Consider the following 57,671-nt stretch of genomic DNA (forward strand, 5'->3'; position numbering starts at 1 on the left):
AGCAAATTAACATTTAGTCTTCGATAACAGAAATAACTGTATTGACCAAGAACCTGCGTTAAGCGGTTAGACCCACCCTTGATAGCCTGTAAAGTGATTAGTGTGTTAAAACACCGAGTAGGAGAAGAGGCACAAGGGCGCGAATACATCATAGGGCCGAGGTAGCTCCTCATTATGAGCCCGCATATAAGTACGCAGTCTAACAAAATTAACGAAGGGTATTGTGCAATAGGAGGAGTCCATATAAGGCACTTTAGTGCCGAAAGTGTCTGATATGCCCTTCATACAACACCCCTGACATTCACGGCTAAAGCCGTTCCCACGCTTTGTAATCAGATGTTTAATAACGATTCCCATGTTGTTTAATCATGATGACAAAAATGAAGGGGTTTATTGAATCACTCACTTTACGCTAAACTAATACCATTCCGCTTAAATATCTGATCTAATATAGGCTATATAAAATCACCGGTTAATAACATTGAACCAAAACATAGCTGAACAGCTTTTAGCGCTTTCGCGAAAAGAACCAAACGCACGAAAACGCATACGATTACTCGCAGTGTCATTATTTTATGGGAGTCCATAAATCTCCTACGGTGTTTAATCACGATGTATCGATCAAAGGGGAAGAGTGGGCTGAAATCTTTAAAGCTGTCTACTTCGCCTAGCGCTGATTCGTCCTTTATTAATGAGTCTTCTAACAGCGTTGTGCACGATGAATCACCTTATGATCAGCGACCGTTCAGTAAATTAACTTTGCTTTGTTTATGGCTTTGATTTAGGATCAAATGAGTTTAAAAGCAAGAACTAATAGCCAGTGTCTAGATTACTTATTTGTTTATTATTATTTTTTTCGAGTGCGTCAGTATTTGCAGTTGAAGTAACCAACTTATACCAAGATACCCTTAAAGTGGCTGATAAATCACGCGATGCTCGCCTAGCAGCAAGCCGTGAAGCGCTTCTGAATGTATTGGTTAAAGTGAGTGGCGACACGAGTGCGGATCAAAATCCAACCGCGAAAGAGCGCACGAAAGACATTTCAGATTACATGCTTAAATTCGAATACGACGAAAAAGCAGATGGCACTTTAAATCTCGTCGTAAAATTTGAAGCGAATAAAATCAATGCGTTAATTAAAGATTTAAATCTTCCACTATGGGGGACTCGTCGTCCATTGGTGGCAATTTGGCTTGCAATTGAAGATAACTGGCGTCGCGAACTTGTGACACAAGAAAGTTACCCTCAGCTTGAACAGCTTATATATGATAAAGCAGGTCGCCGCGGTTTACCCGTTGTTGTTCCATTGCTTGATTTAGAAGATCGAGCCATTGTCGGTATACCAGAAGTATGGGGGAACTTTTCAGACCCTGTGGAGCGAGCTTCAAGTCGTTACAGTGCTGAAAGAAGTATTACTGCGCGCATGTATAAACAGCAGGATTCTGAAACGTGGGTGCTTGATTGGCGGTTTACCAATGATGAATTGTTTGAATCGAATCGCTTGGTGGGTGATAAGCAACAAATTGTGGCTGATATGGTAGATAGCCTAGCAGGCGGCTTAGCGCTTGAGTACGCCATTGATCCTACCATGATTGGGCAACTCGCAACCGCAACCTTTCATTTAAAAGGAATTACGAACTTTGTTGATATTGAGTTTGCAAAACGTCGCTTAGAAAGTTTAAGTGTTGTTACACAAGCACAAATTGCTGTTCGTACTCCTGACTCCGTACAATTTGTTGTGAATCACACTGGCAGTATGAATGATTTTAGAAAAGCATTAGAACTTGATAGTGCTTTTAAAGCCTACCAAAACCCAAGAGATTTTTATCAAGTCGTCAACAACGATGAACTAGAGTATCAATGGCAGGGGCTTTAACACTCGTGCAAGAACCTATGCAAATGGCATTGCCAGTAACGTTGCCTGATGATGAAACATTTACATCGTATTTTGGTGGTGAAAACTCGCTTGAAGTCAGCCACTTGAAAGATGCTTTTACTAAGTTAAATAGCAAGTTTCAATACACATATTTGTGCGGTTTAGGTGACTCAGGCAAGTCACACTTACTTTATGCAACCTGTATACACGCGCAAGAACTGGGTCTATCAACGATGTTGTTATCGATGCGAGAGGTCATTGATTTTGGTCCAGTTGTGCTCGAAGGATTAGAAACGCTCGATGTTCTATGTATTGATGACTTGCACCTTATTGCAGGGAATGATGCGTGGGAAAAAGGCCTTTTTAACTTTTTTAATCGCTTTAACGAGCCGAGCAAGTTTTTAGTGGTAACGGCTGATTTGCTTCCAGACATGTTGCATATTAATTTGCCCGACTTGGAGTCGCGTTTAAAGTGGGGCACAACGTTGCAAATTCGTTCTATGAGCGATGATGATAAAGCAGAAGCGCTAGTACGTCGTGCTCATATGCGTGGCCTTGAATTAACCGATGAGTGTGCCCGCTTTTTATTAACCCGATTAAGTCGTGATATGCGAGCATTATTGGATGTATTGGACAAACTTGACCATGCATCGATGGCTGCACAAAGAAAATTAACTATTCCTTTCATAAAATCAACGTTAAAGCTTTAGTAGGGCTAGAATCTAGTCCTTGCTTTCAGTTATCATTAGCTATTACAAAATCCTCTGTGAAAAACCAGGTACTCAATGAACTTAGAAAATATTTTAGCGCAAGCACTTGAGGCTGTAGCCAGTGCGAGTGAAATCGCGCAATTAGAAGATATCAGGGTTAATTACCTTGGTAAAAAGGGTGAAATCACCAACTTACTTAAAACGCTTGGCAAGATTGCCCCTGAAGAGCGTAAAGAAGCGGGTCAAGTGATTAACCAAGCAAAACAAGAAGTACAAACAGCAATCAACGAAAAGCGTGAGTTACTAGCAAGTAAGGCTCTTGAAGAAAAGCTAGCCGCAGAAACGATCGACGTAACATTACCTGGACGTGTTATGCCAACAGGTGGCTTACACCCAGTAACTCGTACAATTGAGCGAATTGAGAGCTTTTTCGGCGAATTAGGTTTTGCGGTTAAATCAGGCCCTGAAGTTGAAGACGATTTTCATAACTTCGACGCATTAAATATTCCTGAGCATCATCCAGCGCGTGCGGATCACGATACTTTCTATTTTAATCCTAAGCTTGTGCTACGTACGCAAACAAGTGGTGTGCAAATTCGTACTATGGAAACGGAACAGCCGCCATTGCGTATTATCTCTCCTGGTCGTGTATACCGTAACGATTATGACCAAACGCACACGCCGATGTTCCACCAAGTGGAAGGCTTGATGGTTGATACAGATGTTAGTTTCACAGAGTTAAAAGGTATTCTTCACGATTTTCTACGTAACTTCTTTGAAGAAGATATGGAAATTCGTTTCCGTCCATCTTACTTCCCATTTACTGAGCCATCAGCAGAGGTTGACGTAATGGGTAAAAACGGTAAATGGTTAGAAGTACTTGGTTGTGGCATGGTACACCCTAACGTTCTTAAATCAGTAGGTATCGATCCTGAAAAATACACCGGCTTTGCATTCGGTATGGGTGTAGAGCGCTTAACAATGTTACGTTATGGCGTAAATGACTTACGTGCATTTTTCGAAAACGATTTAAAATTCCTAAACCAGTTCCGTTAAGAGTGAAGAAAAAAAATGAAATTTAGTGAAAAGTGGTTAAGAGAGTGGGTTAACCCAGCAATCGACACGCAGGCTCTTTCGGAACAGTTATCAATGGCTGGTCTTGAAGTGGATGGCGTGGAGCCCGCAGCGGCAGAATTTACCGGTGTTGTTGTTGGGGAAGTTGTCGAATGTGGTCAGCACCCAGATGCAGACAAACTACGTGTGACTAAAGTAAATGTTGGCGGTGATGAGCTTCTTGATATCGTGTGTGGTGCACCAAACTGCCGTCAAGGACTAAAAGTAGCTGTTGCCACGGTTGGTGCAGTTTTACCTGGCGACTTTAAAATTAAAAAAGCCAAGCTTCGTGGTCAACCCTCACATGGTATGCTGTGCGCATTCGTTGAATTAGGGATCAGCGAAGAAGGCGACGGCATCATGGAATTGCCAGCTGATGCACCAATCGGTACAGATTTACGCGAGTATTTAAACCTAGATGACAACATCATTGATGTTGACCTTACACCAAACCGTGGTGACTGTTTAGGCATAAAAGGTCTTGCCCGTGAAGTGGGTGTTCTAAACAGTATTGATGTTAATACACTTGATATTGCGCCAGTTGCTGCAACGATCGACGACAAAGTTTCAATTGAACTTGTTAACGATGATGCCTGTCCTCGTTATTTAGGTCGTGTAATCAAGGGAATTAACTTAGATGCACAGACACCACTTTGGATGGTAGAAAAGCTGCGCCGCAGTGGTATTCGTTCAATCGACCCAGTGGTTGATGTAACAAACTACGTGTTATTAGAGCTTGGCCACCCAATGCACGCATTTGACTTAAATGCGATTGAAGGCGGCATTAAAGTTCGCAGCGCTCATGCGGGCGAAGAGTTGGTCCTTCTTGATGGCAACACAGCTAAACTGAATGAGTCTACGCTTGTTATTGCAGATCACAACAAAGCGCTTGCTATTGCAGGTATTTTTGGTGGCGAAAAGTCAGGTGTGACAGAATCAACCTCTGATATTTTATTAGAAAGTGCGTTTTTCAACCCAGTTGCTATTGCGGGCCAAGCACGTAGTTACGGTCTTCACACAGATGCATCACATCGCTATGAGCGCGGTGTTGACTTTGCCTTGCAAAAAGATGCAATGGAGCGTGCAACAGCACTGTTACTTGATATTGTAGGTGGTGAAGCAGGTCCAGTCGTTGAAGCGGTTGCAAATGATAAATTGCCAAAAGTAACTGAAGTGCGTTTACGCCGTGAGCGTTTAGACCGTGTCATTGGTTATCACATTGATGATGCAAAAGTTACTGATATCCTAACGCGTTTAGGCTTAGACGTGAAAATTGTCGATGGTGTATGGAGCGCTGATGTACCTAGTTACCGCTTTGATATCCGTATCGAAGAAGACTTAATTGAAGAAGTGGCGCGTGTGTTTGGTTATAACAGCATTCCAAACGTAGCGCCGACAGCTAAGCTAAAAATGACTAACCACAATGAATCACATGTTGCGGTTACTAAATTCCGTAACACTTTAGTGACACGTGGTTATCAAGAAGCGATAACATACAGCTTCGTAGACCCTAAAGCACAAGCAATCCTGCATCCGCAAAGTGATGCATTGATATTACCGCACCCAATTTCAGTTGAAATGTCAGCGATGCGTGTAAGCTTAATGCCTGGCTTGTTGGCATCATTGGTGTATAACCAAAATCGTCAGCAACCGCGTGTTCGTTTGTTTGAACATGGCTTAAAATTCTTACGTGACGAACAGGCCGAAAACGGGGTAAACCAAGTTGCGGTAATCGGTGGTGTGATTTCGGGTCTTGCTCATGGTGAACATTGGGTTCAAGAAAAGCGTCCTGTTGATTTTTATGACTTAAAGGGCGATGTTGAAGCACTTTTAGCTATTAGCAACGATATGTCACGTTTTGAGATAAAAGCAGAACAGTCAGATGGCTTACACCCTGGTCAATCTGCCGTTATTTATGCTGATGGTAAAAAGGTTGGTTTCTTTGGTGCGGTTCACCCGCAAGTACAAAAGTCGCTAGATATCAATAACACAGCATTCGTGTTTGAAATTGAAATGTCGGCTCTTGAAAAAAGAAAATTACCTGAAGCAGTTGCAGTGTCGAAATTCCCGTCAAACCGCCGTGATATCGCGATTTTAGTGGAAGATCACGTGAAATCGGGTGATATTTTTAAGGTCATAGAAAAAGTTGGCGGAAATCAATTGGTTGACCTAAACTTATTCGATGTGTATAAGGGCAAAGGTATTGAGCCAAATTATAAGAGTTTGGCGATTGCTCTAACACTGCAAGCGGTTGATAGAACGCTCGAAGAGAAAGATATCAATCAAGTAGTTGATAATGTGGTGGCCGCATTGGCCGAACAATTTAACGCATCGTTGAGGGACTAGATATGGCGCTTACTAAAGCCGACATAGCTGAACACCTATTTGAAAAACTCGGGATCAATAAAAAAGATGCCAAAGATTTAGTTGAAGCGTTTTTTGAAGAAATCCGCTCAGCGCTAGAAAAAGGCGAGCAGGTTAAGCTCTCTGGATTTGGTAACTTTGATCTTCGAGATAAAAAAGAACGTCCAGGCCGTAATCCGAAAACAGGCGAAGACATCCCTATTTCGGCACGCCGAGTTGTGACCTTTAGACCAGGTCAGAAGCTTAAAACTCGTGTGGAAGTTGGTACAAGCAAATCAAAATAAGAAAAGGCAGCATTCGCTGCCTTTTTTATTTTTAAAAGCCTCGGGGCGAGACAAATTCGCCAGCTTGAATGCTGTCGTAAGTTTTTTGTGCGAGCTCATTGAGGCTGTCGAGACTTTTACCAGAAACGGTGAGCTTGTGCTCAATCGGCAAAATATCAACACTTTCAAACCCTGATAATTGTGCAACACGTGCGAATGTGTAAGCGTGCTTATATTTTTCGTGTTTGTAAAATAAGCTTACAAGTGTTGGATAAATTTCTGGGTTAGGTGTTTGACCCGCCTTATTTAGCTCTAATGTTTTGTAGAGCAGATCAATGGTTTTTTCATCGTCAAACTTGACATAGTAACTGGCTAAGAAAAATTGTATTTCTGCATTTTCTGTTACGCGTTTATCTTGTTTGTTCTCTAAAGCAAGTAATTTTGATAACGCTGATTGGTCGTTATTGCGTGACCAATGGTAATAGAGTAGCCCTGGATGATTGGTATCTTTTGTGTCTTGGAAGATACGTGTCATTTCTTTAATACTGGTTAAATGACCTTCCACACGAGATGTGGTTTTTTCTTTTAACTTAATATGCTCAATTTTTGCTGCCAAAGACACACATTGATTATATTTTTCAAAGTCTTTCAATAATTGATATTTGTTTTCGTCAGTGGGTGACTTATATTCAACATAACGTTGAATTATCACATCGGCACGTTGTTCTTTGCAGTGGCTATCTTTGTTTAGATCACTACAAAAACCCGGTGTTTCGTCGCACACTTTAGCCAGTGTAAGCGGATCTTCACACCCTGTTAATGCCAATAAACCAAGCAAAACGCTTGCTCTTAGTAACATTCCTTAACCTCGAGTTAATAAATACGACTTTATTCTAGCGCAATGAATTGTTCTGTAACAGTGGAGAATCAGTTGAGTTTAAATTAGAATACCCCTGCCTGAGATGTGTTGCTCTCAAATCACAGCATATTTTTAAGGCTATCCGTTCAAAATTGTTTAATTAGGTAAAAAAAATGACCTCATCTCACGAGTTAGAATACACAAACAGCTGGCAAGAACGCCAAGATTACGCAGAAAGCATGCAACCAATTATTGGTCGCCTATACCGTAACCGCGGTATCGAAATTGCTGTTTATGGCCGCCCGCTTGTTAATGCTAGCCCTATCGATATCATCAAAGCCCACAAAACTGTTGCTCAGTTTGAAGGCACTAAATTACGTTTGCGCGAGAGCTTCCCGTTTTTAGAAGCCATCAGCAAAATGGATTTAAACTCAGCACGCATCGATATTGGTAAATTAGCATACGGTTATTTATATAACGATGCCGCTAAAGGCCGTTCTGTTGAAGAGTATTTAACTGAAGAGCTTGCTGAAATTGCGAATGCAGAGCGCAAAGAGCCACGTGACGTTGTTTTATATGGTTTTGGCCGAATTGGTCGTTTGTTAGCTCGTTTATTAATTGAAAAATCAGGTCCTTATGCAGACTTACGCTTACGCGCGATAGTTGTACGTGGCGGTAAAGACGGTGACCTTGAAAAGCGTGCAAGTTTATTGCGTCGTGACTCAATCCATGGTCCTTTCAATGGTTCTATTACGATTGATAAAGAGCGCAATGCAATTAAAGCGAACGGTAGCTACATCCAAGTTATCTATGCTAACTCACCTAACGAAATTGATTACACTGCATACGGTATCGACAACGCGCTTATAGTTGATAATACTGGTATCTGGAAAGACGAAGCAGGTCTTGGACTTCACCTAGAATCAAAAGGCGCTTCAAAAGTACTTTTAACTGCGCCTGCGAAAGGTAATATTAAAAATATCGTTTACGGTGTAAATAACAAAGATATCAAGCCTGAAGATAAAATTGTCTGTGCAGCAAGCTGTACAACAAATGCAATCACACCAACGCTTAAAGCATTAAACGATAAGTTTGGTATTAAGAATGGCCACGTTGAAACGGTTCACTCTTATACAAATGACCAAAACTTAATCGACAACTACCACAGTGCTGAGCGTCGTGGTCGTGCTGCGGCACTTAACATGGTTATCACTTCGACAGGTGCTGCTAAAGCTGTATCAAAAGCATTACCTGAACTTGAAGGTAAACTGACGGGTAACGCTATCCGTGTACCTACACCTAACGTATCAATGGCTATCTTAAACCTTAACCTTGAAAAAGGCACAACCGTTGAAGAGTTAAATGCTTTCTTACGTGATACTGCGCTGCATTCAGATTTACGTGACCAAATCGATTACACAGCATCAACAGAAATCGTATCTACAGACTTAGTGGGCAGCCGCTATGCAGGTGTTGTAGATTCACAAGCGACGATTGTTGATGACAACCGTGTTGTACTTTACGTTTGGTACGATAACGAGTTTGGTTATAGCTGCCAAGTAGTACGTTGTATGCGTGATATGGCTGAAGTAACGTTCCCAAGCTTACCTCGCTAATACCTAACGTGATAAATTTAAAAGCCAGCATATTGCTGGCTTTTTTAGTCGTGAAAGTTTTTGCAAATTTTCTGCATGTGGTAGGCTGTATTTAGTCTGCTACATATTACTAACAAAACGTCCTAATCGGTGCGTTGACTTAATTCTTATCTAATGACTACGTCGTTAAGAATTATTTTTAAGCAATAGGTTTATAGAATGAAAATTACCAGCAATTTTGACAGTGGTAACATCAAGGTTATTGAAGCCGTTGACCCGCTGAATATTCAATTAGAAATCAATAAAGATAATCAGTCTGATTTTTTCCAGTGGTTTCACTTTCGTCTAGAAACAACCCCATTTCAAAACCACAAGTTACATATCAACAACTTAGAAAATTCAGCCTACCCAGATGGTTGGGAAGGTTACCATGCTGTTGCGTCTTACGACCGTCAAACGTGGTTCCGTGTCCCTTCAGAGTACGCAAATGGCACACTATCATTTGAAATGGAACCAGAGTGTGGCAGCGTGTATTTCGCGTATTTTGCGCCATACAGCTATGACCGTCATTTAGATTTATTAGCATGGGCACAAAGCCAGCACGCTTGTGAGCTTGAAACACTCGGCGAAACGTTAGATGGTCGTGACATGAGTGTGCTACGTGTTGGTATTCCAAGCAGTGATAAGAAAACAATTTGGATTACTGCACGCCAACACCCAGGCGAAACGATGGCTGAGTGGTACGTTGAAGGTTTACTACATAAATTACTTGATGATGAAGACCCACATGCCGCTGCACTTTTATCAAAAGCGGTGTTCTACATTGTGCCAAACATGAACCCAGATGGCAGCGTTCGTGGTCATCTGCGTACCAATGCTAAAGGCGTGAACTTAAATCGTGAATGGCAAACGCCAAGCATGGAAAATAGCCCTGAAGTATTCTTAGTGCTAAATAAAATGCGTGAAACAGGCCTTGATATGCACCTAGATATTCATGGTGACGAAGCTATTCCATATAACTTTGTTGCGGGCAGCGAAGGTATTCCGGGATACGATGACCGCTTAAAAGAGCTTGAAGACAGCTTCAAAGCAGCGCTATTAACAGTGACACCTGAATTCCAAGATGAGCACGGTTATCCGAAAGATGAACCAGGCCAAGCGAACTTAACGGTTGGTTCTTCTGCAGTTGCTCATGAGTTTAATGCTTTGGCGTACACTGTTGAAATGCCATTTAAAGATAATAACGATTTACCAGATCCTGACTATGGCTGGTCAGATCGTCGCTCGTATCAATTTGGTCAAGATACACTAGCGGCCATTGTTAACGTTGTCGATAAATTACGATAACGAGTCTAATCCAATGACGGGCATCAGCGAATACTGATGCCCGTCCTTGTTTCTGCTACATATCACGTAATTAGATTTGTTATATTGAAAATTAACTGTTAACAAGGTTGGTTGATTTAAGTTAATATTCAATACGTTTAGCTGAGAAGTAAATTAATCTTAGTATTTATTTCTCGCATCTATATGTATGTCGCGCATTCTCACAAGCTAACGCCGAGTATCGTAACTAACAATAAAAAATATAATCATAGAGGATATCCATGGAAGCTTTTGTAAGCGCCGTTAATGACGTAGTCTGGAGTAGTGCACTCATCTATTTATGTCTTGGCGCAGGTCTGTTTTATTCCGTTTTAACCCGTTTTGCTCAAGTTAGACATTTCAAAGAAATGTGTAAGTTGCTACTAAGCTCAAACAGTTCTAATACCGGTATTTCATCATTTCAAGCTTTGGCAGTTTCGTTATCAGGCCGTGTTGGTGTTGGTAACATCGCAGGTGTAGCTGCAGCAATTGGTTTTGGTGGCCCCGGTGCTATTTTTTGGATGTGGGTCGTGGCATTTTTAGGAGCCAGTACCGCGTATGCAGAATCAACACTAGGTCAAATTTATAAATCAGAAGAAGATGGCCAGTATCGCGGTGGCCCTGCTTATTACTTTGATCGTTGCTTACAACAAAAGTGGTTAGCAGTGCTATTTGCTGTGTCGGCAATTATCGCATGCGGTGTATTTTTACCAGGTGTACAAGCGAATGCGGTAGGTAACGCATTTACCCAAGTGTTTGGCGAAGGTACATTAGTGAGCACAAGTTTTGGTGATGTTGGTAGCTTTAAACTGGTTGCACTTGCGATCATTTTGATTGTGTTAGCGTTCATTATTTTTGGTGGCATTAAACGTATTGCCAACTTTACTCAAATCGTTGTGCCATTTATGGCTCTTGGTTACATTGTTCTTGCTTTAATCGTGGTATTTATAAACCTTGATAAAGTACCGGGTATTTTTTCACTTATTATTACTGATGCATTTACGGCTCAAGCGGGCTTTGGTGCAGCGATAGGTTGGGGTGTAAAACGCGGTATATACTCAAATGAAGCGGGTCAGGGTACGGGGCCGCATGCTGCTTCAGCCGCTGAGGTTGATCACCCAGCACAACAAGGATTAGTGCAAGCTTTTTCAGTCTATGTTGATACTATCTTTGTATGTACAGCAACGGCATTAATGATTTTAATTACTCAACAATATAATATCGTAGGTGAATTACCTGAAGGGCAATTCATTGTTCAAAACGTTGATGCAGCAACTGAAATTGGCTCAGCAGCCTTTACGCAAATGGCATTATTTAGTGTGTTTGGTGGTTTTGGCCAGGCGTTTGTTGGTATTGCGTTGTTTTTCTTTGCATTTACGACAATTCTTGCTTATTACTATATCGCAGAGACAAACGTTGCTTACTTAAATCGTTATTTCAAGGGGAGCATTCCACTTGTTCTTGTAAAGCTCGTTATTATGTTTATGGTGGCATACGGTATGGTTAATAGCTCTGGGTATATCTGGGCTATTGGTGATATCGGTGTTGGCTTAATGGCGTGGATTAATATTGTGGGCATTTTAGCTATCTTTTTCGTGGCTAAGCCTGCGCTTAATTGTTTACGCGATTATGAAGAGCAAAAGAAAGCCGGTGGCGAAATTACATTCGACCCTATTAAGTTAGGGATTAAAAATGCCACATTCTGGGAAAAACGCCTTGAACAAAAGGCAAAAGATAAATCATAAGTTGCTAAAGCAATAAACTTAAAGTGTGGGTTAGAGCGTCTTAGTTATTACTATTTTCGAATCTTCACGATTGAATGCAATTCGAAAAAGACATCGACTCATAAAACAAGTACAATAAAGGGCGCCTAAAGGCGCCTTTTTTATGCGTAGTATGGAGAAAGATATGGCGATTATTAGTTGCCCGCAATGTGCAAAATCAATATCTGACAAACATAAACAATGTCCTCATTGTGAGTGCCAAGTCACTGAGCTGAGCAATGAGCAGTTGCAGCAAATGCAAAAAGAAACGCGCATTCGTAAACAGCAAAAGTTTATGAATCATTCTTTCCTCGCACTGATTTTATTTTTAGGGGGCTTTTTCTGTTATTACTTTATTCACCCTGAAGCAGAATCTTTAGAGTGGTATGCCTATTCGGCAGCCATGGCAGTAGGCTTTGTATGGTATATTGTAAGCCGTATCTATTTAGTTGTTTTAAAAAAGAAAAAGTAACATGAATATTGATCACATCGTTAAGAATATCACCCCAGAAGTATTTGAACGTCTTCAGTATGGCGCATCAACAGGCAAATGGCCTGATGGCACAGTATTGACTGAAGAGCAAAAACAACAAACCGTTCAACTCGTGATGCTTTATCAAGCTAAAGTTTCGCAGACCAATGAGCAGTTTACCATTGGTGCCAATGGTGAAATGGTGCAAAAGAGCAAAGCTCAATTGCAAAAAGAATTCGCATCTGAAAATGAAATAGCTAGGTTTAGTGAAAATGATCTTTAAACACCTATTTACACCGAAATGGAAACACCCTAAGAGCCAAGTTCGTTTGGCTGCTGTTGAACGCCTTGACTCAGAACGTGATGTCAACATTTTGAATAGCATCGCGCTTGAAGACAGTTCAGCAGAAATCCGTAAAAAAGCATTGAATAAAGTAAATGATATTGTTTTATGGTGGCAAGTATATAAACAAGATCAGGCATTAAAAGAGATTGCCGAACAGCATATAAATCAAGCGGTGTTAAACACCGACAGTCAGCTTGATGAGAGCATAAAAAACGAATTCATTGAACGTTTTGCACCCGTTAAAACACTTGAAAAACTCGCGTTTGCAGAAAAAGAAATTCAAGTGCGTGTTAAGTTACTAAAACGCTTAGCTAACCCAAACCTAGTTGATAAAGCTTTCAAAGAAGGAAGCGAAGAGTTACAGCTCAAATTAGTTGAACTTGTAATTCAACACCAACTGTCTAAACCACTTTTGAAACATGCTAAAGGTGAAGCGCATACGCAACTTGCTGCCCATTTAGAAAATGAGCGTTTAGCCGCTGAAATGCCGGCTAAAGTTGAAGCTGATACCCGAATTGTACTTGCTAAACTTAATGCACTGCGTGAAAAAAGTGATTTCAACCTAGTATCTCAGCAACATGCTGATTTACTACAGCAATGGCAGGCCATCGAGTTAAAGTGGCTAACGGATGAACAAGTCAACTTATTAGATAAAAAATACTCAGCCATTATCGCAAAGTTAGATACACATCTTGCGATACTTAGCAAAGAGCATGAGGCGCAGCAGCAAAAGCTTGCAGAGCAACAGCGTCAAGTGTTGGCACTGGCTACTTTAGAAGCGCTAGGCGAAGAAATTGAAAATGCATTACAGCTCGGTCTAGAGACCCCAGAACAAATACAGCAAGATTGGCTTGAAGCGAAAGTAAGTCAAGCAAAAGAGGCACTTGCTGAGACTGAGCTTGCTGACAATCAAAATGTACGTGATGTGAAACAGCATTTAGCGAATTTGTTTAAACAAGTGGAGCAGTTACCACAGTTAGTTGCTGCGATTGCTGACTATAAAGCGGCATTCGATGCTTTATCTGCGGTTACGACAAGCGACGATGAAACACAGTTTGATACGCTAAATAAAGAGTTTGAGCAGAAAAGCAAATTCGCGCGAAAAAAACTCTCGCATATCCCGTCTCGCCTACAAGGGCGCTTTAAAGCTAACTTAACGGAATGTGTGAAAGCGTGGCAACATGCTATGTTGCCATTAACGAGTAAGTTTGACAAAAACCAACAAGCCGCGAAGCGCAAAGCACGTGATGTTAAACGTTTGATTGATCAAGGTCGTTTTAATGTTGCCTTTGGTGTTTTTAAAGGATTTGAAGAGTTATATGAGACATTAACCGAGTCTTATAAGCAGCCATTAAATACATTAAAAGCAGATCTTGAGGCACAGCTAGCAGAAGCGAAAGACTGGCAAAAATATGCATCGGCGCCGAAGCGCGACGCTATTTTACAAGAGGTCAGTGAGCTTGTTGCAACGCCATGTACCGATCCTAAACAGCGTGCTGAGCAAGTTAAACAATTACGCCGTCGTTGGAATGAATTAGGTCGCTTAGATACTGATGCTGAAAAACAGCAGGGTGAACTTTTTGATCAACACATTGAAGTTTTGTTCACGCCTTGTCGTGAGTATTTTGCAGAGCAAGAGCAGTTGCGCGAGCACGCAAAAACACAGCGTTTAGATATTATTGCACAAATGCAGCAATTAGCTGAGCTTGATGCACAGACCGATGATTTTGACTGGAAACAGTTTGAAAGTAAGTATAACCGCATCAGTAAATCATGGCGTTCTGCGGGTAATGTAGACCCTAAAACGTATCGTGAATTACACAGCGAGTTCAAAACGGTTCAGTCGCAAGTGAATGCGAAGTTAGCTGCATTTCACAAAGCCAATGCGGAACAGAAAAGTGCCCTCGTTGAGCAGGCAACACTACTTTCTCAATCTGACGACCTTGCAACCGCATGTCAGCAATTAAAGGCATTGCAACAAACATGGCAAACAATTGGTTTTGCTGGCATGAAAGCAGAAAACACGTTATGGCAGCAATTTAGACGTGTCAACGATGAGACATTTGCAAAGCGTAGCGCAGAGTTTGAAATACAAAAGCAAGCTCAACAGCAGAATGATGAAGTCGCTGCAGTGGAATTAACCGAGCTTGAGTCTGCGTTAGGCAGTGTGGTTCACTTAGCACAACTTAAAGACTTAGCGGCTAAATTATCGGCATTAGACTACTCTAAATCACTTAGTGGTCGAGTTGCGCAATTAGAAAGTGCCATCGCGGCGAAAACAGAGGTGCTTGGTAAACAAGCTGAACAATCAAAGCTAGCTGCTTTGTTTAGTGCCCTAGAAGAGGGCAGTACTATACCGGCTCAATTTCAGGCTTCGTTAACAACAGCATTAACTGCGCAGCAGTTGTTGACACGTATTGAAATTTTAGCAGGGGTTGAATCAGCCGATAGCCAATTACGTATGACAGAGCAAGTTGCAATGCTTGATGATAAGCATCGTGGCGAACAGGCTGATGTTTACTACTATCTAAAACAACTTTTAGCGGTCAGTGAAGGTTCAGTTTCACCTGACACACTAGCTAGGCTTAAAGTTATATTCGCAATTTAACGATTAATAGCAATCGATTAAGGTATTTAGTTTTCTCTCAAGATAAGTGGGGTGTCATATCCTACTTATCTTGATTATTGAAAGATTAAATAAGTTAACATGGTTGATTTAAGCCGCTTTTAAAGCGGCTTTTTTGAGGAAAAAAATGAGAATTTTAATATTACTTACGTGTTTATTTTTAGGGGCGTGTAAGAGCACAGATCAAGGTGTCTCTGTTTATTCATTTACAAATTCAGAAATAGAAACTGCACTTGCAAATCAGTTACCAAAACTCAGTGAACAAATTAAGTTGATGGGTTTGCCAGTTGATTTTTCAGTAAATGACTTAAGTGTTAACGTTGGTCCAGATAAACGCGACGTAGTCGTTTTAGGCGCAGACTCAAGTGCAGTGATTAAAGCGTTTGCACTTAAATACCCAGTAAGATTAAAACTAAAAATCGAAGGCAGTCCTTTCTATGACAGTGAGAAAAAAGCGGTGTTTCTTCGTAATGTGAAATTAATAGACACCACGGTCGATACTGCTGGGTTTAAAGGTAATTTAAACTTACTAGATGAGCAAGCGATGCAAGTTATAAATAGCTTTTTAGCCGTTAATCCAGTTTATAAACTAAATATGAATGACCCTAAAGTGGCACTACTAAGTAAGTTACCTTTGGATATGAAAGTATCACAGGGTGAAATTCTCTTAGTACCTACTCTCTAGAAAGGGTATTAGCAAGCAGTGTAAAAAGCGGCAAAATGCCGCTTTTTTAATGTATTGAGTGCGTCAATTTAAAAATAGTTAAGTCGTTTTTCTAAAAACGTCAGTGTAATTTTGTAAACGTCAAACTTAGTCGCCAACTGACTATCACCAATCCGTAAAAATAGATAATCATTTTGAGTGATAAAACCTGTGCCACCTGCGACAAAAATGTCTGATTTACGACTGCATGGATGCAGGAGGTAGAGCAATGCAGGAGCAATTGCCGAAAACAACTAAATAGCGACATTTTTACCTTATTATTGACGCGGTTTTATTGCCTAAACATAGACCACTTAATTAAGCCAATTGGTATAACAGTCCTTTATTACTTTACTTGTTTGCTAATCAAAAGCTTGTCATAATGCTCGTGATATTTCGCGAGTGGAACCTATGTATGATTAAGGAATTTTTAAACGACCCAACATTATTACTCAATGCGGTAGGTGAAGGGATTTATGGCTTTGACTTATCGGGCAATGCGGTGTTTGTTAACCCTGCCGCAGAGCGCATGACGGGGTGGCATGCCGATGAGTTATTAGGTAAAAAAATTCACCAATATCATCATCATACTAGAAAAGATGGCTCGCCTTATCCTGCCGACGAATGTCAGATATATTGCACCATGTTTGATGGCAAGCACCGGCATGTAACCGATGAGGTGTTTTGGCGCAAAGATGGAAGCCATTTTGCAGTAGAATACACCTCAACACCTGTCTATAAGAATGGTGAGCTGATAGGGGCTGTCGCGATTTTTCGCGACGTTTCAAAACAACAGCAAACCGAACTCGCTTTGCGTGATGCATTGGCGCAAGTACAGCACTTATCTGAACAATTACAAGAAGAGAATGCTTATCTTATTTCTGAGTTAAATGAAGATTGGCAAGATTCGGGTCTTGTTGGAAAAAGTCACTCATTTCAAACGATGCTTGAACAAATTACCCTTGTCAGCCAAACAAACAGCACAGTGCTTATTTTGGGGGAGAATGGCACAGGTAAAGAACTTGTCGCACGTAACTTACATCGTTTGAGTACGAGAGCTGAGCAACCTTTTATCAAAGTAAATTGTGCTGCATTCTCAGCAAATTTGATCGAATCTGAATTATTTGGTCATGAAAAAGGGGCGTTTACAGGCGCGAATGAACGCAGGAAAGGTCGCTTTGAGTTAGCTGATAACGGAACGCTTTTTTTAGATGAAATAGCAGAGCTACCGCTTGAATTACAGAGTAAACTTTTGAGAGTATTACAAGAACATGAGTTTGAGCGCGTAGGGGGAACACACACTTTAACTGTGAATATTCGTGTTATTGCAGCCACAAATCGAAACTTATGGCAGATGGTAGAGCAGGGAAGTTTCCGTATGGATCTCTATTACCGATTAAATGTATTTCCTATTCGCGTACCAGCATTGCGTGAGCGAAAAGAAGATATCCCCTTGCTTGCTGCTAATATTATTAACCAGCTTAATAAGCGTCTTGGCAAACACTTTAAAGGTCTTACAAAAACAACCTTGGCACAGCTTGCTAACTACGAGTGGCCTGGCAACATTCGTGAATTACAAAACATACTTGAGCGTGAAGCAATTCTATCAAAACAAAATGTTCTGCAATTATCATCTGCGTTGAGTGATAAAGACCCTGCTTCTGGTGTGGTACTTTCACTTGATGCCGCGCAAAAACAGCATATTTGTACTGTACTCAAGCAGTGTCATGGCAAAATTTCTGGTGAGGATGGTGCAGCGACATTACTTGAGTTGCCAGAAAGTACTCTGCGATCAAAAATGAAAAAGCTAGGTATTAAATACTAAGGCGCGAAATATCACGCAAGCTCGCGGTATTTCACGAAATTAAGGCGTTCTATATATTTTATATCGTTATTTTTCAATGTGTTATGTGTGTTTTGTTGTTGGCCTGATTGTTGCTCTTACTTGTTAGAACCGAGACTAACAGTAAGTAGCAAAATGAAATTAGAAATCAAAGAGCAAGACCTAATCATCAAGCCCTATAATCAAGAGGGTCCCATTTATATTCGTGAGCAAAAAGGCCGTTTTCAACGTATTCGTCGATACCTTGGATGGGTTTTAATGCTTATATTTATAGCGATTCCATGGATACCTTATAAAGGTCACCAAGCAGTGCTATTAGACGTTGCGAGTCAAAAGTTTAGCTTGTTTGGCCTAACGCTATTACCCCAAGACTTTATGATTTTAGCTATGTTATTTATGACTGGTGCATTTGCCTTGTTTTTCGTTACGAATTGGTTAGGGCGAGTATGGTGTGGCTACACCTGTCCGCAAACAATCTGGATGTTAATGTTTACATGGGTTGAGCAAAAAATAGAAGGATCGAGAAACCAACGTATAAAAATGGATAAGGCACCTTGGTCGGCAACAAAAGTACAAAAAAAAGTGATTAAACATGCTGCGTGGTTACTTATTTCATTAATCACATCGATGTCTTTTATGGCGTACTTTATTCCTGCAAAGTCGTTATACATGAGTTTATTTACGCTTGAAATGTCAGGTATTGTAAGCTTCTGGGTGTTTTTATTTGCATTTTGTACGTATGGCAATGCGGGTTTTTTACGTGAAAAAATGTGTACTGTCGCCTGTCCTTACTCTCGTTTTCAATCAGTGATGTTTGATAAAGACACGTTAGTGGTAACTTATGACCAACAAAGGGGAGAAACACGTGGTGCACGTAAACGTAAGGCCGACCCTAAAGCACTTGGGCTAGGTGACTGTGTTGACTGTAATTTATGTGTTGAAGTTTGCCCTGCTGGCATCGATATTCGTAATGGCTTGCAATACGAGTGCATCAACTGTGGGTTATGTATTGATGCTTGTGATAGTACAATGGAAAAATTTAACTATCCAAAAGGGTTAATAAAATATGCTTCTGAAAAGCAAATGGATGGTGAAACAACAAATCCATTTAGGTTGAAGCTACTTGGTTATGGTGGTCTAACAGCTTTGTTTATTTTAGCTATGGTTGTATGGACAGCAATGCGTACGCCAATCGAAGCATCAGTGATAAGGGATAGAAACGCTTTATATCGGGTTAACTTTGAAGGGCTAGTTGAGAATCCTTACACGTTGTCGATTATCAATAAAACACAGCAGCCGTTAAATTATACGATTGGCATTTCAGGAATTGATGGGGCGGTGTTACAAGTACCAGAGTCAATTTTAATTGAAGCCGGTAAAATGAAGCGAGTGCCAGTGACCATTGTTGCAGATGGCTATGGGTTAAAATCAAAAGTGACATCAATTCGTTTTCATATACAAGCACTGGAAGATGCGAGTATTGGCATAACGAAAGAAAGTAAATTCTACAGAGATTAAACAGTGGCTACCTATACCATTGTGCTTGATTAAGTAGTCTATTTTGAGGCAATAAAACCGCGTTGTTTAGTTATTTAGTTGTTTTCGGCAATTGCTCCTGCATTGCTCTACCTCCTGCATCTATGCAGTCGTAAACCAGACATTTTTAACGCAGGTAGCGACTGGTTTAATCACTCAAAAAGATTAAGTATTTTTGCACATTGGTATTAAATGGCTTGTTTTTAACAAGCCATTTCTGCTAACTCTAGTTGTTTTAGAACATAGTCCTTTGCACTGTCTAAATCATCATATAAACAGTCTAGAATTTGAATCGGTGATTGTGCTTGCGCAATTACACGCTTCATTTGGTTTAGCACAATGGATGAGCTAAATATAAACGCGGTGGCTTTACAATTGGTATCTTTCAACTCTTTTAATAAGCTGACAAAACCGTGCTCAGCATCTGGGGTAGTTGCATATAAATTTGTTGAATGACTAATGTATGCCCACGGTTTTCCAGCTAAATCGCAAATATGTTTTTTTAATCCAGCCGCGAAGTCGTTGACCAAACGTGCATTAATATTACCAGAAAATTGCCCAATAATAATGGGGCCATCAGTGATTATAGCGACACTGCCATAGTGATTCTTAAAATTCAATTTGCTTCCCTATCTAATTAAAAGAGCGCGAATTTTATACAATCTGCAGTGCGTGTCTAGCGATTTTTTGAACAATAGCGAAAAAGCATAACTTTTTCGCTATTGTTTATTTTAATTAATAATTTACCTGCATTACGTCCGTATGTGTATAATTTATATGCAACATAATTGATTTATAACTAACTAATTATTAACAACGTAATCAAGTGCTCCGGTAATAGAAGCGACTTGAGCATTGATGCAAATTGTATCGTTAGCGTGTGGGCTGTCAGGGTATACCTCTGTGGTAGTAACATATTTTGCATTGGTTAAACCCATGCATAAACCCAATTTTTTCGCCTCGTAATTTATGACGCCAAATTGAGTTTGTACAACACCAATGAGCTGGTTGTTTTCATCGCTTGGAGCAATATGTGTTACCTTTTCAACGGCTTTAATGATTGCGGTTTGAAAGGCATCCTGCGGTCGTTCACTGTCTGCAACAAGGTAAAAACCATCAGGAATGTTCCAATTATCGTGGGTTTTTGCATCTCGGGCTGCCAGCGCTGGACGAAACTCACTGTTATCGGTATCGGTTGTTTCATGCAAATCAACATGCACTAACGGTGCGATATCATGCTTTGCTAAAAAAGACATAATAGCTGCTGATTCTTCTGCGGGGCTATTTTTATAAAATGAACGATTAGGATCTGTTGCGTTCGGATTCCAGCGGTTGATTGTTTCATAACCCCATGGGCTAATACACGGCGCAACCAAGATATTAAAATGTTCAAGGTAGTCAGCTGCTTTTGTTTTAGCAAAGGCTAGTGCACCATGAACGCCACTTGTCTCATAGCCATGAACACCTCCGGTTATCAGCACACACGGTTTATCTGCTTGCCAATGCTTACTTTTTAGAATGTAAAGAGGGTAGTTTTCGGTGTCATAACTTAGTGCACCATACTGCTCAATATCGAAGTGAGCTGATAAGGCGTCTAATTGTGAAACAACATCATCTTGGTAGCTTCGCTTGACAGATTGTAACTCAAGCCATGCTTTTTTATCTGCGTCGTTCCATGGCTTACCAGGGGTTCCGATAGGATAATTCATAAAATACCTTTTTGGATTTAGGTGCAAAAAAGCCAAGCTTAACGAAGCTCAGCATAGCCTGCAACTAGATAAGGTCAGTGGAAATATTTTCCTCTTCATACAGTTTTGCATGATGATGCTTATGAATATCAAACAAGTATTGACGCATAGCGTCTTCACCTTCGCAAATTTTTTCTATTTTAGCTGCAACGCCATTACTTGTGACACGCACAGGTTTTGCACTAATGACGACATGCTCATTATTCGGCAGATTAAAAGCGAGTAAAATTTCTTTATCGAGCGTTTCCTCAGCATTTTTGGGTTGCAACAATACGCCCGTGCTAGACAGTGAAATAATCAGGTATTGTTCTGTTTGCAATTCTAGGTTGGGGGTACGCCAGCTGCGTTCAATTCCTTTTGTATCGATCACTTCGGGGGCACTTAACGTGGGGGTAACTTGCCCTTTGTCGTCAACAATAAACTCAAGTGGAAACCACAATTGATAAATACCCACTTCAGCAAGTAAGGTTAGCTTGGCATTGTTTAACAGACCATTCAGCTTGTCGGGTAAATTAAAGTTAACAGATATTTTAGTGTCGGTTGTTAAATCTTTTACACCGTGTTCTGCCTCAAATAGGCTGTTGAAAAAAGAGAGCTCTTGTTCTGATAAATGTGACATTTATAACTCCTTTTAAGCGCCTTCAACGCATGGTAACTCAATATTATAATTTGTACAAATTTCGTACATATGCTAAGCACTTATTATGCCAAGTGCGTTGTGATTTATTTTGTTGCTCATTTCACTTACACTGGGGGAAATAGTTTACAAGGATTTTATTTTGTCGAGTTTGACGGGTGTTAATAAGAGTTTAGTGATATTTGCTGCATTAGTTATTGTTCTAGCAGGAATTAAAGCTGCAAGTGTGATTGTTATTCCATTTGTCTTGGCGGCATTTATTGCCATTATATGTAATCCCTTAATTCGTTTTTTTGCCCGATATGGCATCCCCAAAGCGATAGCAGTGATATTTGTAATGATGATAATTGTTGGTGTGGGGATCAGTCTTGCCGGGTTGGTTGGGCAATCGATGACAGATTTCTCGAAAAATCTCCCAGAATATAAAGCGCAATTAAAAGAAGAATTTGTGTGGGTAGTCAATGTTGCCGCGCGTTACAACATTTTGATAGACAAAGAACAAATAATATCACTGTTTGATCCAGGTAAAATAATCGATGTTGCCACTAACATGCTAACGGGGCTGGGTGGTGTAATGGCAAATCTATTTTTGATTATTCTAACCGTAGTATTCATGCTGTTTGAAGGCCCTATGTTGGGCAAAAAGATACATTTGGCATTAGATGACCCCGAAATGAAAATGAAGCAAATTGACCGTTTCTTAAACTCTATTAACTCCTATTTAGCAATAAAAACGATGGTGAGCCTAGGCACGGGTCTGCTGGCTGGTTTTATGCTTTGGGCGCTTAATGTTGATTATTTTGTGCTGTGGGGTGTTGTTGCTTTCATGTTTAACTACATTCCTAATATAGGGTCGATTATTGCCGCGATACCTGCAGTATTATTGGCGCTGATAACCCAGGGCCCGCTGGTGGCCAGTTTTATTGCCGGTGGTTATCTTGTTATTAACACTGTAATGGGAAATATTGTTGAACCAAAATTTATGGGTAAAGGCCTTGGTTTATCAACGCTGGTGGTTTTTTTATCGTTAATATTTTGGGGATGGCTCATGGGTACTGTAGGTATGTTGTTGTCGGTACCGCTTACGATGATCGTTAAAATTGCGCTAGAGACAAGTCAAGAAGGGCGCTGGCTTGCTACTTTGCTTGGTAATGGTGAAGAGTTAAAACTAGAAGATTAATAAAGGCGCTTAAGCGCCTTTTTTAATTTAATGGTCGTTGTAAAACTTTAATATGATTTTCTAAAATCTCAATCTCACAGTGTTTATAGGTAATTGCCGCTGTTGTTGCATTTGGCATTTTTTGTAAGTAGCGCCAACGACAGCTGTCTTCTAAATAACGTTCTTGGTTTTTTAAACTACGCTGAAAAATAGGCAAAAGTTGACTATTACCTGTCTCTTCTTTAATTTTTTCGATATCCATTGTAAGTTTGTTGACCCACATTTTATGGTCACGTTGTAAATCTTCAATGGTTTGATCTAAGCATTGAATATAATGCCTAGTTTCATCAGGATGATTGCCTTTAAGCACACAGTTTTGATCTGCGATTGCATGCGAGCTGAGGGCGAGTAAGCTTATTAGGGCTGATGAACTGATTAAAGAAGCTCTATTTTTTATCATGATAATTAAACTCTAAGATAAACTCTGCACCACCTAGTTTTTCAGCATCGCTGATTGTTAGTGTGCCATTGTAGGAGTTTACTAAATCGGAAACGATGGCCATACCCACCCCATGACCGCTCTCGTAAGTGTCTAGACGTGTGCCACGTGTTAATAACGATTCACGCTTATCGTGTGGGACACCCGGGCCGTCATCACAGATACTCACCGTTAACGTTTTATTTTGTATAACCTTTATATCGACCTGAGAACGGCAGGCTTTACATGCATTATCAATTAAATTCCCAAGTAGCTCCATTAAATCAGTTTTATCCCCTAAGAAGTAATCTTTTTCGCTCACCTCTGAAGTAAAAATAATATCTTTATCACGATACACTTTAGTCATTGCACTTAGGATAGAATCAATAACAGGTTTGATGTGGGTTTGCTTTTTCCACGTGTCAGATGCTCCCGTTGCAGCGCGTTTTAATTGATGTTCGATCATCACATTTATGCGGTCTAGCTGTTCTTGTGCATCTGCGTCATTGGCTAAAGGGCTCGACTTTAATACAGCTAGCGGTGTTTTTAGGGCATGCGCCAAGTCGCTGAGTGAAGCACGGTAACGTTCTTTTTGTCGCTGCTGTGATTCAAGCAAAAGGTTTAAATCGGCTTTGATTGTTTGTAGCTCAACAGGGTAAAGCCCTCTTATTTGTTGATTATCACCCGATTCAATCGCTTTAATTTCTTTATCTAACCGTTGTAAAGGTCGCGCACTCCAAACAAAGCCGATTGCCATCAATGCCGCAATGGCTACCCCCATTACATACATCCAATTGACGAGTGTTTGTTTAAAACCATCCATTAAACGCAATAGGGCGTCGTTGCGTTTGAGCAAAATGAAGCGAGCATGTTCTGATTGATCGATGTTTTCTAATATAACGGTGAGCGTTAATTGCCAGTACACAACATTATTGTACTCTACACGGCGAAAATCAGCGGAGCCTGCAGGCGCTTCAAAGTTATCGGGAATAAAATTAATATTTGTGGCTGACTCAGAATACCAGACGGGTAAATCACCTCGGTAAATCATTGCATAGGTATCTGAATTTAATCGGTTTAATTCTGGCGTTAAAATTGTGCTTGGCATCACAATACCACGCTCGGTGAAATCAACTTCAGAGATCAATGAGTAAAGGTGAGCTTCAAGGGTTTTTTCGGTCGCTTCGACTAAGGAGGCATAATAAGCTTTACCAATTGAGAAAAATAAAATGGGTAAAGCGACCAATAAAACAAAGACAAGGATAAATCCTTGCCTTACTTTAAGCGGAATTTGCGATGCTACCACTGACTTTTAAGCCTGTAACCACGGCCGCGTAATGTTTCAACAGGGTTCAATGTACCCTCAGGGTCAAGCTTTTTACGCAAACGTAAAACAAAAACTTCGATAACGTTTGAGTCAAGGTCAAAGTCTTGGTCGTATATATGCTCAGTTAACTCAGATTTTGAGATCACTTTTTGCGGATTAACCATCAAGTACTCTAACACTTTGTATTCGTATGCCGTTAAGCTTAATTCTCTGTCATTAACCCAGACTTGTTGTGAGCGGGTATGGATTTTTATCGGGCCGGCTGTCATTTCTGGGTTTGCTTTACCTGCACTGCGGCGGATAAGTGCATTACAACGGGCAATTAACTCTTCAACATGAAATGGTTTTGTTAAATAGTCATCTGCGCCAGCATCTAAGCCTTCTACTTTATCTTGCCAACGGTCACGTGCTGTTAAAATCAAAATAGGGATTGTAATACCCTGAGCACGTGCTTTGTTGATTAGCTCAATACCATCAATTTTTGGTAAGCCAAGATCGACCACAGCCATATCAAGCGGGTACTCTGTAATATGAAATAAACCAGCTTCACCGTCGTGACAAAGGTCTACACTATAACGCTCTTTTTCTAGAGCATTACGAAGGTTGTCTGCTAAATGTAAATCATCTTCAATTACTAAAATTCGCATTCTTAATCCTTTTTCACTTCGCCAGTTTTTTTGTTCACGTGGACATCAACCACATGGCCGTTCGTTTTTAAAATTCTCACGGTATATATTTTTTCTTGCTCTGTGATCTTGAGGGTTCGGCCATCTTCAGCTTTTTTAGCTATAACAACAGCTTGCTTTTTAGTCACCTCAGCAGGTTGCTTGTTATTTGCAGCAGCTTGATAGCTTGAAAGTGCAAATAGTAGGCTAAAACTGAAGGCTAACAATACGCGCATGATGGGGAACTCCTAAACCAGACCCTTTTAGTTTAATTAACCAATTAACTAAAACTCAAGTAAAAACGTTAAATTAAGTGATTCAACGAGCAAATTTTAGTTAATAAGCAGTGAACAAACACTGAATTGTTGCTTCAGTTAAGTTCAGGCCTAAAAGGGCTTAACCAAATACTTTTTTAAACGGCTTAACCACAGAATTATCATAAACGCCCGCAGCGATATAAGGATCGTTGGCTGCCCATTCGCGAGCCGCTTCTAATGATTCAAACTCTGCAACGACTAAAGAGCCAGTAAATCCAGCTTCGCCAGGATCTTCATTGTCAGTTGCTGGCAATGGGCCCGCAGTGAATAATCGGTTTTGATCGGCTAACTCTTGCAGGCGAGCTAAGTGAGCAGGACGTGCAGACTTACGTGCCTCTAAACTATTTTCAACATCTGTTGAATAAATCATATACAACATGGTGTGTTCCCAAAGTAATTTTTGAAAATAGTAGCATATTCTTGTCAATAGACGAGAAGTTATTCGCGTAATAATCTTTACAGCTGGGCATATAGCTTTAACTTATAAAGCTTGAAATACGCGGTGTAACACTGGTAGAGTCGCGGGATTGAAAAAATAATAATAAGGTTTTTAAATGAGCGAAAAACGCGAGCATTTTAGCTCCCGCCTCGGTTTTATTTTAGCGGCAGCGGGTTCTGCTGTAGGAATTGGTAACTTAGTGGGTTTTCCAGTTTCGGCAACTAAAAATGGCGGTGGCGCTTTCCTTTTAGTTTATGCACTGTTTGTCATTTTTATTTGTTTACCGGTAATGATGGCCGAAATGGCAATGGGTCGCAAGGCGCAAAAAGATCCCCTTGGTTCGTACAAGCTTTTAGCGGGTAACGATCCTAAATGGAACTTTGCAGGCTTTTTAGCAGTATTAACGCCATTTATGATTGCTGTTTTTTATATGGTAATCACAGTGTGGATTTTTGGTTATTTATCGCAAACTGCATTGGGTAATTTAGATGCACTCGCTCAGCCAGATAATTTTGGCACGTTTATAAACAGTTATACTGTGTTTGGTTACATGGCTGTTGTCGCCATTATTGTAAATTTAATTCTGGTGGGTGGTGTTAAAGAAGGTATTGAAAAAGCCGCGAAGTTTATGATGCCAGCGCTTTTTGTACTTTTAACGGCCTTAGTTGTTTATGTATTAACCCTTGATAATGCTATGGCGGGTGTTAAATATTACATCGTTCCAGATTTCAGTAAAATGGATGCTAGTGTATTAAATGGGGCATTGGCTCAAGCGTTTTTCTCTTTATCGTTAGGTATGGGTATCTTAATGACCTATGCGTCGTATATTTCTAAGAAAGATGACATTGTTGGCAGTGCAAAAATGGTCGCGGTCACGGATTCATTAGTGGCATTTATTGCTGGTCTTATGGTGTTACCTGCTATTTTTAGTTTTAACCCAAATACAGATCCAAGTACGTTATCAGATTCATCAGTATCAATGATTTTTGTGTACTTACCCAAAATTCTGTTAGCTCTTCAAGCTGACATCGGATACTTTGGTGCGTCGGTCGTTGCTTTTGTATTTTTCTTATTGGTGTTTTTTGCCGCAATTACGTCATTGGTTTCAATTGTTGAAGTACCAACAGCAACGCTAAGCGATCGTAAAGGTATTAGCCGTAAAAAAGCGTTAGCTATTTTAACGCTTTCAACAGGTGTTTTAACGGTTTTATGCACCATGTCGTTTGGTATGGTGGAGTCGTTAACGTCGTTTGTAAATTATGGTGGCGCAGATAAAAGCTTATTCGATATTGTTTATGACGTGTTCTACGATACTATTTTGCCGCTGAATGGTTTAATGGTGTGCTTGTTCGTTATGTATCGCTGGAAAAAAGCAAATCTATCTGAAGAGTTAAGCCAAGGTTGTGAAGGTTATATAGGCAGCTTTACAGAAAAGTATGTGAACTTCTCTTTATCAACATTTATTCCGGCTATTTTATTGCTTATATTTGTAAATACTGTCGCAACGAAGTTCTTTGCATTTAGTATTTTCGGATTTTAAAAACTCGTTCGTTATTGAGCCGCGCACCTTGCGCGGCTTTTTTATATTCGCTAAATAGCCCCTGCATCTAAAACATCACCCAGTCCCAAAGTAAACATCCAAAGCCCCCATAAGCTGTGCTCGATAACACAAACAAAAGTGGAGCGGCTTTTCGCATATGTATAGGAGAACAACAGGCCGCCCATAAAGGCAAGCAGTACCGCAAGTACATTGGCATAGACAATATGAGCGAGGGCAAAGACTGAAGCACTCACAAAAATCCGCACTGTTTTGCTTGGCATAATGCGTTTATAACGGTGAAAAAAATACGTCCTAAAAATCAGCTCTTGTGGCATCACAGATAAAATAGGATAAAGCAGCAACAATAACAGCCAGTCGTTGAATGAGTTTCGGGGTAATGAAAACCAATTTTCTTGATTTATGATGCCGTAAAACATACCTGAAAAGAGTGCACCTAAAAAGAAAAAGCTAAATAGCCTGCGCTTAACGGCACTAAATTGACCAAGACTGGTTAGACGAAAGCGCTTAAAGTGGGGGTCTGATAACAGTAACATCCCGCAGACACTCATTAAAATGATTAGGGCGGGTATCAGCCAATTCGCAAGGTGTGCGCGTAACAAGAAGCCTAAAAGCGGAAGCGAAACAAATATGAGGGTAAATTCAAACCAGCGGTATTGATTGGCGTTCAATGTCGTCTCAGCGCGTTTTTTGTTTACGTTACCAAGCTAAGACGACAGTTTTATGACATTACAGTTCTTTCGTATCGGTGTTTTCGTCATCTTCGGGTAAGTATTTGAACAGCAGGATAATGGTCGCAAGTACGCAAACAAAGGTGATACCCATTAAACCAAATACTTTAAAGTTAACCCAAAAATCGAGTGAAAAATTATAAGCAATATAAATATTAAGTGCTGAGATACCCGCTGTAACAGCCACCCAGAATAAATTTAGTTTATTCCACAAGGAGTCGGGAACAATGACTTCTTGTTTACTTTCTGAGGCATTTTCTAAAATTGAACTCAATGCTTTTTTTACGAGGTTTTTACCAAGTACATAACGGCTAAATAATAAGGTGAAACTTAAAATTGCGTATACAATTGTGGCTTTCCATTTTACGAATTGCTCATCATGGAAAACTAACGTTAATGTTCCTAGCACGACGGCAATAGCAAAAAAGACCCAGTGGCGAGTCGGTACTTTACCTTCCTTAAAATAACAATACGCAACTTGTATCAAGGTAGTTAGCATAAGTACTGCTGTTGCCCAGTAAATATCAACCAGTTTGAAAACCGCAAAAAACAGAATCAGCGGAATATATTCAATAATTGCATGCATAGATTTTAAAATGCTCTCATTTAAAAAGATAATGGGTTGTATCAATATATTGGCTAAGATACAAGGTTGACTTAGCTTTCCTTAACGCTTAGCCTGCCGAGCCAATTTGACCTAAACCCGTGTTTAGGTTGTTTTACCTTATCTTTTTCCGCTTAACCTTAGATGATTAAGCGGCGTATTTTGGAGCAGTTATGAATAAAGCCGCCTTAGTGTCACAAATGGCAGCCCACAGTGAATTAACTAAAAAAGACACCCAAGCAGCGCTGAATAGTATGTTAAATGCCATTGAAAAATCACTCTCAGAAGGTGACCAAGTACAAATTAACGGGTTTGGTACCTTTGCTTTAAGTTATTACCCAGCACGTAAAGGCCGCAATCCACAAACGGGTGAAGAAATTGAAATTGAAGGCGCAAATAAACCTGTTTTTAAGCCTGCTAAAGCCTTAAAGGATATTCTTTAAGTAGGATTTGCAAAGGCACTGTAGTATTTACAGAGGTTGTCGCAACTCATTAAATATAATTTCAATAATATCAATGTATTAAGCTTGGCATGTTGTCTGCTTTTACTGGTGTAGTTTCACAGTAATAAGGAGGTAACATGTCAGATTTAAACAGCCAACTTAATGGTAAAAAGATTGCAATTCTAGCCACCAATGGCTTTGAACAAAGCGAACTACTGTCACCACGAAGCGCTTTATTAGAAGCTGGGGCGCTAGTCGAAGTGGTATCTCTTGAACGTGGGGATATTACAGGCTGGAATGAAAATCAATGGGGGGAGCGTGTCACTGTAGACCGTGTTGTGAGTGAAGCTGATTCAACGGAGTATGACGCGTTATTACTGCCAGGTGGATTATTTAATCCAGATACGTTACGACAAGATAGCGATGCAAAAGCATTTGTGGATGGCTTCTTCAGTGCCGGTAAGAACAAACCGATTGCGGCGATATGCCACGGCCCATGGTTATTAGCAGAGATTAACAAATTACGTGATCGGAAAGTGACCTCTTATCCGAGCATTAAAACCGACTTAATTAATGCTGGTGCCAATTGGGTTGACCAAGAAGTGTGTGTCGACGAAGGGATTGTAACAAGCCGCAGTCCTGCTGACTTAGAGGCGTTCAATCGTAAGTTTATTGAGGAAATAAAAGAAGGCGTTCATCGTCATCATTAGTCATAAGCAGCAAAAAAGGGCCACAGGGCCCTTTTTTAATATTGGTTGCGCGTTATACCATTCCGCAAAAATACTTAATCATTTTGAGTGATTAAACCAGTCGCTACCTACGTTAAAAATTTCTGATTTAGAACAACTAAATAACTAAATTTTTGCCTTGTTATCAACGCGGTTTTATTGCCTCAAAATAGACCACTTAATTAAGCGGAATGGTATTACTTCGTTGCCGCTTTCATACTGGCAACAAACGCCTTTAAACCACTTAGCATTGCTGCTTGGTCGTCAAGGTTTGCTTCGATGATTTTTACAACCGCAGAGCCTGAAATTGCACCAGCAGCACCCGATTCAAGCGCCGATTTCACATCGTCAGGTGTTGATACACCAAAGCCGAGCAAAGCAGGGGCAGCATGGTACTCTTTTAACTTTTTAACCAATGAATCAGCAGGCATTTGTGCTTTGGTTTCAGTGCCCGTAACCCCCGCGCGTGAAAGCAAGTAGGTATAACCACGGCCGTAAGATGCACACTGACGCAAGGTGTCGTCATCGGCATTCGGGGTTGCGATAAAAATTGGGTCAATGCCATTTTTCATTGCCGTTTGACGAAACAGCTTTGATTCGTGCAGCGGCACGTCAGCCACTAAAATTGAATCAACACCGGCGTCTTTTGCATCGTGATAGAACTTTTCGATGCCTCGTTTAAACACAAGGTTTGAATACAGTAATAAACCGATGGGAATGTCGGCATTGTATTCACGTACTTGTTTAATAATATCAAAACAGTCTTGGGTATTTATGTTCTCATCAAGTGCGCGAATGTTCGCTGCTTGAATAACTGGGCCATCGGCAATTGGATCTGAAAACGGGATACCTAGCTCAAGCGCATCTGCGCCGCCATCAATCAAACTTTTGATGATTTCTACACTGAGCTCTTTATTAGGATCGCCAATGGTGACAAAGGGCACAAACGCACCTTGGTTTGTCTCGTTTAATGTGGCGAACATGTGTCCGTAACGATTAGTTTGGCTCATAGCGCGCCTCCTTCTGATAAAACACTGTGAACGTGAGCCAAATCTTTATCGCCTCGGCCACTTAAATTAACCACTAAAATAGTGTCTTCGGTTTGTTGCTCGGCATATTTCAGTGCATAAGCCAGTGCATGACTCGATTCTAGCGCAGGGATGATCCCTTCATTTTTAGCAAGGAGCTGAAATGCTTCAAGTGCTTCGGTATCGGTAATACCGACGTACTGAGCTCGGCCTGTTTCATGTAAATGAGCGTGTTGAGGACCCACAGCAGGGTAATCAAGGCCAGCAGAAACAGAGTAAGACTCTTCAATTTGGCCATCATTATCTTGCATAATGTACGTATAGGTGCCGTGTAAAATACCTTTCGTGCCTTTACATAAAGTAGCACCGTGCTGGTGGGTATCTAAGCCTTTACCAGCAGGCTCTACACCAATGAGTTTTACACTTGGCTCATCGATAAAATCAGTGAACATACCAATGGCATTTGAGCCACCCCCTACACAGGCTAATACGGCATCAGGCAAACGGCCTTCTGCTTTTAATACTTGCTGTTTTGCCTCTTCACCGATCATTTTTTGGAACTCGCGAACCATGGTCGGGAATGGATGCGGACCTGCTGCTGTACCTAGCAAATAATGGGCATCTTTGTAGTTTGCAGACCAATCACGAAGTGCTTCGTTTACTGCGTCTTTTAACGTACCAGAGCCGGCTGTAACAGGTATAACTTCTGCGCCCATTAACTTCATACGAAACACGTTAGGCTGCTGACGCTCAACATCTTTTGCACCCATATAAACGCGGCATTTTAAGCCAAGTAGGGCACACGCAAGTGCTGTTGCAACACCGTGCTGACCAGCCCCTGTTTCTGCAATCACTTCTTTTTTACCCATGCGTTTTGTTAATAACGCTTGGCCCAGTACTTGGTTGGTTTTGTGTGCACCACCGTGAAGGAGATCTTCACGCTTTAAATACAATTTAACCTTGGGGTTTTTTATTAAGTTTCGGGTTAACGTTAATGGCGTTGGACGACCTGCGTACTCATTCAATAATTTTTCAAATTCTGCCTGAAAAGCAGGATCGTTTTGTGATTTATTAAACTCTGCTTCTAATTGCTTAAGTGCTGGTACAAGCAGTTGTGGTACGAACATACCACCAAATTCACCGAAATAAGCTGGATTTTGCATTCTAACCTCAATAATTTCTGATATGCGAAAACGCATTGTGTAATTTTGTTGGGCATTTTTTACCTGCTGACGCTTCTACGCCAGAATTTAGGTCAAGCCCCTTGGCACCGCGATAAAGCGCTGCATGAATATTCTCTGGATTTAAGCCGCCCGCTAACATAAATGGCACTGTGGCTGTGTCTAATATTGACCAATCAAAGGCTTCGCCAGTGCCACCTTTTTGGGTTTTGCTGTATGTGTCGTATAAGTGGCGGTCAACCCCTTCAAGTGGTTTTGGTAATGTGCCATTTACCGCTTGCGCTTTCCAAATTTCACAGCCAAGTGGCAACTGCTTTCTGAGACTTTGAATATACTCGCTATTCTCATCACCATGTAATTGGACGGCGGCTAATTTTAGGCTTTGTGCGTAGTCAACGACTTGTTCAAGTGGTGCGTTAACAAACACGCCAACATAGGCAAGCGGGGCACTTTGTGTCACTTGTTTTGCGCAGTCAATATCAACATAACGAGGCGATTTAGGGTAAAAAATTAACCCTCCATACACCGCACCACTTTGATAAGCAGCCTCAGCATCTTGTGAACGGGTTAAACCGCACACTTTATTTTCACCTAAAATCACCTTGCGGCAAGCTGCGTCTAAATCGCGTTCAGCCATGAGTGAACTGCCAATTAAAAAACCGTCACATAAAGGAGCAAGGCGTTTTACATCGTTGTGTGTGTATATACCAGACTCTGAAATAACTACTTTGTCGTTTGGTATTAAGGTGCGTAAGCGTTCAGTGGTTGCCAAGTCCGTACTTAAATCACGCAGGTCTCTGTTGTTAATGCCAATCAAACGAGCATTCAGTGCAAGTGCACGGCTCACTTCTTCTTCGTTGCTAACCTCAGTCAGCACCGACATATTTAAAGTATCTGCGACGTTATGCAGTGCTAAGTATTGATCATCATTGAGTACTGACAGCATTAATAAAATGGCATCACCGCCTGATAACCGTGCCAAATACACTTGGTACTCATCGATGAAAAAGTCTTTACAAATAATCGGTTGCTCAACCTGACTGCGCACATACTCAAGGTAGTGATAGCTTCCTTGAAAATATTTCTCGTCGGTTAATACGCTTATACAGGTTGCGTATTTTTTATAGACCGCTGTAATTTCATCTAAGTTAAACGGTTCACGGATAAGCCCTTTAGAAGGCGATGCTTTTTTACATTCTAAAATAAATTGTGTGCCTTTTGCTGCCAGCGCACCTTCAAAATCACGGGTGGTTGGCACAACATCCGCAATGAATGATGTAAGTGGACGCTGTGCTTTTCTGGTTTCAAGTTCGATACGTTTGTCGGCAACAATTTTGTCTAATACGTTAGCCATGACTTACCTCAATAATTGCGTTCAATGTGTTCATCGCGCTGCCAGATGCTAACAACTCGGTTACGTGTTTTGCGGCTGTTTTTAAGTCGCTTGCTTTGCCTGTTAGGTAAAGTAGCGCTGCAACGTTGGCAATAATGGCTGCGTTGTGAGCGTCTTCCCCTTGGCCTTGTAAAATCGCTAAACTGGCTTTCGCATTATATTCTGGGCCTTGACCTGCTAATTGTTCAAGTGAATAGTTTGCAAGACCAAAATCGTTTGCTGTCAGCGTGTACTCGGTTAGTTTGCCATCATTGAGCTCAACGACGTTGGTTTCGCCGTGTAGCGCAATTTCGTCGGTACCGGCTCCATGCACTACCATAGCGCGACGCGTGCCGAGAGTTTTTAGGGTTTCGGCCATCGGTAAGCAAAGAGATGCATCGTAGACACCAAGCAATTGCACGTGGGGGGCGGCTGGGTTGGCAAGCGGACCTAAAATATTAAAAATAGTGCGGCTTTTCAGGGCAGTACGTACCCCCATCGCATGACGCACACCGCTGTGATAATGCGGGGCAAATAAAAATGCAAAGCCAGTGTTTTCTAAGCATGTGGCAGCTTGCTCTGGGCTCATATCAATATTGATGCCCAAGGCTTTTAGTAAATCAGCTGACCCCGAGTTACTCGATACGCTACGGTTGCCATGTTTTACCATATTGATACCCGCGGCTGCGGCAACAATGGCAGCCGTGGTACTTATATTAATCGTATTTGAGCCATCGCCACCGGTACCGCAGCTATCGGCTAACAGTGTTTTACTGGTGGTAAATGGCACTGCGTTGGCGCGCATAGATGCTGCAGCGCCAGCGATTTCGTCGCTCGTTTCACCTTTAAATTTTAACGCGATAAGTGCAGCAGTTAGCTCTATATCATTTAATTGGCCATTCATTATTGCATCGAATAAGGCACTTGATTGCTCAAACGATAAGTGTTGATTGGCCAATAATTGGCTTAACGGGGATAGGGTTGTTGCTTCCATGTTATTCCTCTACTGCACGCGTGCGGTTAAAAACTCAATACTTTGCTGTAATAGCAAGGCGCCGTTTGGCGTTAAAATCGATTCTGGATGAAACTGGTAACCAAGTGCATTATCTTGCGGGTGATAAATTGCCATTGGAATATTTTCATACGAGGCAATGACATCGACTGCGTCTGGCACTTTAGTTGCCATGAGTGAGTGATAACGCGCTACTGGCATTTTTTCACCCATCCCTGCAAATACAGGGTGATCAGACAACGCAATAATCGACGATTTACCATGAACGGTTTCACCTGCATGGCCAATCACGCCACCATAACTTTGTGTTAATGCTTGTTGGCCTAAACAAATACCTAGCATTGGGAAACGTCCCTTACAAAGCTCAATTAATGCCATTAAGCAGCCCGCATCTGAGGGGGCTCCCGGCCCAGGTGATAACACGAGTAATACTGGCACAGTTTCTTGGCACATTTTGTTATAAATGCTTTGTGCACTGATATTGTTACGGTATACCACTAACTCGCACCCTAACATAGAAAGTTCATCGACTAAGTTATAACTAAATGAATCAAAGTTATCTAAAAAGTAGATTTTATAGGCTGATGGTGTGTTCATTATTGTGCCTCATAAGTCGATTGAATTGCGGTAATCACTGCTTGTGCTTTAGCGCGCGTTTCATTGGCTTCTGACTGCGGGTCTGAATCAAACACCACGCCAGCACCTGCCTGTACATAAGCCATGCCGTTTTTCACAAAGGCTGAGCGAATTACAATACAGCTGTCCATCGCACCATCACCGGTTAAATAACCAACTGCACCACCGTAGCTACCACGGCGCTTTTGTTCTGTTTGACGTACAAGTTCAGCGGCTCGTACTTTGGGAGCACCGACTAAGGTGCCCATATTCATACATGCTTGATACGCATGCAGGGCATCAAGTTCAGGTTTTAATGTACCGACCACGCGTGAAACTAAATGCATCACTTGTGAGTAGCGGTCTACTTTTAATAGCTCTTTGGCATGGCGTGTACCCGGCACGCTTATACGGGCGACATCGTTACGGGCTAAATCGACCAGCATTAAATGTTCAGCGCGCTCTTTTTGGTCGTTACGTAGTTCAAGTTCAATGCGGCTGTCTAAATCTGGGTTTATTTGTCCATTGGCAAATTTACCGCGTGGGCGAGTACCTGCAATTGGATACACTTCAACTTGCTTGCTATCAACACAATATTTAAGTGCTGACTCAGGCGATGCACCAAATAACACAAACTCTTCGTCGCGCATGTAAAACATGTAAGGACTGGGGTTTTGTTGCTTAAGTTGGCTGTAGGCATGAAGTGAATCTGGGCAGGCAAGAGAAAAAGTACGTGATGGTACGACTTGGAAGATATCGCCATCGACAATGTTCTTTTTTAATTTGATGACATGCTCGCAGTATTGCTCATCGCTGACATCAACCGAGACAGGGCTTGCACCGTTTTGCTTTTGTCCTTGGTATTGCACTGCGTTGTCACATACGCTGTTCAAGCGTTCTAGCTGCTGACCGACTTCGAAGCAGTTGGCATGCACTTCTGGGCCGTTAAACACATTACCAATCAACTCGGTGGTTTTGGCTTGATGGTCAATTATCACAAGTGTTTCGGCTAAATAGAAAACATAGTCTGGGCAGCTGTTTTCACCTTCAGGTACGTCAGACAGCGTTTCAAAATTTGCGACCATGTCGTAGGCAAACACCCCGCCAAGAAAGACTGAAAAAGGGTTGTCTGTGGTGCTTTTTATACTGTTTATACAGCTACGAAGAGCGCTAAAAGCATTGTCGGCAATCAGTTTGCTGGCTTCGTCAATATCGCTCGCTACTTCGTTGTAGGTCAATGTGAGTGTGTCTTCAATAAGCACTGCATCGCAGTTTTGCACATGGCTTTGTAAATAAGGTAGTAATTGTTTGCCGTTATTTGACTGTGCTGTCAGTGTGACGTGTTTACCATGGCAAACAATACGTAGCGCTGAGTCAACCAAAATTAGGCTTTTGACACTGTCTTTAGAGTCAATTTCTGCAGACTCTAACAGCAGTGAATTGGGTTTATCGAGTAAACTGTATAATGCAAGTGGGCTACTAATGTAGTCACGCACTTGAGTGATACTGGTTACCTCACCCGGTGTCGTTGTTATATGACTAAAAATCAAACCTTATTCTCCCTCATTCCCAAAAATAAAAACCCCGCAAAGCGATGCTTAAGCGGGGTTCGTATAATAATGTCTATAAATTAGATAGACCCTTACCGTCCCGCTAAGCCAGGCGCCACCCCCAATGATGTGTAAGAGTTGCTATGTTATTCATTTATAAAACCTTAAAATTTAGATATAAAAAAACCCGCTACATGAGCGGGTTTTGAAATCGTATAGACACGACAATTCGTCACCCGCTATTTACGAGTGCCACCACCAAATTGTGATTTGAATTGTTTTGTTCATTGTTATTTCTTTTTCAACGTGTCTTAAAGTGCATACAGTAAAGCGTACCTGAGCCGATACTGTCAAGCATTAATTTACAACAATTAGTATAAAATCTTTGTTATACTCCTATCAATGATTCAAGAACTTACGTTAAGCAGTCTTTTCCTTTGATAAAATACGATTTACATAGCCACACCACATATTCTGATGGTCAGCTATCAGTCGAGCAACTATTACACCGCGCGGTTGAAAAAAATATAGATGTGTTCGCAATTACCGATCACGACACATTGGCGGCGATAGCCCCTGCACGTGACATCATTGCGAATGACGATTTACCGCTTAAATTAATTGCCGGTGTTGAAGTGTCAACTAAGTGGGAAAGCTTTGAAATTCATATTGTTGGTTTAAATATCGACGATGAGAATGAAGCCTTGATTTCGCTATTAAGCTCGCAACAGGCGAAGCGTGAAGAGCGTGCTATCGAGATAGGTCATCGCCTCGCAAAAAATGGCTTTGAAGGTATTTATGACGAAGCGAAAGCATTTGCCGACAATGCCCAAATTACCCGCGGGCACTTTGCTCGCGCACTCATTGAGCGCGGCGTAGCCAAAAACTTTCCAGGTGTCTTTAAAAAATACCTAGGCCGTGGCAAAACAGGCTATGTACCAAGTTGCTGGTGCGATATGCAAACGGCGATAGCGGCTATTCATCAAGCGGGTGGGGTGGCTGTTCTGGCGCATCCTGGTCGTTATCAAATGTCGAATAAGTGGTTGCGTAAGTTGATAGTCGAGTTTAAAAACGCGGGGGGCGATGCAATGGAAGTTGCACAACCCCAGCAAGCACCAAGTGAACGCCAGTTTTTAGGTGAGCTTTCTAGAGAATATGATTTACTCGCCTCACAGGGGTCAGACTTTCATTTTCCTACAAGCTGGTTGGAGCTGGGAAAAAATTTATACTTACCCAAAGATTGCCAAGGTGTTTGGCAAGCGTGGGAAGGGCAATAGGAGCGTGTAATGAGTCAGTTTTTTCATATCCATCCAGATAATCCACAACCGAGATTAATTAGTCAAGCTGTTGATATTATTAAACAAGGTGGAGTTATCGTGTACCCAACTGATTCGGGTTATGCGATTGGTTGCAGTATTGGTAATAAACAAGCAAAAGAGCGCATAGAACGTATTCGAGGCATTGAAAAACACCATAATTTTACCTTGGTATGTCGCGATTTATCTGAGCTCTCAACATATGCACGTGTAGACAATCAGCTGTTTAGGCTGATTAAAAATAACACACCAGGACCGTACACCTTTATTTTTAAAGGAACCAAGGAAGTTCCTAAACGTTTACTAAACGAAAAGAAAAAAACCATTGGTATTCGCGTTATTGAACACCCGATTACATGTGCCTTATTGGCTGAATTAGGGGAGCCGTTGATGTCGTGTTCCTTAATTTTACCGGGTGAGCAATTCACCGAAGCTGATCCCGATGAAATTCGTGATCGCATTGAAAAGCAAGTTGATTTAATTATTCATGGTGGTTATCTTCCTGAACAGGCCACTACAGTGATTGATTTATCAGATGATGATATCGAAATTTTACGTGTTGGTTGTGGCGATACTAAACCGTTTGAAATATAGAGACATCATTGACAAGCTCAGAGCGTAATGCCCCAAACGACATACAAGAGCCAGTGCAGCAAAAGCTGCCACTGGCTTTTTTGCATGGCAAAGCGGTGGTCGACAAGCCTGAAGATTTATACATTCCACCCGATGCACTCGAGGTTATTTTAGAGACCTTTGAAGGTCCGCTCGACTTACTCTTGTATTTAATTAAAAAGCATAAATTAGATGTACTAGAGCTGTCGATTTTTAGTATTACGGAACAATACGTTCGCTATGTTGAAATGATGAGTGAGTTTCAACTCGAGCTTGCGGGTGAATACCTAGTAATGGCAGCCTTGTTAGCACAAATTAAATCACGATTGCTGTTACCAAAACATGAGGAACTGGAAGAAGACGACGATCCGCGCGCAGAGCTAGTCAGACGCTTACAAGAATACGAGCAATTTAAAAAAGCAGCAGAAAACCTTGACGAGATCCCTCGAGAAGGTCGTGATATTTTTGTAGCAGAGGCATTAGCCCCCGAGTTTAGCGAGCGTGAAGCGCTATTACCAGATGTTGAAATGAAAGACTTGTTACTTGCATTAAGCGATGTAATGGCACGCGCTAAAACATTTGAACATCACCATATCACCGCAGAAGCGCTGTCTACTCGTGAGCGCATGAGCTTAATTTTAGACAAGCTATCCGAAGCCCAGTCACAATTACCATTCCATACGCTGTTTACCGTTGAAGAAGGCCGAAGCGGTGTCGTTGTAAGCTTTATCGCTATGCTAGAGCTGGTAAAAGAAAACCTCATTAGCTGTTTTCAAGTTGATGCCAATAGCCAGATTTACGTAGGGCTGGTGGAAGAAAGTTAACAGCTTTTAGCTATTAGTTTTAAGTTGTATGATGTGACTACACACATGAGGGGCTAATAATGTGTGTCATTATGCCCATACCATTAAAGGATCTGTTTTGAAAACATTGGCATTCACTTTATTATTTTTTACTTCTTTTATCTGCGTATCTAAAGAACTACCAAGTAAATTTGAAAACAATTTAATTTACTTAAATCCAAAACTTAATGATGGTACAACGGTTTTATTTTTCACCGATACGGGTGGGGGATGGAACGCTATTTCAAAAGAGCTAAGCGATAAATATCAATGGAAGTTGGAAAGCAGGCAAGCGGGAAATGACACCATTGAAGTCACAGAGATGCCTTCATTTGATAAAAGTGCTTGGATACCAAAAGCAGGTTTAAATAACTGGTGGGCAGGTAAGTTGCAAGTGGTGCCAATTAAGGAACTAAGTAAAACAAAGCACCATGATGGGACTTTAGGGGGGAGATGGCATGCTGAAAAGGTGATTGATTTCAATTATCCCGATAAGAGAATAGCTATTCTTTTGGAAGCACCCAGTGGAGGTAATTTTTCAAAAGTGCAGCTTGGATTCCAAAAGAATCAAGCTGGTAATTATACTATGGCTTTCCCAAGTATAGATATATCTGTAGAAGGTAAAACCATTCCTATGTTATTGGACACAGGAGCTTCTGCTTGGCCGTCTAAAGAAGCACTCAGTCAACTTGATGTATCGGGTGAACAAGTCGCAACTTCTTTTATCATCGCATCTATATTTGATGATTGGGTTAAGTCTCATCCAGAATGGACTGTCGTCGATAAAGCATGCTTGCTATCAAAGCAACCGATGATTCGAGTTCCGCAAGTAAAAATTGCTGGTAATGTTGTTGGTCCAGTTTGGTTTACTAGAAGAGACGATCATAACTTCCATCAGTATATGTCTTCAATGATGGACAGACAGATTGATGGAGCATTAGGGGGCTCTGCGCTAAAGTATTTAAGAATAATAGTAGACTACCCTAACGAGCAGGCTCTTGTTGAAAGTGATAAATAACAAAATGCTATTGGCCTAGCTGTATTTTGTTACTTTTTAGAATTATCAGCAAACAGTCAAAGCATTTTATTTGGACAAAATAACCGCTAACATTAAACGTTACTATGAAATATTTTAGTTAACTCATAGCGGACAGGGTAATTGGATTTTCTTGATAACATTTACTTGAGGAAGTACTTTGGAAATAAGAAAACTAAATACGCTGTGAGGGTTAGCAGCGCGTATCGTTTTTTCACGCATTTTATACTATTTTGCAAAAATACTTAATCATTTTGAGTGATTAAACCAGTCGCTACCTGCGTTAAAAATGTCTGATTTACGACTGCATGGATGCAGGAGCAATTGCCGAGAACAAACTAAATAACTAAATTTTTGCCTTGTTATCAACGCGGTTTTATTGCCTCAAAATAGACCACTTAATTAAGCACAATGGTATTAGCGAAATAACACAATGGTTAGATGGCGCTTTAGGCGGAGGAACGGGTGCTTACGGAGTGATGCTTTTCTTCCTGCTTAGTGGCTTTTTTTGTCTCTTACTTTTTCTTTACTCACGGTAGCGATAGCCTTTATAACATACCTGACACCAATACCTTAGTCGCTTATTTGCTGTTTATTCATGGTGAAAGTGTACATTGGTCAATTCCTCCTGAGATCCAGTTTTATTTTATTATTTTTTGGCGTATGCGAAGAATGGAACAGGTTATATTTGCCTCTCAATATTGGCTTTTACATCTCATCAATACCCTACTAAATGGTGTCTTCAAACTTAACATATTTAAATATGATAATAGCTAGATTAGTTTTGATAATACTTAATATGTAACCTTTTTGTGCGTATACGCACAGAAGCTGTTTGTTTTACGCTATTTTCATTGTATTACAGCTGAGCTAAGCTGTGTTTAGTTTCATGGTTCTCATGGGAAATGAGTATGTTAAAGAATTCAAAGTCAAGTTACGGCTGGGTAGCTATCTTACTTCACTGGTTAATGGCACTTGGAGTATTTGGTCTGTTTGGCTTAGGTGTCTATATGGTTGAGTTAACCTATTACGATACGTGGTACAAAGGCTCTCTTGATTTACACAAAAGCGTTGGCATTACCTTAGCTGCTTTATTATTGTTTCGATTTGGCTGGCGTTTATTAGGCACGCAACCAGACCCTGTTGCAGGAAGCTCTAAAGCGGTAAACATGGCTGCGCACTCTGTACATAAATTAATTTATTTAGCCCTTATTGTCATTGTTACATCTGGCTACTTAATTTCGACGGCTGATGGCCGTGCGATCGACGTATTTAACTTATTTGCTGTTCCGGCTTTACCCGAGTCGGTGGCTAATCAAGAAGATATTGCAGGTAAAATTCACTTTTATGCCGCGTATGGGCTTATAGGTGTTGTTGTTTTACATGCTTTAGGGGCACTAAAACATCATTTTATCGATAAAGATAAAACCTTAATTAGAATGATCAAACCATTGAAGGATGATTAATATGAAAAAATTATTATTAAGCACAGTACTAAGCGCTGCACTTTTATCTACTGCGAATGCAAATGCCGCAGACTATGTGATTGATACAGACGGTGCTCACGCATTTGTTACATTTAAAATCAAACATTTAGGCTATAGCTGGTTACACGGTCGTTTTAATACGTTTTCAGGTGATTTTAGTTACGATGACAAAGCACCGGATGCATCAAAGATCAATGTCACTATTGACACAAAAAGTATCGATTCGAACCATGCTGAACGTGATAAGCACTTACGTGGTAAAGATTTCTTAAATGTAGATAAATACCCTACAGCGACGTTTAAAAGCACATCAATCAAGTTTGATGAAGAAGGCGATGAAGCCGATGTAACTGGTGAGTTTACACTTAACGGTGTAACAAAAACGATTACTTTTGAAATTGATAAAATTGGCGAAGGTAAAGATCCATGGGGTGGTTACCGTGTTGGCTTTGAAGGTGAAAAAAGCTTAAAACTGGCTGATTATGGTATTGATTACAACTTAGGCCCAGCATCAACTCATGTTGATATTGGCCTGTTTATCGAAGGTATTCGTAAGTAACGACTACACGAAACGTGCCGCTTAATGAGCGGCACTTTCATTTCTATCTCTTAACCTTTTTTCTAAGATTGGTTTTAAGTTATCTGGCAACCATCGTACTAAGATATCTTCAAAATTTTGTGTATGCGCTATTTCCTCCAGCGCTTTATCTAACAAGGTAATCATTGCATGGCCTTGTTCATTGTTTGTGCAGCCAATATAACCAACACTTAATTTAGGCGCTTCAGAGAGTGTTAGTTGGGTTAATTCATTCTCGAATCCCATCGAGTGCGCCAAATAATAATGCTCACTTGGGTATCCTAATAAAATATCAATGCGCTTTTTGTGTAGCATATAAGTTAAGCTTGCAAGGGTATCGCGGCCTGGTCTTGAGATAATATTTGCATCATGGCTTGAGTTAATTACGTTATCTATATTACTGCCAAATGAGCGGCTCATTGATACACCTAATGCAAGGTGTTTGTCGTTAAGTAATGACTTTAGTGATACCGGCTTAGAGGGATCTAAATTAAGTTTTTCAATTAGCTCTTTACGAATCGCAATGGAGGGTGACAAACCTACAGTGGACGTGTGTGTTGTAAATGCAATGTGTTGTTTGCGATGTTCGCTTTGATATAGAGACAACATGCAGTAATTATTGTGTGGATTTGATAGCTCATGAATGGCACGACTAGCAGGCAATAAAGTGCGTGTGAAAGTGTAATCGGGTAGAGCATTTTTAAGCAGTTTAATGACACTTTCGTCACGTCCCATGCCTTCGTAACGGTCATTCATTATGTAGTAGGGGGCAAAATCAACTACGATCCATTCAATCGTTTTAGATTGATTAGTTGCATTTGCAAAAGGGCACAAAAAAAAATAGTAAAAAAAACCATGCCAAACGCATTTTCACTACCTATTCGTAGGTTAAAAATATAAGTGTAGCAGGAATTTAGATAAGCGTACGAAAGTTAAAAACTAAAACGCCAGCGTGGTATGCTGGCGCTTTTTCGGTTTGGGTTTAGTTGGCCTTTAACCATTTTACAAATTGGCGTGCATCGCTCGCCTTTTGGAAGATGGCATTTTTTAGGCCTTGCGTGTCGCTAAAAATTACACGCTGTTTGTTAACCGAAATTGATTGCACTGGATGTGCTATTTGGATCAAAGATCCATTGTATTTGTATGACATAATAAAACTCACTCTTTCTTTTTGTCAGTGTTCTGTAGAGCTTTGTAAGGGAACTTATAATACAGACTGACATTTGTTGTCTTGCCTACAGTGTTGACTATATTTGTGACAGTTTGGTGATAATTTTAAAATTCATCAAAATGTCATTGAGCCACACAGGTGCAAATATTTATACGAATATGCGGGAATTACTGGATCAAGGTAAGGGGTTAACCGCGAGGTTTATAAAAACCAGACGAGTAGACTACTGCAATAAATATTTAAACGCAAGTATTATTTTTCTGGATGTTTATTTGAAACACGCGTATTCTTTACGGGCACAATAATAACAACACAGAAGTACATAAATGAACTACCTTTTGGTGTCAGATATATTCGGAAATACAGCACATTTATCACAGCTTGCGCAGCAGCTTAGTGGCAAAGTCAGTTTGTGTGAACCTTATTTAGGAGAAATACAAACACCGGTTTCTGAGCACGTTCAATATCAACACTTTTTGAATCAGTGTGGCCACGACACCTATCTTGAGCGAGTCTACATTAAAATGGCCGCTGTTAAGCGACCAACTACGATCATTGCCTTTAGTGCGGGAGCATCAGCAGTTTGGCGAGCGCAAGCAGAATTACAAAACCCCTACATAAAGAAAATTATTGCATTTTACCCATCACAAGTTAGAAATCACCTTGATTTATCGGCGACAGTGCCTTGTCAGTTTATTTTTGCGCACAGTGAAGCACATTTTGATATTGAACCAGTGGTGGCTACACTCAGAAATAAACCGAATGTCAGCTGTGAAGTGTCACAGTATGCCCATGGTTTTATGAACCCGTTATCTGATAATTTTGATCATGCTGGTTACCAAGCGTATATAGAGCAACTTTTCACCAAAAAATGCAATGAACAACTTGTAACGAACTAGTAAAACTAGTCTATAGTCATGAGTAAACAACAATTTAGTTAATGACTATGACTAACCCATATAAATACTGCCACTTTTTATCAAACCCCGTTGCTAAGCCGCCATGCCGCATGATTAACGCGGCAATGTATGGTTTTTTCGTGTCTGCTTGTGAGCAAAAAATGCAGCAATATGTCGATGCGACACTCAATACAGTTGCAAATGATTCTGTGTCATTCAATGTGTTAGGCAGTGTGTGTTTACTCACGTTTACTGATATTGAAAAAATATCGTCTCTGACCCCTCCGTTTTCTGAACAGGGCTGGATGCAAGAAACCGACATTATTATTTGGTTACCTGTTTCTAAAGTGGTTAATGGTGATATTGCCCACCTGTATTGGTATCCCGCCTTCATTAGTGTGAATAATATTTATGCGCTAATAAATGGGCGTGAGGTATGGGGTTACAACAAATATTTATGTGACTATGACATGCCCACACCGGCGAACAAAACATCACGTTTTTCAATTTCATTGCCGTGTTTTGATGTGTTCTCGGCTAATTCAAAGCTTGCAATGCATGAACTATTATCAATTGAACAAGACAATATCAACACATCAGAAAACTTATTAGATAACCTTGCTCTTTTTTCGAAGCGAGTGGCTGATTTTTTTGATGATGAAGTTAAAGGCGTGGATTTTTCATTAATTAAGCAACTGTTTGAGGGGTTTATTCACCCGCAAATGGATCAAATATTGTTTAAGCAATTCCCAGATGGAGAGGGTACAAGTGCCGTTTATCGCTCTGTTGTGCATTCTCCATCAGTGATAAAAAAAATTCACCAACTTAAGTTGTTAACTAATAATTTTACCCTTGATGTGAAGTCAGTAGCGAGTTTTCCGTTGCACGATATGTTTGGTATTCAATTAGGAAGCCAAGCGGTACATTTGCCTTTTTACATCAATATGGACTTTGATCAACTTGGCGCAAGCCAGGTTTTACCTGCGTAAAGGATGACCATGAGCAAAGAAAAAATCACAATCGTAGGGGGTGGCGTTGCTGCAATGACTGCCGCGGTGTATTTAACCGAGCAAGAAGATTGGCAGCAACATCGCGAAATAACCGTTTATCAACAAGGGTGGCGCTTAGGAGGTAAAGGCGCAAGTGGTCGTAATCAGCACTTTGGTCAACGTATTGAAGAGCATGGCTTGCATGTGTGGTTTGGTGCTTATGTAAATAGCTTTCGCACTTTGCAAGGGGTCTACAATAATTTGGACAGGCCAGCGAGTTCCCCGCTTGCAACTTGGCAACAGGCGTTTAAGCCGCATAGTTTTATTGCATTACAAGAGTTTATCGATAACGAGTGGCAAACATGGCCGATAGATTTCCCAACCGTTGCGGGTAATCCAGCAGATGGAAGCTTGGATATTACAGTGTGGGATTTTGTTACGATGACACTGGCTTGGCTGAAAAAATGGACCGAAGACATTGAAGATGTCTGTGAGCAACACGCAAAAACCACATTAGTTACTAAAAAGCCACGAGATCAGTTTTTACTAAAGCACCTCTATCAGCAAATAAAAGCGAATATTGATACTCAGGTTACCTCGGCAAAACAGTTTATTGATGACATTGAATCGGATGCGGCCGAGATTATCTCCACTCCTCGCTCTTTACTTACGCACTTACAACAGTTTACCGCACAGCAAACAACCCACACAGACAAGCAAGCTGATCGTTTAGTGATTTGGTATATCGTTCGCAAATTAAAGCGTTGGTTTAAAGAGCAAGTAATAGAGTTACTGGATGATAATGCACAACTGCGCAGGCTATATATTTGTGCCGATCTGGCTATTGCGATGCTGACAGGTCTGATAAAAGATAAAGTTTATCGCGATGGTTTTGGGGTAATTAATTGTTATGATTTTCGTCAATGGCTCGAAAAAAATGGTGCAAATAGAGCCTATAGCGTTAATTCTGCTCCTGTACGAGGTTTTTATGACTTGGTGTTTGCATACCCCAATGGCGACTTTAACAAGCCTAATGTTGAGGCCGGTGTTGCAGCACTTGCCATGCTAAGAATTGGCCTTTGTTATAAAGGGGGAGTGATGTGGAAAATGCAAGCAGGCATGGGAGATGTCATTTTTGCTCCTATTTATGAGCTACTCAAAAAACGCGGTGTAAAATTTAAATTTTTCCACCAGCTTACACAATTAACGCCGGGTCAAGATTCTCATGGGCAAGCTGTGGTATCGCATATTGAACTGCGTCAGCAGGTCAGCTTAAATTCGGGTGAATACGCGCCGCTTATCAATGTAAAGCAGCTGCCTTGTTGGCCAAGTGAGCCGCTCTTAGACCAAATAAACCCGCTACAAGCGCATTTGTTGCAAGAATATCAGGTTAATTTAGAGTCGTTCTGGAGTGACTGGCCAGAAGTATATGAAGCGCATTTTAAGCAGCCACTTCCAAGTCTTACATTAGTGCATGGAGTTGATTTTGATACCCTAATATTGGGGGTATCTGTTGCTTCGCTTGAGCATGTGGCGGCAGATTTGCTTAGCGACGATAATGGCCTTGCTTTACAAGCGAGTAAAGTAAAAAGTGTTGCGACACAAGCTTGCCAAGTTTGGTTGAATAAAACTGATCAACAACTCGGCTTTACCGATACCAATTCGGCTCAAGAAGGGCCTATATTAAGTGGTTTTGTTGAACCCTTCGATACATGGGCTGCAATGAGCAATCTCGTTGACAAAGAGGCGTGGCCAGACAGTGACCCGCCCGTTAATATTGCCTATTTTTGTAGCGCTTTTACGTGTGAGCATTATCCACCGGCTACGGCACATCATTTTCCTGAGCAAATGAAAGCTGAGGTGAAACATAATATGCAGTATTTATTCAGCGTTGATATGCAAGCATTGTGGCCGCACGCTTATACCAATAATAAGTTTGACTGGCAGGTGTTTTACCAAGATCCACACAGTATTTTGCCTGTTTTAGAGCAACAGTATTGGCGGGTAAATATTGATCCCAGTGAGCGTTATGTACTCTCAATTACAGGGTCAAGCAAATTTAGATTAGCGACTGATGGCAGCCACTATAAAAACTTACGCCTTACTGGCGATTGGATAAAAACAGGCGTTAATGCTGGCTGTGTTGAAGCGGCGGTGATGGCTGGCATGCAAACGTCACGCTCACTCTGTGGCTTTCCAAGTCAAATTAGCGGCGAACACGTTTTTGAAAAAGGGTAATGTTTAGTCAACAGCGACTTTAATGTGGCATCAAAGCCGTTAACCCTCTGCTTTTTATGCGACTTTATAGCGTTGTTTGGTCTATACTTACTGGAAATTACAATAATTTAACATACGTCCCTCTTTTTAAGGTCTAAAAACGAATGAAACGTCCTTATCAATTCAATCCTAAACTCACTATGCTCGCGAGTAGCTGCTTCGCGGCATGTGTCATGGGTAATGCCTCAGCGCAAAATACAGAGGCTGAAAAGGACATGGAAGTTATTAGTGTCTATGCACAGAAGCGTCCGCAATCAATTCAGGACGTCAGTGTTGCGGTAAGCCAAGTGAATGGCGAACTTTTAAAAACGCAGCATTTTAAAGATTCAACCGAAATAGGGTTATTTGCACCGAACGTGAAAATAACGCAAAACGCGGCCGAGGGCACACCTCCCGCCGTCAGTATTCGGGGAATTGGCTTACTTGATTACAATACTGCGAATACATCGCCTGTAGCTATGTACCTTGATGGCGTGGCGGTTGGTTCGGCAAATAACCAAATTATTAACCTGTATGACGTAGAGCACGTTGATATTTTGCGTGGCCCGCAAGGCACGTTATTTGGTCGAAACTCAACCGGTGGGGCAATTTTAATCCGCACAAATAGGCCTGAGTTTGAGCAAGCAGGGTCGTTAACACTGGGTATTGCCAACAATAACGCCAGTAGCTTAGAGGGGATGTGGAACCAACCGTTGGGCGATGAAACGGCGATGCGGTTAGCATTCAATTATCAAGATTATGACTATTCGACACAAAATAATTTTTCTGCATCACCGACCGCGGGCATGGAGCAAAAAAATGCACGGCTGTCACTGTTAAGTCAATGGGATAACGTAGAGCTTTACCTGCAAGCACATATTGAAGATTGGGATGGCATTTCGCAGCCAGTGGGGAGTATCGGTATTATAGCAAACCCATTAACGGGTGAATTATGTTCGCCAGCCGATGCGGGTTCAACACGGTGCTTTGATAGCTTTGGGTTTAACGATGGGAGTGACGACTTTTTTACTGTGAGTGTTAATAATGACTCACCGCATAAATCAGACGGCTATGGCTTTATCGGCGAATTAAATTGGCAGTCGAGTGATAACACAACGGTGACCTCCGTAAGTAGTTTTAATAATTTAGAGCGAAGCCATGCATTTAATTGCGATGGCTCACCAGCTAGGTTGTGCGAAGGAGTGTTAGGTTTAGACACCCATTTATTCAGTCAAGAGTTTAGGGTCCTTAATGAATTTACTCATTACACGCTGACCAGTGGGGTGTATTTTGCTGATGAAACGATTAAGCAAGATAACATCAATGATATTTTACGCGACTTTCGTGGTATTTTGCCTGCAGATTTAACGGCCACATTTTATTACGATAATCATATCGATACACAAAACGTAGCGCTATTTAGCCAAATTGAAGTGCCATTAGCCACGCGTTGGTTGCTCACTGCGGGTCTACGTTACGATTATGAATCACTTGAATACAGCTCTACATCAACCTTAAATGTGGTAGTCAACCCCAATGATTTAGCAGGGGTTTTAGTGCCATTTTACACGGTTTCTGATAAGCAATCCGATAATGGCATTACCGGTCAGTTTGCTCTCAATTATACGTATTCTGACACAGCGAACCTGTATTATCGTTTTGCTAATGGCAGCAAAAGTGGCGGGTATAATGGCGGCTTTTTATCATCTGAAGAACAAGCAATCTTAGCTGATTACGGCAAGGAGCGTTTAAATGCCCATGAGGTTGGCCTGAAAACGTATTGGCCGGAACAACGGTTACGAATGAGCTGGGCTGCGTTTTATTATGATTATAATGACCAGCAAGTGTTTATGAATCAAGCCTCTGAAACACCGCAAATGCCGCCTGTTCAATTGCTTGAAAATGTAGCCGACTCTATAATTTATGGTCTCGAAAGTGAAATAAATTATCAGCCCACCCAACAACTCGCTATGCAGTTATCAGTGGGCTATATTCCTCATGCCGAGTACGAAGAGTATGTCGATCCATTGGGTAATAGTATCACCGATAATCAATTACCTTTTACTTCAAAATGGGATGTATCGGCAGGGTTGCAGTATGATACGCGGTTAATGAATAACCCGTTTTCAGCCAATGTGATGGTTGACTATCAGTCAGCATTTTACTTTGATCAAAATATGAACCCGTACGCCCGTCAAGAAAGCTACAGCCTTGTTAATGCACACTTTAAATATGATGTAGATAACTGGTCGTTTATATTATGGGGAAAAAATCTATTTGATACAGAGTACAGTCAGTTAAAATTCGATTTGAGTTCATTTCTGGGTATGTTAGAAGACTTTAAAGGAGAAGGGCGACGTTATGGCTTTGATGTGGCTTTTCAATTTTGATGATTTATGACTTTTGTTTATTAGGGGCGCTGTGAATGCGGTTAAAGCTATTCTTAGGCAGTTTGCTTTTTCTATTTTATTCAACGTATTCAGTGTGCGCCGAACAAGCGTTTATATATACAGACGCATTTTTTGAGCAGAACCTACATGATGTCGGGCAAATATTAGCTGCGAGAGACAATCGATTTCCTCAATCTGCGGCTGATATTAAACGCTGGCGTGCCACAAAAAGGCCACAATCACGTATCAGTTCGATTGGGGGCGGTTACTGGTTGATTGTCGATATAGAAAATCAAAGTGATATCGAAGACCTTGTCCTGTACCCCTACAATACCTTGGTTTCAAAAATAGAAAGTCGGATTTATGACCTAACCGATGTTTCTCAACCTGTACGAAGTTTTGTGACAGGTGGCGTCGAAAAAAACCAATTTGCATTTCACTATGGAAACCGCCTAAACCTTGAAAAAGGCAAGCGCTATACGTTGATCACACATTTTGAAAGCGATTATTTTTATACTCCTGCAAAGTTAGTGTTAACGCCGTATCAAGATTATTTCGAAATTATCACGCTCGAAAATGTAATCATCATGCTGTGTTTTGGGGTCGGTATAGCGCTTGGTTTGTATAACCTGTTAATTTATTTAGTGTCTAAAGACGTCACGCATTTATATTATGCTTTATTCACCGCTTCGTGGGTGTTTGCATGGAGTCATTTCTTTCATATTTCGGATCAATTGTTTGGGTATTACAACCCGCACTTACATTGGCTAGGTTTTGCACTCACGCCACTGACCAACATTTTATTTTACAATAATCTCCTTAAGTTAAAGGAAACGTTTCCGAAATTATCGCAGCTGTCTCTGACTGTCGGGGTTATCGCAACATTGGGGATCCCATTTTGTGTTGTGTGGCCTAGCTTTGGTTTTTATTGGTCAACATTAGTAACGGGTGTCGCTTTGTGTTTAGGCTTGTATATCGGTGTACGTTGTATGTTGATTGGCTTCAAACCTGCACGTTATTTTGTACTGGCCTATGTTGCCATGATGGTGCCTAACATGGTGGGTAATCTTACAAACTTAGGATTATTGCCTGCCACGTCGATGAATTTATATTTATTAGGACTGATTGGCACCGCGATGGATGCCATGCTACTAGCGTTTGCTGTCGCTGATAAATTTAGGTTGTTGCATGAGGATAATGTTGAGCTTAATAAAAATCTCGAGCAAAAAGTACAGTTAAGAACACTTGAACTTGAAGAATTAGCCGATGAATTACGAGACGCAAATGAAGCTAAAAGTCGCTTCTTAGCCAATATTAGCCACGAAATACGCACACCCATGACGTCGATTATTGGCTATGCTGATGGCATTATGCTTGGTGATATTAAGCCTCATGAACGAAATCATGGCATCGGTGTCATTTTACAAAATAGTCGCCATGTACTCGGCCTTATTAATGATATTTTGGATATGTCGAAAATAGAGGCGAATAAGCTTGAAATTGATCTAATTGAAACCGATTTATTTGCCACGATAGCGAATATTGAATCACTTATTGGTAAGCAAATACGTGATAAAGGCTTAAAATTTAGCGTTGATTATCAATTCCCTCTGCCTGATTACATCGTGACCGATCCTAGCCGATTAAGGCAAATATTATTAAACTTGACGACCAATGCACTAAAATTTACTCAGGTTGGGCGAATAACGCTTACGGTGAGTTGTGAGAATAATATCTTAGCGATCAGTGTGAAAGACACCGGTATTGGCATGACAGATTCTGAACAAAAGTCGTTATTCAGTGCCTTTTACCAAGCGGATTCGAGTATTTCTCGTCAGTATGGTGGCACAGGTTTGGGTCTTAATATTTCTAAAAGTTTAGCGCTAAAACTGGATGGTGATATCAGTGTAAAAAGTTACGTTGGCTCAGGTAGTGAGTTTACTTTAACAATCGCTGTGTACACAACAGACAATACGCGTTGGCTCAATGATATGAGTGAAGTTAGATTAGTCGAAACCTCTCCGTTTAGTAAACTTGATGCGCCAGAAAATTTAAAAGGTCGGGTGTTACTCGCTGAAGATCACCCTGACAACAGACGTTTATTTGCACGTATTTTAGAGCGTATGGGGCTAACAGTCACAACGGTTGAAAACGGTAAAGATGCCGTGCAGCAAACGCTTGAGAACACATTTGACTTAATATTACTTGATATTCAAATGCCAATTATGGATGGTCAAGAAGCACTGAAAATGATGCATGCGACGGGGATCTCGGTGCCCATTATTGCTTTAACCGCGAACACGATGAAGCATGAGGTAGAGCGTTACATGAACCAAGGTTTCACCGATTTAATTGCAAAGCCCATAGACCGTAATGCATTTAGTCATAAAATTGCCAGTTACCTAGACTGCGATGAGTTGGCTGATATAAAGCTACCTGAACACGAATTCCAACTGCTTAAGGATGACTATATCAAAGGACTTAAAAATCAATATGCCGATATGCGTAAGCAATATAAAAAAATGGATATCGAAGGCTTAAGTCGAAATGTGCACATGTTAAAGGGCGCAGCCAACATGTTTGAGTGCGAGACGCTTTATATCAAAGCACTTGCTGTTGATAGTGCATTAAAAAATGACACCATAACGCTAGACACGCAGTTGTTTGCCTCGCTATTTAAGGCCATGGAAGACGAAATAGACAAAGTGTGTCATTAATGATTTGAATAATGGGTATTTCCATACATACGCAGACAGTGCAGACAAATCTTGGTATTAATAGATACTCACAAAGCATAATCAACCGACTAGTTGCTAAAACGTTATGATGCAGTATCAACATATTTCAGTGCCAGAGCAGGGTGAACAAATCACTATCGATAAAAATGGCCAGTGGTGTATTCCTGACAATCCAGTAATCGCTTACATTGAAGGGGATGGTGTTGGGCAAGATATTAGCCCCGTTATGCGAAGTATCGTTGATTCTGCTATTGAGGCGGCTTATCAAGGAGAGCGCCGGATTCACTGGATGGAAGTGTTTAACGGTGAAAAAGCGGCCGCACTTTACGACGGAGATTGGTTTCCACAAGAAACACTCCATGCCGTAAGGCAGTTTAAAATTGCCATAAAAGGTCCACTAACCACTCCTTTGGGTGGGGGCTTTCGTTCTTTGAACGTCGCACTTCGCCATGAAATGGATTTATTCGTTAATATGCGGCCTATCCGCAGTTATCCGCATTTACCCTCACCATTAAAAGAGCCTGAAAAAACCCACATAACCGTTATTCGCGACAGTTCAGAAGATGTTTACTCGGGTATTGAATGGCAAGCTGGCAGTATTGACAACGAGCGAATGCTCGACTTTTTATGTCAAGAAATGGGGGTGACACGATTACGTTTTGATACCCAGTGTGGGCTTGGCATTAAAAATAGCTCAAAAGAAGCGGCCGAGCGTTTGATGCGATATGCACTCAATTATGCACTAAAACAACAAAGTAAATCTTTAACTGTGGTGCATAAAGGGAATGTATTAAAGTTTACAGAAGGGGCGTTTAAACGCTGGGCCTTTGCGGTTGCAGAGCAAGAGTTTAATGCAGTTGCCCATGAGAATGGCCGTTGGTTGCTAATAAAGCGTGACAATCAGGACGATTTAGTCATTAAAGAAGTGATTGCCGATAATATGCTTCAGCAGGCGTTGCTTACACCAGAACAATTTGATGTAGTCGTAACCACCAATCAAAATGGTGATTATTTGGCCGATATGTTGACTGCACAAGTCGGTGGCGTTGGTATAATGCCAGCAGCAAATTTAAATAATGAGGTCGCTTTTTTTGAGCCAACACATGGCACTTTTAACCGGATAGCGGGTGAAAACACGGCGAACCCAAGCAGTAGTATTTTAAGTGCGGTAATGATGCTGCGTTTTATGGGGTGGCAGGAGGCTGCACAAAAAATTGAGTCAGCTCTGGAAGAAACATTATTGGCAAAAGAGCTTACCTTTGATTTGGCTGAGTATGTCACCGGTGCGACGATGCTTAATTGCAGTGATTTTGCAACAAGCATCATCGCTCGAATAAGTAACTCAAAGTAATGCGCATATTATGCAGCGTGTGCGTTATTGATGGCGTAGACGCATGGTTTACCTGTCAGTGCCGCGGCACGTTGGTAAATGTGCTTTGCACCAGGCTCGTCGCTTGTAATACCTGTTAGCGTATCCATAAGAGCAACTACTAAAATAGCCGGTACTTGGCAGCAATACTCATCAAGTACCGCCGGCGTCGTTTGAGCATCTACATGACAATGTGGATGAGTGCGTACAGAGCTGTAGGCAGTTAACAGTGTTTCGGTTGGTAAAACATCATCTGCTTGGTGTTTCGTTTTACGACACTGACACCCAAATTCATCAACAAGTGTTGCAAGAATCTGGTATATCTCGTCACACGCAATTTCGCTTTTTTTACAAAGTTGCTGTTCAATAAAAGTGTGTAATTGACCATTAATGTAAAGGCCGTCTTGTTGAGTGAATTGTGCTGAAGTTTCCATATCAAGTTCTCTTTGTTTATGTGCTTAACTTCACTCTAGCCTGTCACTCATTATTAATGAAATTGTTGTTTTCAATAACTGATATTGATTTTATCAATATTGTTAATTTGTTACCTGTCGGCCACTGTATTTGCAAAAGCTAATAGTTCTCGACGCAGCCATTGGTGCGGGTTTGCATGGTGTAATAATGGACTCCACAGCATTTTTACTTCAATGGGAACAATTTGAAATGGCACTGGACTTATGACTAAATCGGTGTGTTTTGCGAGCAACATCGCTTGACGACGAGGCAGCGTGGCTATCAATTTAGGCGATTGGCAGAGCAAGCTTGCGACCATGTAATGGCGAGTGAATACACGAATATTACGCGTTTGTTCGAGCTGCCATAAGGCTTCATCTACCCAGCCTAATTTTTGACTTCCAGATTTATTAGTCACCGCTGCTTCAACCCCCCAGCCAGCCCGATTTACCCAAATATGCTCTTGTGCAAGGTAGTTCTCAAGCGTTTGCTGTTGTAGATAAGGATTGTCAGGGTGACTTAAGCAGCAATAGTTATCGCGCCAGACACTGGCTTGGTGAAATGAACGGGGTAAACCATTAAAGCGGTTTATAGCTAAATCGATTGTGCCCTTTTCCATATCGTGTAAGTTGACGTCGCTTGGACTCAAAATATCAAAATTAAGGCCGGGGCTTTTCGCCAGTTGTTGGGTGATAAAAGGGGCTATTAAGGTTGATTCTAGATAATCATTTGCCATGATCCGAAACGTTATATTTGCAGTGCTTGGGTCAAACAGTTCACTTGGTTGCGTGATTTCTTCGGCCATTTTTAGCAGTGCTTCAATTTCAGGCTTGAGACTCAGCGCTTTGGCTGTGGGTGTCATTGTGCCAGCGGCTCGAACGAGCAAGGGATCGTCAAATAAATCACGTAACCGTTTTAATGCATTGCTCATCGCAGGCTGCGTTAAGGCAAGTTTATTGGCTGCTTTTGATACATTTTGCTCATCTATCAGTACATTTAAATACACCAATAGATTTAGGTCGACGTGCCTAATATTCATCTGATCAATCTTATTTATTATCTTTATTAATTACCTAAATTAAAGCGTGCTTGCTATTGTGTGTAAACACGGCAACTAAAATAATCAGCATAAGTGATATCAATAATGCCTCAACACGATGCAATTTTTCGTAAAAAAACAGAGTCGGAACAACTAAAGAATATTATTGCCACGAAACTAGCCCGCGCAGTGTATGCAGGGTTTGAGGCCATGTTTGCAGAGTTTTTGAATATCACCTTAGGGGCACAAAGCCGGTTTGAACAACGTCAATGGCATCAAGTGCAAACAGCAATGAAGTTACGGTTACAGGTTTACGAAGGCCAAGTAAAAAAAGTAAGTGAAGCAGTAAAGATCATAGCTTACAGCGAAGTTAACGATCCTGCTCTGTGGTTATTAGCAAAACAAATTTATGCAGAAATGGTGCAAAATCACGAAAACCAGCCCATTGCACATACGTTTTTCAACTCGACATTTGGGGCTATTTGGGACTCACGTAAAATCCGTAATGTTCATTTGTTTGTTTTAAAGGCACGGTATCGCTTAGGGCCTCGTCCGTTTGATTCTCTGGTAAGTCGGATCTCGTTACAAAGTGGTTTTGAAAATGCGATAAAAACCCTTGTGAGTCGTCATGTTTTTCGCTCCGATTATGCACATTTCACTGATGATATTGCCATGTTGCAGCGTACTTTAATTGCAGGATCAAAAAAACAGTGCCCACAGGTTTATGAGCTGCTAGCACTGAATGATGGTTATATCGAATACGCTAATTCATTATTTTTTAGAAATAAAGCGTGTTACATCATTGGGCGATGCATTGCTAAAAACGGTGATAATATGCCGTTTGCCATAGCCTTACTAAATAGTGAAAAAGGGCTGCACATTGATGCCGTCATGATGGGCGCCGATCAACTTAGTCTGCTATTTGGGTTTGCGCGAACCTACTTTATGGTCGACACCGACCAACCTGCGCGTTACGTTGATTACCTCAGCGTGCTGATGCCCCATAAGCAACGTTTTGAGTTATTTAACGCGATAGGATTTATCAAGCATGCCAAAACCGAGTTTTATCGCTATAAAGTTGATACCACTAAAAATAGCCCTCCTGATGATAAATACATTATTGCCCCAGGTACGCCTGGCATGGTGATGTTGGTATTTACGACACCAGGCTCTGATTATGTGTACAAAGTGATTAAAGATAAATTTAGCGCACCAAAAACCGCCACTAAACAACATGTCATGGCGAAATACGACTTTGTAAAGCAAGCCGATCGCGTGGGGCGCTTGGTTGATACCCATGAATTTCGTTATTTAGCGTTTGATTTAAGCCGATTTAGTGAAGAATTACTCACTACGATGCAGCGCCAAATTGGCGACAGTTTAATTATATCGGGTAATGCGCTTATTTTGCGTCATGTGTATGTTGAACGGAAAATGACACCGCTTAATTTATATATTAATCAGTGTGATG

At 41.0% G+C, this 57,671-nt stretch carries 51 protein-coding genes (1 of these 51 running past the window's edge); 31 read left to right on the forward strand and 20 right to left on the reverse strand.

Annotation, left to right across the window (positions count from 1 at the left end; translation table 11 throughout):
* Positions 1 to 820 precede the first annotated feature (820 nt).
* The 5 genes from LPA49_RS18445 to ihfA all read left to right on the forward strand — a co-directional run bounded on the left by LPA49_RS18445 (position 821) and on the right by ihfA (position 6,347).
* Positions 821 to 1,876 carry a DUF2066 domain-containing protein gene (locus tag LPA49_RS18445; RefSeq protein ID WP_036969039.1) on the forward strand — a complete coding sequence of 352 codons (1,056 nt, stop codon included), beginning with the start codon at positions 821 to 823 and terminating at the stop codon, positions 1,874 to 1,876.
* Entirely contained in the window at positions 1,861 to 2,586 is a 726-nt protein-coding gene (hda, locus tag LPA49_RS18450) for a DnaA regulatory inactivator Hda (RefSeq protein WP_213019300.1), read from the forward strand. Before LPA49_RS18445 ends, hda begins: the two co-directional genes overlap by 16 nt.
* Positions 2,587 to 2,661: 75 nt before the next feature.
* Entirely contained in the window at positions 2,662 to 3,642 is a 981-nt protein-coding gene (gene pheS / locus LPA49_RS18455; RefSeq protein ID WP_074988360.1) for a phenylalanine--tRNA ligase subunit alpha, read from the forward strand.
* A gap of 15 nt (positions 3,643 to 3,657) precedes the next feature.
* On the forward strand, positions 3,658 to 6,045 hold the full coding sequence (pheT, locus tag LPA49_RS18460) for a phenylalanine--tRNA ligase subunit beta (protein ID WP_075593673.1): 2,388 nt from the start codon (positions 3,658 to 3,660) through the stop codon (positions 6,043 to 6,045).
* Between the two features lie 2 nt (positions 6,046 to 6,047).
* On the forward strand, positions 6,048 to 6,347 hold the full coding sequence (ihfA, locus tag LPA49_RS18465; protein WP_036969033.1) for an integration host factor subunit alpha: 300 nt from the start codon (positions 6,048 to 6,050) through the stop codon (positions 6,345 to 6,347).
* A 31-nt stretch (positions 6,348 to 6,378) separates the two neighbouring features.
* On the opposite strand, the gene LPA49_RS18470 is transcribed toward ihfA, so the two are convergent.
* On the reverse strand, positions 6,379 to 7,185 hold the full coding sequence (locus LPA49_RS18470) for a DUF2989 domain-containing protein (protein ID WP_230237453.1): 807 nt from the start codon (positions 7,183 to 7,185) through the stop codon (positions 6,379 to 6,381).
* 173 nt (positions 7,186 to 7,358) lie between these two features.
* On the opposite strand from LPA49_RS18470, the gene LPA49_RS18475 reads away from it, so the two are divergent.
* From LPA49_RS18475 to ccoG, 9 genes are all read left to right on the forward strand, one after another.
* Positions 7,359 to 8,801, forward strand: coding sequence for a glyceraldehyde-3-phosphate dehydrogenase (locus LPA49_RS18475; protein WP_036969029.1), 1,443 nt, complete (start codon positions 7,359 to 7,361; stop codon positions 8,799 to 8,801).
* A gap of 198 nt (positions 8,802 to 8,999) precedes the next feature.
* On the forward strand, positions 9,000 to 10,127 hold the full coding sequence (locus tag LPA49_RS18480) for a M14-type cytosolic carboxypeptidase (RefSeq protein ID WP_074988356.1): 1,128 nt from the start codon (positions 9,000 to 9,002) through the stop codon (positions 10,125 to 10,127).
* Positions 10,128 to 10,387: 260 nt separating this feature from the next.
* Positions 10,388 to 11,890 carry a sodium:alanine symporter family protein gene (locus LPA49_RS18485; protein ID WP_036969026.1) on the forward strand — a complete coding sequence of 501 codons (1,503 nt, stop codon included), beginning with the start codon at positions 10,388 to 10,390 and terminating at the stop codon, positions 11,888 to 11,890.
* A gap of 163 nt (positions 11,891 to 12,053) precedes the next feature.
* Complete coding sequence (locus LPA49_RS18490) at positions 12,054 to 12,380, forward strand: hypothetical protein (RefSeq protein WP_036969280.1); 327 nt, start codon at positions 12,054 to 12,056, stop codon at positions 12,378 to 12,380.
* 1 nt (position 12,381) lies between these two features.
* Complete coding sequence (locus LPA49_RS18495) at positions 12,382 to 12,663, forward strand: YeaC family protein (protein ID WP_036969024.1); 282 nt, start codon at positions 12,382 to 12,384, stop codon at positions 12,661 to 12,663.
* Entirely contained in the window at positions 12,653 to 15,334 is a 2,682-nt protein-coding gene (locus tag LPA49_RS18500; RefSeq protein ID WP_230237455.1) for a DUF349 domain-containing protein, read from the forward strand. The genes LPA49_RS18495 and LPA49_RS18500 overlap by 11 nt, the downstream gene beginning before the upstream one ends.
* Positions 15,335 to 15,479: 145 nt before the next feature.
* A complete protein-coding gene (locus LPA49_RS18505) occupies positions 15,480 to 16,037 on the forward strand; it encodes a DUF1439 domain-containing protein (protein ID WP_036969019.1) in 558 nt (185 codons plus the stop codon).
* 433 nt (positions 16,038 to 16,470) lie between these two features.
* A complete protein-coding gene (locus LPA49_RS18510; protein WP_036969017.1) occupies positions 16,471 to 17,880 on the forward strand; it encodes a sigma-54-dependent Fis family transcriptional regulator in 1,410 nt (469 codons plus the stop codon).
* A gap of 153 nt (positions 17,881 to 18,033) precedes the next feature.
* Positions 18,034 to 19,416: a cytochrome c oxidase accessory protein CcoG gene (gene ccoG, locus LPA49_RS18515; RefSeq protein ID WP_230237457.1), complete on the forward strand. Its 1,383-nt coding sequence runs from the start codon at positions 18,034 to 18,036 to the stop codon at positions 19,414 to 19,416.
* A gap of 221 nt (positions 19,417 to 19,637) precedes the next feature.
* Here ccoG and LPA49_RS18520 read toward each other — a convergent pair whose 3' ends face one another.
* The 3 genes from LPA49_RS18520 to LPA49_RS18530 all read right to left on the reverse strand — a co-directional run bounded on the left by LPA49_RS18520 (position 19,638) and on the right by LPA49_RS18530 (position 21,801).
* Positions 19,638 to 20,054: a hypothetical protein gene (locus LPA49_RS18520; protein WP_230237460.1), complete on the reverse strand. Its 417-nt coding sequence runs from the start codon at positions 20,052 to 20,054 to the stop codon at positions 19,638 to 19,640.
* A gap of 183 nt (positions 20,055 to 20,237) precedes the next feature.
* Entirely contained in the window at positions 20,238 to 21,143 is a 906-nt protein-coding gene (locus tag LPA49_RS18525) for a M14 family metallocarboxypeptidase (protein ID WP_036969012.1), read from the reverse strand.
* 64 nt (positions 21,144 to 21,207) lie between these two features.
* Positions 21,208 to 21,801 carry a hypothetical protein gene (locus tag LPA49_RS18530; protein WP_065979804.1) on the reverse strand — a complete coding sequence of 198 codons (594 nt, stop codon included), beginning with the start codon at positions 21,799 to 21,801 and terminating at the stop codon, positions 21,208 to 21,210.
* Between the two features lie 160 nt (positions 21,802 to 21,961).
* Here LPA49_RS18530 and LPA49_RS18535 point away from each other — a divergent pair, with 160 nt between their 5' ends.
* Positions 21,962 to 22,999, forward strand: coding sequence for an AI-2E family transporter (locus tag LPA49_RS18535; protein ID WP_230237462.1), 1,038 nt, complete (start codon positions 21,962 to 21,964; stop codon positions 22,997 to 22,999).
* Between the two features lie 22 nt (positions 23,000 to 23,021).
* Here LPA49_RS18535 and LPA49_RS18540 read toward each other — a convergent pair whose 3' ends face one another.
* The 5 genes from LPA49_RS18540 to LPA49_RS18560 form a co-directional block, all read right to left on the reverse strand.
* Complete coding sequence (locus tag LPA49_RS18540; RefSeq protein ID WP_036969006.1) at positions 23,022 to 23,438, reverse strand: hypothetical protein; 417 nt, start codon at positions 23,436 to 23,438, stop codon at positions 23,022 to 23,024.
* Positions 23,425 to 24,762, reverse strand: a complete 1,338-nt coding sequence (locus tag LPA49_RS18545; protein ID WP_074988346.1) for an ATP-binding protein — start codon at positions 24,760 to 24,762, stop codon at positions 23,425 to 23,427. The genes LPA49_RS18540 and LPA49_RS18545 overlap by 14 nt, the downstream gene beginning before the upstream one ends.
* Positions 24,756 to 25,430 (reverse strand): response regulator transcription factor, encoded by a 675-nt coding sequence (locus LPA49_RS18550; RefSeq protein WP_036969002.1) that lies wholly within the window; start codon positions 25,428 to 25,430, stop codon positions 24,756 to 24,758. Before LPA49_RS18550 ends, LPA49_RS18545 begins: the two co-directional genes overlap by 7 nt.
* 2 nt (positions 25,431 to 25,432) lie before the next feature.
* The gene (locus LPA49_RS18555) at positions 25,433 to 25,684 is read right to left on the reverse strand and encodes a PepSY domain-containing protein (RefSeq protein WP_036969000.1); all 252 of its coding nucleotides are present in this window, start codon (positions 25,682 to 25,684) and stop codon (positions 25,433 to 25,435) included.
* Positions 25,685 to 25,844: 160 nt separating this feature from the next.
* Positions 25,845 to 26,144: a YciI family protein gene (locus tag LPA49_RS18560; RefSeq protein ID WP_036968998.1), complete on the reverse strand. Its 300-nt coding sequence runs from the start codon at positions 26,142 to 26,144 to the stop codon at positions 25,845 to 25,847.
* Between the two features lie 175 nt (positions 26,145 to 26,319).
* Between LPA49_RS18560 and LPA49_RS18565 the strand changes: the two genes are divergently transcribed.
* Positions 26,320 to 27,744, forward strand: coding sequence for a sodium-dependent transporter (locus tag LPA49_RS18565; protein ID WP_036968996.1), 1,425 nt, complete (start codon positions 26,320 to 26,322; stop codon positions 27,742 to 27,744).
* Positions 27,745 to 27,794: 50 nt separating this feature from the next.
* On the opposite strand, the gene LPA49_RS18570 is transcribed toward LPA49_RS18565, so the two are convergent.
* On the reverse strand, positions 27,795 to 28,433 hold the full coding sequence (locus LPA49_RS18570; protein WP_036968994.1) for a CPBP family intramembrane glutamic endopeptidase: 639 nt from the start codon (positions 28,431 to 28,433) through the stop codon (positions 27,795 to 27,797).
* Positions 28,434 to 28,491: 58 nt separating this feature from the next.
* Positions 28,492 to 29,079 (reverse strand): inner membrane-spanning protein YciB, encoded by a 588-nt coding sequence (locus LPA49_RS18575; RefSeq protein ID WP_036969278.1) that lies wholly within the window; start codon positions 29,077 to 29,079, stop codon positions 28,492 to 28,494.
* 191 nt (positions 29,080 to 29,270) lie between these two features.
* On the opposite strand from LPA49_RS18575, the gene LPA49_RS18580 reads away from it, so the two are divergent.
* Both LPA49_RS18580 and LPA49_RS18585 read left to right on the forward strand, forming a co-directional pair.
* Positions 29,271 to 29,540, forward strand: a complete 270-nt coding sequence (locus tag LPA49_RS18580) for an HU family DNA-binding protein (RefSeq protein WP_065979805.1) — start codon at positions 29,271 to 29,273, stop codon at positions 29,538 to 29,540.
* A gap of 137 nt (positions 29,541 to 29,677) precedes the next feature.
* Complete coding sequence (locus LPA49_RS18585) at positions 29,678 to 30,250, forward strand: type 1 glutamine amidotransferase domain-containing protein (RefSeq protein ID WP_036968990.1); 573 nt, start codon at positions 29,678 to 29,680, stop codon at positions 30,248 to 30,250.
* A gap of 215 nt (positions 30,251 to 30,465) precedes the next feature.
* Here LPA49_RS18585 and trpA read toward each other — a convergent pair whose 3' ends face one another.
* The 6 genes from trpA to LPA49_RS18615 are packed head-to-tail and all read right to left on the reverse strand — an operon-like array spanning position 30,466 to position 37,026.
* Positions 30,466 to 31,278: a tryptophan synthase subunit alpha gene (gene trpA, locus LPA49_RS18590; RefSeq protein ID WP_036968988.1), complete on the reverse strand. Its 813-nt coding sequence runs from the start codon at positions 31,276 to 31,278 to the stop codon at positions 30,466 to 30,468.
* On the reverse strand, positions 31,275 to 32,459 hold the full coding sequence (gene trpB, locus LPA49_RS18595; protein WP_036969276.1) for a tryptophan synthase subunit beta: 1,185 nt from the start codon (positions 32,457 to 32,459) through the stop codon (positions 31,275 to 31,277). The genes trpA and trpB overlap by 4 nt, the downstream gene beginning before the upstream one ends.
* Before the next feature lie 7 nt (positions 32,460 to 32,466).
* Positions 32,467 to 33,831: a bifunctional indole-3-glycerol-phosphate synthase TrpC/phosphoribosylanthranilate isomerase TrpF gene (gene trpCF / locus LPA49_RS18600; protein ID WP_075593668.1), complete on the reverse strand. Its 1,365-nt coding sequence runs from the start codon at positions 33,829 to 33,831 to the stop codon at positions 32,467 to 32,469.
* Positions 33,824 to 34,843, reverse strand: coding sequence for an anthranilate phosphoribosyltransferase (trpD, locus tag LPA49_RS18605; RefSeq protein WP_230237464.1), 1,020 nt, complete (start codon positions 34,841 to 34,843; stop codon positions 33,824 to 33,826). The genes trpCF and trpD overlap by 8 nt, the downstream gene beginning before the upstream one ends.
* Positions 34,844 to 34,852: 9 nt before the next feature.
* Positions 34,853 to 35,458, reverse strand: coding sequence for an aminodeoxychorismate/anthranilate synthase component II (locus LPA49_RS18610; protein ID WP_065979808.1), 606 nt, complete (start codon positions 35,456 to 35,458; stop codon positions 34,853 to 34,855).
* On the reverse strand, positions 35,458 to 37,026 hold the full coding sequence (locus LPA49_RS18615) for an anthranilate synthase component 1 (RefSeq protein ID WP_230237466.1): 1,569 nt from the start codon (positions 37,024 to 37,026) through the stop codon (positions 35,458 to 35,460). The genes LPA49_RS18610 and LPA49_RS18615 overlap by 1 nt, the downstream gene beginning before the upstream one ends.
* Positions 37,027 to 37,463: 437 nt before the next feature.
* On the opposite strand from LPA49_RS18615, the gene LPA49_RS18620 reads away from it, so the two are divergent.
* From LPA49_RS18620 to LPA49_RS18645, 6 genes are all read left to right on the forward strand, one after another.
* Complete coding sequence (locus tag LPA49_RS18620; RefSeq protein WP_075593665.1) at positions 37,464 to 38,303, forward strand: PHP domain-containing protein; 840 nt, start codon at positions 37,464 to 37,466, stop codon at positions 38,301 to 38,303.
* 9 nt (positions 38,304 to 38,312) lie between these two features.
* The gene (locus LPA49_RS18625) at positions 38,313 to 38,936 is read left to right on the forward strand and encodes an L-threonylcarbamoyladenylate synthase (protein WP_036968977.1); all 624 of its coding nucleotides are present in this window, start codon (positions 38,313 to 38,315) and stop codon (positions 38,934 to 38,936) included.
* Positions 38,937 to 38,977: 41 nt separating this feature from the next.
* Positions 38,978 to 39,778, forward strand: a complete 801-nt coding sequence (locus tag LPA49_RS18630; protein WP_036969272.1) for a ScpA family protein — start codon at positions 38,978 to 38,980, stop codon at positions 39,776 to 39,778.
* A 97-nt stretch (positions 39,779 to 39,875) separates the two neighbouring features.
* On the forward strand, positions 39,876 to 40,814 hold the full coding sequence (locus LPA49_RS18635; protein WP_230237468.1) for a hypothetical protein: 939 nt from the start codon (positions 39,876 to 39,878) through the stop codon (positions 40,812 to 40,814).
* Positions 40,815 to 41,743: 929 nt separating this feature from the next.
* A complete protein-coding gene (locus LPA49_RS18640) occupies positions 41,744 to 42,298 on the forward strand; it encodes a cytochrome b (protein WP_036968975.1) in 555 nt (184 codons plus the stop codon).
* 1 nt (position 42,299) lies between these two features.
* Positions 42,300 to 42,878, forward strand: coding sequence for a YceI family protein (locus LPA49_RS18645; protein WP_230237470.1), 579 nt, complete (start codon positions 42,300 to 42,302; stop codon positions 42,876 to 42,878).
* Between the two features lie 21 nt (positions 42,879 to 42,899).
* On the opposite strand, the gene LPA49_RS18650 is transcribed toward LPA49_RS18645, so the two are convergent.
* Positions 42,900 to 43,730 (reverse strand): TIGR02285 family protein, encoded by an 831-nt coding sequence (locus LPA49_RS18650; protein ID WP_230237472.1) that lies wholly within the window; start codon positions 43,728 to 43,730, stop codon positions 42,900 to 42,902.
* Between the two features lie 663 nt (positions 43,731 to 44,393).
* Between LPA49_RS18650 and LPA49_RS18655 the strand changes: the two genes are divergently transcribed.
* The 6 genes from LPA49_RS18655 (at position 44,394) to icd (ending at position 54,690) form a co-directional block, all read left to right on the forward strand.
* A complete protein-coding gene (locus LPA49_RS18655; protein WP_036968969.1) occupies positions 44,394 to 44,966 on the forward strand; it encodes a dienelactone hydrolase family protein in 573 nt (190 codons plus the stop codon).
* Between the two features lie 47 nt (positions 44,967 to 45,013).
* Positions 45,014 to 45,955 (forward strand): acetoacetate decarboxylase, encoded by a 942-nt coding sequence (locus LPA49_RS18660; RefSeq protein ID WP_143474478.1) that lies wholly within the window; start codon positions 45,014 to 45,016, stop codon positions 45,953 to 45,955.
* Positions 45,956 to 45,964: 9 nt separating this feature from the next.
* A complete protein-coding gene (locus LPA49_RS18665) occupies positions 45,965 to 48,193 on the forward strand; it encodes an NAD(P)-binding protein (RefSeq protein ID WP_230237474.1) in 2,229 nt (742 codons plus the stop codon).
* Between the two features lie 143 nt (positions 48,194 to 48,336).
* The gene (locus tag LPA49_RS18670; protein ID WP_230237476.1) at positions 48,337 to 50,601 is read left to right on the forward strand and encodes a TonB-dependent receptor; all 2,265 of its coding nucleotides are present in this window, start codon (positions 48,337 to 48,339) and stop codon (positions 50,599 to 50,601) included.
* Positions 50,602 to 50,636: 35 nt separating this feature from the next.
* On the forward strand, positions 50,637 to 53,318 hold the full coding sequence (locus LPA49_RS18675; protein WP_230237478.1) for a 7TM diverse intracellular signaling domain-containing protein: 2,682 nt from the start codon (positions 50,637 to 50,639) through the stop codon (positions 53,316 to 53,318).
* A 109-nt stretch (positions 53,319 to 53,427) separates the two neighbouring features.
* Complete coding sequence (gene icd, locus LPA49_RS18680; protein ID WP_180311628.1) at positions 53,428 to 54,690, forward strand: NADP-dependent isocitrate dehydrogenase; 1,263 nt, start codon at positions 53,428 to 53,430, stop codon at positions 54,688 to 54,690.
* An 8-nt stretch (positions 54,691 to 54,698) separates the two neighbouring features.
* On the opposite strand, the gene LPA49_RS18685 is transcribed toward icd, so the two are convergent.
* Together LPA49_RS18685 and LPA49_RS18690 are read right to left on the reverse strand one after the other, a co-directional pair.
* A complete protein-coding gene (locus LPA49_RS18685) occupies positions 54,699 to 55,142 on the reverse strand; it encodes a hypothetical protein (RefSeq protein ID WP_118844209.1) in 444 nt (147 codons plus the stop codon).
* Positions 55,143 to 55,252: 110 nt separating this feature from the next.
* A complete protein-coding gene (locus LPA49_RS18690; protein WP_036968959.1) occupies positions 55,253 to 56,200 on the reverse strand; it encodes a LysR family transcriptional regulator in 948 nt (315 codons plus the stop codon).
* 105 nt (positions 56,201 to 56,305) lie between these two features.
* Here LPA49_RS18690 and aceK point away from each other — a divergent pair, with 105 nt between their 5' ends.
* Positions 56,306 to 57,671, forward strand: partial view of a bifunctional isocitrate dehydrogenase kinase/phosphatase gene (gene aceK, locus LPA49_RS18695; RefSeq protein ID WP_230237479.1) — the 5' portion only. The gene runs 443 nt beyond the window's last position; only the first 1,366 of its 1,809 coding nucleotides appear in the window; its start codon is at positions 56,306 to 56,308; the stop codon falls past the right edge of the window.

It is taken from the genome of Pseudoalteromonas sp. MB41 (assembly GCF_020966275.1).
In the GTDB taxonomy this organism is placed as follows: Bacteria; Pseudomonadota; Gammaproteobacteria; order Enterobacterales; family Alteromonadaceae; genus Pseudoalteromonas; species Pseudoalteromonas lipolytica.

What these genes read in the sequence shown, in the direction of transcription:
- hda (WP_213019300.1), top strand. Translation starts at nt 1,861, where the DNA reads ATGGCAGGGGCTTTAACACTCGTGCAAGAACCTATGCAAATGGCATTG.
- pheS (WP_074988360.1), top strand. Translation starts at nt 2,662, where the DNA reads ATGAACTTAGAAAATATTTTAGCGCAAGCACTTGAGGCTGTAGCCAGT.
- pheT (WP_075593673.1), top strand. Translation starts at nt 3,658, where the DNA reads ATGAAATTTAGTGAAAAGTGGTTAAGAGAGTGGGTTAACCCAGCAATC.
- ihfA (WP_036969033.1), top strand. Translation starts at nt 6,048, where the DNA reads ATGGCGCTTACTAAAGCCGACATAGCTGAACACCTATTTGAAAAACTC.
- LPA49_RS18470 (WP_230237453.1), bottom strand. Translation starts at nt 7,185, where the DNA reads ATGTTACTAAGAGCAAGCGTTTTGCTTGGTTTATTGGCATTAACAGGG.
- LPA49_RS18475 (WP_036969029.1), top strand. Translation starts at nt 7,359, where the DNA reads ATGACCTCATCTCACGAGTTAGAATACACAAACAGCTGGCAAGAACGC.
- LPA49_RS18480 (WP_074988356.1), top strand. Translation starts at nt 9,000, where the DNA reads ATGAAAATTACCAGCAATTTTGACAGTGGTAACATCAAGGTTATTGAA.
- LPA49_RS18485 (WP_036969026.1), top strand. Translation starts at nt 10,388, where the DNA reads ATGGAAGCTTTTGTAAGCGCCGTTAATGACGTAGTCTGGAGTAGTGCA.
- LPA49_RS18490 (WP_036969280.1), top strand. Translation starts at nt 12,054, where the DNA reads ATGGCGATTATTAGTTGCCCGCAATGTGCAAAATCAATATCTGACAAA.
- LPA49_RS18495 (WP_036969024.1), top strand. Translation starts at nt 12,382, where the DNA reads ATGAATATTGATCACATCGTTAAGAATATCACCCCAGAAGTATTTGAA.
- LPA49_RS18500 (WP_230237455.1), top strand. Translation starts at nt 12,653, where the DNA reads ATGATCTTTAAACACCTATTTACACCGAAATGGAAACACCCTAAGAGC.
- LPA49_RS18505 (WP_036969019.1), top strand. Translation starts at nt 15,480, where the DNA reads ATGAGAATTTTAATATTACTTACGTGTTTATTTTTAGGGGCGTGTAAG.
- LPA49_RS18510 (WP_036969017.1), top strand. Translation starts at nt 16,471, where the DNA reads ATGATTAAGGAATTTTTAAACGACCCAACATTATTACTCAATGCGGTA.
- ccoG (WP_230237457.1), top strand. Translation starts at nt 18,034, where the DNA reads ATGAAATTAGAAATCAAAGAGCAAGACCTAATCATCAAGCCCTATAAT.
- LPA49_RS18525 (WP_036969012.1), bottom strand. Translation starts at nt 21,143, where the DNA reads ATGAATTATCCTATCGGAACCCCTGGTAAGCCATGGAACGACGCAGAT.
- LPA49_RS18530 (WP_065979804.1), bottom strand. Translation starts at nt 21,801, where the DNA reads ATGTCACATTTATCAGAACAAGAGCTCTCTTTTTTCAACAGCCTATTT.
- LPA49_RS18540 (WP_036969006.1), bottom strand. Translation starts at nt 23,438, where the DNA reads ATGATAAAAAATAGAGCTTCTTTAATCAGTTCATCAGCCCTAATAAGC.
- LPA49_RS18550 (WP_036969002.1), bottom strand. Translation starts at nt 25,430, where the DNA reads ATGCGAATTTTAGTAATTGAAGATGATTTACATTTAGCAGACAACCTT.
- LPA49_RS18555 (WP_036969000.1), bottom strand. Translation starts at nt 25,684, where the DNA reads ATGCGCGTATTGTTAGCCTTCAGTTTTAGCCTACTATTTGCACTTTCA.
- LPA49_RS18560 (WP_036968998.1), bottom strand. Translation starts at nt 26,144, where the DNA reads ATGTTGTATATGATTTATTCAACAGATGTTGAAAATAGTTTAGAGGCA.
- LPA49_RS18565 (WP_036968996.1), top strand. Translation starts at nt 26,320, where the DNA reads ATGAGCGAAAAACGCGAGCATTTTAGCTCCCGCCTCGGTTTTATTTTA.
- LPA49_RS18575 (WP_036969278.1), bottom strand. Translation starts at nt 29,079, where the DNA reads ATGCATGCAATTATTGAATATATTCCGCTGATTCTGTTTTTTGCGGTT.
- LPA49_RS18580 (WP_065979805.1), top strand. Translation starts at nt 29,271, where the DNA reads ATGAATAAAGCCGCCTTAGTGTCACAAATGGCAGCCCACAGTGAATTA.
- LPA49_RS18585 (WP_036968990.1), top strand. Translation starts at nt 29,678, where the DNA reads ATGTCAGATTTAAACAGCCAACTTAATGGTAAAAAGATTGCAATTCTA.
- trpA (WP_036968988.1), bottom strand. Translation starts at nt 31,278, where the DNA reads ATGAGCCAAACTAATCGTTACGGACACATGTTCGCCACATTAAACGAG.
- trpB (WP_036969276.1), bottom strand. Translation starts at nt 32,459, where the DNA reads ATGCAAAATCCAGCTTATTTCGGTGAATTTGGTGGTATGTTCGTACCA.
- trpCF (WP_075593668.1), bottom strand. Translation starts at nt 33,831, where the DNA reads ATGGCTAACGTATTAGACAAAATTGTTGCCGACAAACGTATCGAACTT.
- trpD (WP_230237464.1), bottom strand. Translation starts at nt 34,843, where the DNA reads ATGGAAGCAACAACCCTATCCCCGTTAAGCCAATTATTGGCCAATCAA.
- LPA49_RS18610 (WP_065979808.1), bottom strand. Translation starts at nt 35,458, where the DNA reads ATGAACACACCATCAGCCTATAAAATCTACTTTTTAGATAACTTTGAT.
- LPA49_RS18625 (WP_036968977.1), top strand. Translation starts at nt 38,313, where the DNA reads ATGAGTCAGTTTTTTCATATCCATCCAGATAATCCACAACCGAGATTA.
- LPA49_RS18640 (WP_036968975.1), top strand. Translation starts at nt 41,744, where the DNA reads ATGTTAAAGAATTCAAAGTCAAGTTACGGCTGGGTAGCTATCTTACTT.
- LPA49_RS18645 (WP_230237470.1), top strand. Translation starts at nt 42,300, where the DNA reads ATGAAAAAATTATTATTAAGCACAGTACTAAGCGCTGCACTTTTATCT.
- LPA49_RS18655 (WP_036968969.1), top strand. Translation starts at nt 44,394, where the DNA reads ATGAACTACCTTTTGGTGTCAGATATATTCGGAAATACAGCACATTTA.
- LPA49_RS18660 (WP_143474478.1), top strand. Translation starts at nt 45,014, where the DNA reads ATGACTAACCCATATAAATACTGCCACTTTTTATCAAACCCCGTTGCT.
- LPA49_RS18665 (WP_230237474.1), top strand. Translation starts at nt 45,965, where the DNA reads ATGAGCAAAGAAAAAATCACAATCGTAGGGGGTGGCGTTGCTGCAATG.
- LPA49_RS18670 (WP_230237476.1), top strand. Translation starts at nt 48,337, where the DNA reads ATGAAACGTCCTTATCAATTCAATCCTAAACTCACTATGCTCGCGAGT.
- LPA49_RS18675 (WP_230237478.1), top strand. Translation starts at nt 50,637, where the DNA reads ATGCGGTTAAAGCTATTCTTAGGCAGTTTGCTTTTTCTATTTTATTCA.
- icd (WP_180311628.1), top strand. Translation starts at nt 53,428, where the DNA reads ATGCAGTATCAACATATTTCAGTGCCAGAGCAGGGTGAACAAATCACT.
- LPA49_RS18685 (WP_118844209.1), bottom strand. Translation starts at nt 55,142, where the DNA reads ATGGAAACTTCAGCACAATTCACTCAACAAGACGGCCTTTACATTAAT.
- LPA49_RS18690 (WP_036968959.1), bottom strand. Translation starts at nt 56,200, where the DNA reads ATGAATATTAGGCACGTCGACCTAAATCTATTGGTGTATTTAAATGTA.